Here is a 46,807-nt window from a genome sequence, read left to right as displayed (position 1 = left end):
TCGTGTGCAGCCTACTTAGTGCTAACCGCACACGGGACCGCGGGTGCAGCGCGCACCCGGTCTTCCCTGCGCCCTCTATTTGAAGAGGGCGGGAAGTTTCTGGCACAGCTCGGGCGCATCGCGCCGCGAGAATGCGAAGGTGTGTTTTGGATAACGGCGCAACAACAAACACCGCTGTCGTCCCGGCCTTGAGCTCAGATGCGCAATTGCGCATCGGGGGACCCATACGCCGCGGCCCATCGGTTAGGCGCTGGCGTTAGAGACCTTCTTCAACAATGATTGCCGCGGAGTATGGGTCCCGGCGCCGGGACGACGCGCTGATGGAGCTAAGGCCACGCCCGGCGGGCTTTGGTTTCGGAACTTCAACGGTTACCATGGGTTTTGGATAACGTTGCCGCCTCGCGGGGCGCCGGACGGATGTGAGGCTAGACCGTGTCGCTACGAAACCTGAACACCTACCGGAAAAAACGCGATTTCGAAAAGACCAGCGAGCCCTCCGGCGACGTCAAGGTGGCGCCGTCGAAGCAGCGGCGGTTCGTGATCCAGAAGCATGACGCGACCCGGCTGCACTACGATCTCCGGCTGGAGTTCGACGGCGTTTTCAAGTCGTGGGCGGTGACGCGTGGTCCCTCGCTCGATCCGCACGACAAGCGGCTCGCGGTCGAGGTCGAGGACCATCCGCTCGATTACGGTGATTTCGAAGGCACCATTCCGGATGACCAATATGGCGGCGGGACCGTGCAGCTCTGGGACCGCGGCTATTGGGAATCCGACGACCCCGAGCGCGGCTTCAAGAAGGGCGACCTGAAATTCAACCTGCAGGGCGAGAAGCTGCATGGCAGCTGGGTGCTGGTGCGGATGAAGGGCGACCGCTATGGCGGCAAGCGCACCAACTGGCTGCTGATCAAGCATCGCGACGAATTCGTCAAGGAAGGGGACGACAACGATATCCTCGACGAGGACAAATCGGTCGCGTCGGGCCGCTCGATGGATCAGATTGCGAACGGCAAGGGGAGGGCGCCAAAGCCGTTCATGCTGGCGAAGGGCGGCAAGACCAAAGCGGATGCGGTGTGGCATTCCAACCGCGGCGATGCGGCGGAAGCGCGGGCGCAGGGAAAAACATCGATCAAGACGTCGATCGCGCGGTCCGCGCCTCCAACGAAGGCGCCCGCCGCCGCCAAGGCGAAGAAGATTGACGCGATGCCGGATTTCGTCGCGCCGCAACTTTGCGCCTCCGCCGAAAGCCCACCCAATTCGGACGGCTGGTGCCACGAGATCAAATTCGACGGCTACCGCATGCAATTGCGGGTCGAGGATGGCGACGCCGTCCTGAAAACCCGTAAAGCACTGGACTGGACGGAAAAGTTCGGCGCCATCGCCAAGGAGGCGACATCGCTGCCGGATGTGCTGATCGACGGCGAAATCGCGGCGCTCGACCACCACGGCGTACCGCATTTCTCGACGCTGCAGGCCGCAATCTCCGACGGCAAAACCGGCGCCCTGATCTTCTTCGCGTTCGATCTGCTGTTCGCCGGCGGTGAGGATCTACGCGGCCTCCCGCTTGGCGAGCGCAAGGCGCGCCTGAAGCAGCTTCTGGAAGCCAGGAAGCGCAAGGGCCGTCTGATTCAGTACGTCGCGCATTTCGAGGAAAGCGGCGATTCCGTCCTGGAAGCCGCCAACAAATTGGCGCTTGAAGGCATCATCTCCAAGAAGCTGGATGCGCCGTATCGATCCGGGCGGTCCGAAAGTTGGACCAAATCCAAGACCCGCGCCGGACACGAGGTGGTGCTGGGCGGCTGGAAGACCACCAACGGCAAATTCCGCTCGCTGATGGCCGGCGTCTATCGCGAAGGTCATCTCGCCTTTGTCGGCCTCGTGGGCACCGGCTTTGGGCAGGATACGGTCCGGCGCATCATGCCGGCGCTGAAGGCGGCGAGTTCAGACAAGAGCCCGTTTGGCGGCAAGGACGCGCCGAAGAAGACCCGCGACGTGCATTGGCTGAAGCCTGAACTCGTCGCCGAGATCGAATTCGCGGGGTGGACCGACGGCGGCAACATCAGGCAGGCGGCGTTCAAGGGGCTGCGGCAGGACAAGCCGGCAAATGAGGTTGAAGCGGAGAGGCCTGTCATGACCAAGGTGACAAAACCGTTGATCAGGTCCGGCAAGTCGTCGGCCGGCAAATCCGCTGAGGTGATGGGCGTCGTCATCTCAAAACCCGACAAGGCGCTGTGGCCCGACGGTGGGGACGGCAAGGGCGTGACCAAGCTCGATCTTGCGCGTTATTTCGAAGCAGTCGGCGAATGGATGATCGGCCACCTCAAGGGGCGGCCGTGCTCGGTGGTTCGCGCGCCCGATGGCATCAAGGGAGAGACGTTCTTTCAGCGTCATGGCATGCCGGGCAAGTCGGAGCTGCTCGAACTCGTCAAGGTTTCGGGAGATCGCAAGCCATATTTGCAGATCGATCGCATCGAGGGCCTTGCTGCGGTAGCCCAAAGCGGCGGGCTCGAACTGCATCCCTGGAATTGCGCGCCTGATGCGCCCGATGTTCCCGGCCGGCTGGTGTTCGATCTCGACCCCGCGCCCAATGTCGAATTTGCTGACGTGATCGAGGCCGCCAAGGAGATGCGGCAGCGGCTGACCGCCGTGGGCCTCGAGAGCTTCTGCAAGACCACCGGCGGCAAGGGACTGCACGTGGTGACGCCGCTGCTCCACGGGCCTAAGGACAAGGTGACGTGGAAGGAAGCGAAGGCGTTCGCGCAGGGCGTTTGCCAGTGGATGGCGAACGACGATCCCGAGCGCTATCTGCTCAACATGTCGAAGAAGCAGCGCCAGGGAAAGATCTTCCTCGACTATCTGCGCAACGACCGGATGTCGACCGCGGTCGCCGTGCTGTCGCCGCGCGCGCGCGAGGGCGCCACGGTTTCAATGCCGCTGACCTGGGCGCAGGTGCGCGGCGATCTCGATCCAAAGAAATACACCGTGCGCACGGTGCCGGCGTTACTGGCCAAAACCAAGGCGTGGCAGGGCTATGATGAGGCGGCGGCGTCGATCAAGGCGGCGATGAAAAAGCTGGCGGGGAATGGTTAGAAGCGGCAACCCAACCACGCCGTCATGCCCGGGCTTGTCCCGGGCATCCACGTCTTTGCCGAACTCAAGCAAGGAAGACATGGATGGCCGGGACAAGCCCGGCCATGACGGAAAACATCTCTATTCAGAGATCACAGCTTCCCGAGCAACAACAATATCAGCAGGATCACGATCACCAGCCCGAGGCCGCCGCCACCGTAATAGCCGGTGCCGTAGAACGGTCCGCCGCCGATGCCGGAAAAGCCGCCGAGAAGGGCGATGATAAGAATGATCAGGATGATTGTTCCGAGTGACATGTAGTTCTCCTCAGCCCGGCATTGGGCGCCTGTTTGCCTTGCCCTCAACCGGAAAAACAAATGGCAGGTGTGAAAGTTCCGCCTATTGCAGTGCACATATCGCGCCCGCCTCTTCCTTTCGAACGGAACGGAATTACATCCGAAAGATCAGACCCGAGGATTTGTCCAATGTCCGCACCGCTCGTCGTTTCCATTCCGCACAGCCTCGGCCGCGAAGAAGCCATGCGCCGTCTCAAAACAGGTTTATCGCGCGCTGCGTCGAGCGTGCCGGTGCTGAGCGTCGATGAGGAGCGTTGGGAAGACAACCGCATGGTCTTTCGCGTCCGCGCGCTCGGGCAGGCGGCTGCCGGGCATGTCGATGTCGCCGACGATCATGTGAAGGTAGAGGTCGTGTTGCCGTGGCTGCTGCAGCGCTTCGCCGAAGTGGCACAGGCCGCGATCCGAAGTCGCGGCAATCTGTTGCTGACCAAGAAGAGCTAGGGCGTTGGCATCAAGCGCCTGCGCTTTGGCGCACGCTGCGCCGCGCCGTGATATCTGGCCTTCAGCACGGCCACAGGCAGGTGTGCCAACAGGTCGGACAACCGCAATTGTGAGGCATCGGCGTCGGCAAAGCCTTCCGCCGAATAACCGGTGACGTCGAGGGTGGCATCATGGCTTTCGGCGCGGGGCCACGCCCGGCCACTCTCGGAGAACGCCGCGGACGATTTCGTGACGACGACGATTGCGGCCTCGCGGCCGCGACGGCGGGCAAAGGCGATAAAGTGGTCGCGATGAGGTCCGCTGATATCCAGTGGCTGATAATCGCCGTTGGTGAAGACATCGGCGAGCCCAGTGCGCAATTTGAGGAGATGCCGCGTCCAGGCCAGTTTCAACTTGCCGCTCGGCCAATCCTGCACCAACTGGTCCCAGTCCGGTGTCTGCAGTGAAGCGAGCAGGTGGGCACGTTTGGCAAAGTCGACTGGTCGCCGGTTATCGGGATCGACCAGCGAGAAATCCCAAAGCTCGGTGCCCTGATAGAAATCGGGTACGCCCGGCATCGTTGCCTTCAGCGTGATCTGGCTCAGTGAGTTCAAGGCGCCTAATAGCGATACGCGCCGCGCCAGCGCATCAAGCGCGTCCAGAAACTCGGCGGAAATGGAGCGGTCCAGAATGCGCGCGATGAAGGTCTTCAGTCCCGCTTCATAAGCCGCGTGCGGATTGAGCCAGCTGGTCTCTTCCTTGCCCTCGCGCGCCGCCTTCAGCGCATAGGCCTGCATCCGCTCCAGGAACCCCTCGTCGTCCGGCTGCCAGGCGCCCAGCAGGGCCTGATAGAGCATGTATTCGAATGTCGCCGACGGCGCCCGCATCTCGCCGTCGATGACCAGATGAGGCGCGTTGAGAACCTTCCACCGCGCCACGGCGCTGGTCCACTCGCCATGGATCTCGGACAGCGCCATGATCCGGGCGCGGGCGTCCTCGCCCCGCTTGGTGTCATGCGTTGCGGTCGCGGTCATGCCATGCGGCCATTCCCCGGCGCGCGTCTGCATGACCTGATGAAAATCATCGACGGAGAGCGCCCTGGCAGATGGGTCGCCGCCGACCTCGTTGAGTGCGAGCAGGCGGTGGTAGCGATAGAACGTGGTGTCCTCGAGCGATTTGGCCATCATCGGCCCGGTGAATTGCTGCACCTTCAGCGCAAATCGCCGCACGCGCGGCGCGCTGTGTGGCGGCCGGCCGGGCTTGAGCAGGTCCATGGTCAGGGTGTCGCGCAGGAATTCGAAAATGCCGTCATCGGCCGCGAACCAGTCAGCGCGTGCCTTCTGGAGGGTCTGCGAGATCAGCGCACGGTCATGGGCGTTCGGACCCGACGAGGTCAAATAGGTCCGGTAGACCGGGAAATGCAGCACGTAGAGTTCCAGCGCCTGCCGCAGGCTGTCGGCGGAATAGTCACGTGTCGAGTAGTGTCCGCTGGCGATGCGCGCCAGGAGGCGCGTCAGCACCGTGAACTCGCTGGTCAGCAGGGTTTCCAGCACCCGGCGCTTGGCCTCCTTCAGGATCGGTTCGAGTTTCGGCGACTGGCTGCTGATCTGGCGAAAGATTTCGCTGAGCGGTTCGAGGCCATTGCCGTCGACCAGCGCTTGCGTAATCGTGTTCATCCACTCGTAGCCGGTGGTACCGTGAACCCCGGTGAAGGAAGGCAGCTGTTCGCCTTCCCCGAGAATCTTCTCGATCACCATGTAAAATGGCTTGCTGCCCTGCGCGCCGCGGATCAGGCGGCGCAGGCGCTGAAAATATTGGACGGGATCGCGCAGGCCGTCGATATGGTCGAGCCGCAGGCCCTGCAGCTTTCCTTCCGTGATCAGCCGTCTGACGAGTTGATGGATGGCCTCAAAGGTGCCGGCGTCCTCGACGCGCAATCCCGCGAGCGAATTGACGTCGAAGAAGCGGCGGTAGTTGATGTCGCTGGAGGCAAGCCGCCAGTGACCGAGCTTGTAATGCTGGCGTTCGAGAAGGTGGTGCAGCGCCAGCGTCTGGGCGGGACGATCCGGTCCGGCGCGATAGGCGTCGATCCCGTGCGTGATGGCCGCAGTGCTTCCGGCGATCGCCCGCAACCCTGCCTTGAACGCCGGGGCTTCCTTCCGGTTGGGGCGGCGCAGCCCGTGGTAGCGCGCGGCGAGGGCGAGGATGTCCTTGCCGGCTGGACGATCTTCGGCGCCTGCTTCTCTGACGACGGTTCGCAGGATTTCGCTGTAGCGCTCGGGTGCGATCGGCAGCCGATGCTCGAAATACCATGCCGAGAAGCTGCCTTCGTTGGCATCATAGCGCAGTTCGATCTCGCCGCTTTCCAGCGCCTGACCATAGGATGAACCGATGATCGGCAGCAGCACGCCGCCGCGCGCGCGATACGGCAGCAGTTCCCAGTCGATATCGAAGGATGCCGCGTGCGGCGAGGTCTGGCCCCATTCCAGCACGTCCAGCCACCATGGATTATCGGCGAAATGCACCCCGACATGATTGGGCACGAAGTCGAGGATCAGGCCGAGATCGTATTTCCGCAGCGCCGCGCTCAACCGCTCGAAGCCGGCTTCGCCGCCGAGCTCGGGATTGAACCTTGTGTGATCGGTGATGTCGTAACCATGCGTGCTGCCCTTGCGAGCCGTCATGAAGGGCGAAGCGTAGAGATGCGTGATCCCGAGCGCCGCAAGATACGGGACGACGGAAGCGGCCGCGTCGAAATCGAAATCCGCCGAAAGCTGCAGGCGGTAGGTCGCGATCGGGATCGCCGGGGGCATTTTCCTATCCGATGCGCCAGTGCACCGACCATGGCGGGACGCGTTCTCCCAACTCGCTGCCCCAGATCAGGGTTCCCTGGAATTCGCCCGATGTATTGGCGATCTCCAGGTCTGACAGGTTGGCGAGCAGACGAAGCGTGGCGCCATCGCCCATGCGCCAACTGGCCGTCAGCAGGCCATTGCCGGCGGCCTTTGCTTCGCCGAACGCCGCGCCTGCGAGGCGAGGGACGATCTCTCGCCTGCGGATCGCCAGCATCTGCTGCACGGTTGACTGCCGTCGTTGTGCCGCCGGCTCGGCGCGTTCATTCCAGTCGAGCACAGCCGATTGGAAGGTGGATGGCGCCAACGCGTCGGGGACCTCGTCGCCATATTCGGCGTAGGCCCAGGCGTATTCGCTGCGGCGGCCCTTGCGGACCGCGTCCGCAAGATCGCCCTTGAAATCACAGAAGAATGGGAAGGGTGTTTTCGAGCCCCATTCCTCCCCCATGAACAGCATCGGGATCGCAGGGGCCAACAGCATGACGGCGAGCGCCGCTTCGATGGCTTCCGGACGCGCTACGCCTTCGAGCCGGTCGCCAAAGGCGCGGTTGCCGATCTGGTCGTGGTTCTGCAGGAAATTGATGAAAGCCGTCGGTGCGAGCTTGCCGCTCGGTTCGCCGCGCGTGCCGCCGCGAAATTCCGACACCTCGCCCTGGTAGACAAATCCTGAGGATAGCGATCTGGCGATGTCGTCCAGCGGCGAACGCTGATAGTCGCAATAATAACCCTGCTTTTCGCGGGTCATCAGCACGCGCCAGGCGTGATGATAATCATCGTTCCACTGCGCGCGATATTTGCCGCGCGGCGGGTCCTGCGCAGCGTCCAGTATGCTGGCGCGGTTGTCGCCGTTTTCCAGCACCAGATGAATGTGCCGACCGGTTGCCGCGGCGAGCTGGCCCACAGCCATGCTGAGATCGTGCAGCAGCGAGAGCCCACCCGGTTCGACGATGCTGTTCACCGCATCCAGCCGCAATCCGTCGAAGCGATAATCGCGCAGCCAATGCAGCGCATTCTCGATCGCGAAGGCGCGCACTTGCGGCACGCGGTAATCGATCGCACTGCCCCACGGGGTGTGGGCCTCCGTAAAGAACCCCGGCGCGTAACGGCCGAGATAATTTCCCTCGGGGCCGAAATGGTTATAGACCACGTCGAGAAACACCATCAGGCCGCGCAGATGCGCCTCGTCGATCAGCGCCTTGAGATCCTCAGGCCGGCCATAGGCGCTGTCGGGCGCATACCACAGCACGCCGTCATACCCCCAGTTGCGGCTGCCGGCGAAGTCCGCCAGCGGCAGCAATTCCAGCGCGGTGATGCCGGTCTGCACGAGATGATCGAGCCTCCCGATCATGGCGCGATAGCTGCCGTCCGGCGTGAAGGTTCCGACATGAGCCTCGAGGATGACGGCTTCCTGCCAGGGCCGCCCGCGCCACTCCGTCGCGCGCCACGGAAAGGCGGCGTGGTCGATCACCTCGCTCGGACCGAAGACGTCCTCGGGCTGAAAATCGGCCGCGGGGTCGGGGATATCGATCTCGTCGTCGATGCGGAATTTGTAGCGGGCGCCCGATTTCGCGCCCGGGATATTGGTGGAAAACCATCCACCGTCGCCGCCCTGCATCGCATGGGGTTGTTGCAGCAGCAGATCGACGCGCTTGGCCGCCGGCGCCCACAGGCGAAAGCGCGTGCCGTCTTTCGTCAGATTTGGGCCAAATTGTCGGTCATTCATGCTGAGCCCGCAAAGGCGAGCACCGAGCGCGGCGGCGCCTTCAGGTTGGCGCCCGCGGCGAAGTCGGCCGTCGCTTGTGCGTTTTCGGTGGTATTCAGCACCCGCTGCCAGCTCTTGTAGTTGCTCATCTTGGGCAATTTGAATGCGATCTCTTCGGGGGCGGCGTTCAGAACGATAAAGATCGGCGCTTGTCCTTGTTCCATTGGTCCGAGCACATAGGCGAGGAATCGTCCTTCCGGAAACTTCCAGTCGGATTCCTTCATTTCCTCGGCCGCCGGCGTCAGCCACAGCACGCCGTAGGAGCCGTCGGCGCGACGGCCGTCGAGCCAGCGCTGGCAGCGGATCTGGCCGAACCGCCGGCGCAGGCCGGTCAAATGGCCGATGAAATCGGTGAGGTCCTCGCCTTCCTTGCCGAGGTTTTCCCAACCAACCCAGCCGATCTCGTTGTCCTGGCAATAAGCGTTGTTGTTGCCGCTTTGCGAGTTGCCGACTTCATCGCCGGCCAGCATCAGCGGCGTACCCTGCGCGAGCATCAGGCACGCCAGCTGGTTCTTGCGGAGCTGGCGGCGTAACGCAATGATCGCAGCGTCATCGGTCGGGCCTTCATGCCCGCAATTGTTGCTGTCGTTGTGGCTGGAGCCGTCGCGGTTGTCTTCGCCATTGGCCTCGTTGTGCTTCTCGTTGTAGCTGAACAGATCCGCCAGCGTGAAGCCATCATGAACGGTGATGTGATTGATGCCGGCGCGCGGGGCGCGATTGTCATGGTGAAACAGGTCGGAGGAAGCGGTCATGCGGCTCGATATTTCGCCGATCAGGCTGCCTTCGCCGCTCCAGTAGCGCCGCATCGCGCTGCGATATCGGTCGTTCCATTCCGACCATTGCGACGGGAACGCGCCGACCTGATAGCCGCCCAAACCGAGATCCCAGGGTTCGGCGACCAGTTTGACGGTTGCCAGCACCGGATCCTGCCGCACGGCGGTGAGGAAGGCGGCGTTGCGGTCGTAACCGTTCGGCCCGCGCGCCAGCGTGGTGGCGAGATCGAAGCGGAAGCCGTCGACGTGGCAGACCTCGACCCAATAGCGCAGTGAATCCATCACCATTTGCAGCACGCGCGGATGGGTCAGATTGACCGAACTGCCGCAGCCGGTGAAGTCGTCATAGAAGCGCCGATTGTCCGGCTTGAGCCAGTAATAGGACGCGTTGTCGATGCCGCGAAACGACAGCGTCGGGCCGAGATGATTGCCTTCGGCGGTGTGATTGTAGACGACGTCGAGCATCACCTCGATGCCGGCATCGTGCAGCCGCGCCACCGTGGTGCGGAACGCATCGAGCGGATTGTCCTGCGCGTAGCGCCCTTCGGGCGCGAAGAACGCCAGTGTGTTGTAGCCCCAGTAGTTGACCAGCTTCTTTTCGACCAGCACGCGGTCGTCGATCAGCCCGTGGACCGGCAGCAAGTCGATGGTGGTGACGCCAAGGCGCTTGAGGTGATCGATCATCGCAGGCGAGGCGAGCCCGCTATAGGTGCCGCGCAGGCCCGGCGGCACGTCGTCGCGCTTCTGCGTCAGGCCCTTGACGTGGGCCTCGTAGATGATGGTGTCTTCCCAGGAAATGTTGGGGCGCATCTCGCGGCGGCCCCAGTTGAAGGTCTCGTCGACGACGACCGCTTTGGGCATGCCGCGGGCGTTGTCGCGCCGGTCGAAGGAGAGATCCTCGCGCGAACTGCCGGCCCGATAGCCGAAATGCGCGTCGCTCCAGACCAGCCGGCCGGCCAGCCGCCTTGCATAGGGATCGAGCAGCAGCTTGTTGGCGTTGAAGCGGTGCCCGTGCTCGGGATGGTAGGGCCCGTGGACCCGATAGCCGTAGAGCTGCCCGGGCGAGACGTCGTTGAGATAGCCGTGCCAGACATCCTCGGTTCGTTCGGGCAATTCAATGCGCTCGAGCTCGCGGCGGCCCTGGCCGTCGAACAGGCAAAGCTCGACCTTCTCTGCGTTGGCCGAGAACAGCGCAAAATTGGTGCCTCTTCCGTCCCAGCTTGCGCCGAGACGTGAGGGCGTTCCCGCGGTCAGGCGCATGCGTCAGCTTTCCGGTACGAGAAAGATCGCGGCCAGCGGCGGAATGGTCAGGTTGAGTTCGGGGATGTTGCCCTCCAGCGTCCGGACCTCGCCGACATTGCCGACATTGCTGCCGCCATAATGCGCGGAGTCCGAATTGAACACTTCTTTCCATTTGCCGGCAAACGGCACGCGTACCCGGTAATCATAGTAGACGTTGGGCGAGAAGTTCACGACCACAAGGCAGCGCGCTCGCGGATCAAGGCCCTTGCGGACCCAGGCAAAGACGTTGCCGCCGGAATCATGGGTGATGACCCATTCGAAGCCCGGCTGGCTGCAATCCAGCTCGTGCAGCGCCGGCACCGTGCGATAGAGGTGGTTGAGGTCGCGGACCAGGCTGTGGATGCCGGCATGCCTTGGCTGTTGCAGCAGGTGCCAATCCAGCGAGTGATCGTGATCCCACTCGCGCTCCTGGCCGAATTCGCAGCCCATGAACATCAGCTTCTTGCCGGGATGGCCGAACATGAAGCTGTAATAGGCGCGCAAATTCGCAAAACGCTGCCAGTCGTCGCCGGGCATCCGTCCCAGGATCGAGCGTTTGCCGTGCACGACTTCGTCATGCGACAGCGGCAGGATGAAGTTTTCCGAGAACGCATATTGCAGGCCGAACAGGATGTCGCCGTGATGGAATTTGCGGTGGATCGGATCCTTGCCGATATATTTCAGCGTGTCGTGCATCCAGCCCATGTTCCACTTGTAGCCGAAGCCAAGCCCGCCATATTCGACCGGGCGGGAGACTTGCGGCCATGCGGTGGATTCCTCCGCCGCGGTGGTGGCGTCCGGGAAGCGTCCGAACACTTCGGTGTTGAAGCGGCGCAGAAAGCCGATGGCTTCGAGATTTTCCCGCCCGCCAAGCTGGTTCGGAATCCATTCGCCGGCGGGCCTGGAGTAGTCGAGATAGAGCATCGAGGCGACCGCATCGACGCGCAGCCCGTCGATGGCGTAGCGTTCCAGCCAGAACAGCGCGTTCGACACCAGGAAATTCACCACTTCGGTGCGGCCGTAATTGTAGATCAGCGTGCCCCAGTCGAGATGGCGGCCCTGCAAGGGGTTGGCGTGTTCGTACAATGCGGTGCCGTCGAAATGGCCGAGGCCATGGGGGTCGTCGGGGAAGTGTCCGGGCACCCAGTCGAGCAGCACGGCAATGCCCTCGCGATGGAAGGCATCGACCAGCGCGGCAAAATCCTCGGGCGTGCCGAACCGGCTGGTTGGCGCAAACATGCCGGTCGGCTGATAGCCCCACGACCCGTCGAACGGATGTTCGCTGATGGGTAGAAGTTCTACATGGGTAAATCCGAGATTCCTGACATAGGCCGGAAGCTGCTCGGCGAGTTCGCGGTAGGTCAGCCAATCGTTGCTGCCCTTGCGCCGCCATGAACCGAGATGAACCTCGTAAATCGACATCGGCACGTTCAACGCATTCATACCAACCGGTGCCGGGCGCGGACGCGGCAGATTGGCCTGGTCGAAAACGATCGAGGCGGTCTTGGGACGCACTTCGGCGGCAAAGGCGACCGGATCGGACTTCAGCGGCAAATGCTGTCCGTTGGGTTCGATGATGTCGAACTTGTAGTGGTCGCCGACGCTGGCGTGGGGAATGAACAGCTCCCAATAGCCGACGCCACGCACCCGCATCGGGTGCCGGCGCGGATTCCAGTAGTTGAAATCGCCGACCACGCTGACGCCGCGGGCGTTCGGCGCCAGCACGACAAAGGCCACGCCCTCGACGCCTTCCAGCGTCATCGGATGGGCGCCGAGCTTGTCGTAGATGCGCTGATGGGTGCCTTCGCCGAGCAGGTAAAGGTCGAAGTCGCTCAGGACAGGCGGAAAACGGTAGGGGTCGTCGAGGTCGACCAGTTTGTCGCCGAACCGGGCGCGCAACTGATAGCGCGTAGAGCCGTTCGGCAGCGCACCGGCAAATAGCCCAGCATCATGGATCCGCGCCAGCGGCGCCCGTTCACCATGTTCTCCGATTGCCTCGACATTGGAGGCCTCCGGCAGGAACGCACGAACGATCTTGCGGTCGCCCTCGGTATGAAGGCCGAGATAATGGAAGGGGTCGGTGTGATTGCCCTGGATGATCGCATAGGCCTCGGCGGGTAGCTTGGTCATAAGGCCTCAAGCGACTGTTGCGGCAAAATACGGAGCATTCCGGTCAAGGCCGTTCGTAGCCAATCCGGCCGGTAGGATAGTTCATATTCGATCTCGTAGCATGCCTTCTCCAGCAGGAAGAAGTTGAGCATCGACTCGGCAGCTTCAGGGTCGGCTGGCCAAAGGCGCTTGTTAACCATGGCTTCGCGATAGGCGGCCAGGAACGCGGCAGTCGCCCGATTGCGCCACTCCGCGAGCGCAGCCCCGAGCCTGCCGTTTTCATCGTGGGCCACCTTGAGCGCCCGCTCAAGGGCTGCAGTCGTCGAATAATCGATCGAACGGATCATGCTGGCGACGTCGCGCGCCGCGGGCGCCTTGCGCCGACGCTCGGCGATGGAGCGCCGCGGATCGCCGTCGAAATCGACGATGAAGATGTCGTCCTTGACGATCAGCAGCTGGCCAAGATGGAAGTCGCCGTGATGGCGGATATTGAGCCCGGCGTTTTCTTGCGGCAACAGCGCCTTCAGCCGATCGGGCAGGCCGGATTGCTGGGCCAATAGCTGATCGACCAGCGGACGATCCACCTCTTTCAGCGTATCGCGTCGCTGCTTCAGCGTGTCGAAGACGCGCTCGACGCGGGCCAGGGTGTCGCCGAACCAGCGCTGGACATCCTCGTGCTTGATGGGCTCCGGCACGAAGTCGGAAAGCTCATTATTGCTTGCCAGTGCGACATGCATCTCGGCGACGCGCCGGCCGGCCTGCGACATGTAGCGCAGAAAAGAGACCTGATCCTCGCTTTCCCTGACACGCTCGCTTGCCGCCAGCAGGCGCTGCTCGTCGACGAAGCGGTCGAGATAGGCGGCGGTCACGGTCCAGGCGTCGCCCTGGTTGGCGACGAAAGCATGCAGGACGCCGATAGCGTTTCGTTCGTCGCCGTCAATCAGTTCGACGCTGCCGAGCAGCGCCGGCGTGTTGGCATAGCCGGCGATCTCGGTCAGAAAACGGCCCATCTCGATCTCGGGACTGATGCCGGCCTGCAGCGTGCGGTAGATCTTGACGACATAATCGTCATCCACCTGCGCAGTACTGTCGACCCGCTCGGTCTCGATCGTGCGGATGTGTTCGGGCTGCTTGATCGCCTTATCGGAGAAACGGCTGGTCGGCCGGAATTCCAGCTTCAAACCCTGCTCGCTTTCGTCGACGAGTAGCGACTCCTTGAGGTTTCGCAGCAAGATCGCGATGAAAATCTGGTCGTTGGCGACGTCGAGCAATGTTCCTTCACGGGCGCCCTGACGCACGGCGGCCAGCGCGCGCGGGTTATAGCGCTCGCGGTCGAAGCGCACCCATTCGATCTGCAACGGCAGCACGTAGCGCGTGGTGACGCCGCGTTGCGTCGACTTGAAGAAGGCGAGCCATGGCCTGTTATCGCCGATATCGCAGAACGGGATCGCCGAAATCAGCGTCGGCTGGATGGCCTTGGCCGATCGCTCCGGGTACCAGCGCGTCCGCGCCAGATGCCCGGGCAGCACGTCGCGTTCGAACACGCCGCGGGTGCGCGCCAGCGACACCCAGGTCGCGCCCAGCGGCACCACCAGCGTTTCGAATTCGGGCACCGCACGCTGCACCACCGGCTCGGACTTGTCGCGCTCCTGCAGCTCGAACCAGTAGAAGCCGTACGGCGCCAGCGTGATCATGTAGGGCAGTTCGCCGATCGCGGGGAAGCGCGTGCGGCCGAGCATCTCCAGGGGAATCCGGTCCTTCCACGGGGAGAGATCTAGTTCGGTGGCCTGTGCGGAGCGCGACAAATTGGCGACGCAGAGAATGGCCTCGTCCTCATACTGGCGCACATAGCACAGCACCGAGCGGTTTTCCGGGCGGATGAACGTCATGGTGCCGCGGCCGAAAGCCAGTGTCGATTTGCGGACCGCGATCAGCCGTTTGGTGGCTGACAGCAGCGACGACAGGCTGCGCGACTGCGCCTCCACGTTGACGGATTCATAACCGTAGACGGGATCCATGATGGTGGGTGCATAAAGCCGCGCCGGATCGGCGCGGGAGAAGCCGCCATTGCGGTCCGGCGTCCATTGCATCGGCGTGCGCACGCCGTTGCGGTCGCCAAGATAGATGTTGTCGCCCATGCCGATTTCGTCGCCGTAATAGATGATCGGCGTGCCCGGAAACGACAGCAGCAGCGAGTTCATCAGCTCGATCTTGCGCCGGTCATTGTCCATCAGCGGCGCCAGGCGCCGGCGGATGCCGACATTGATGCGCGCGCGGGGGTCGTTGGCGTAGGTCGACCACAAATAATCGCGCTCGACGTCGGTGACCATTTCCAGCGTCAGCTCGTCATGGTTGCGCAGGAACAGCGCCCATTGGCAATTGCTCGGAATGTCAGGCGTCTGCCGCAGGATGTCGGTGATCGGAAAGCGGTCTTCCTGGGCGATCGCCATGTAGATGCGCGGCATCAGCGGGAAGTGATAGGCCATGTGGCATTCATCGCTGCGGCCGAAATATTCCTGCACGTCCTCGGGCCATTGGTTGGCCTCCGCCAGCAACACCTTGCCTTTGGCATAGGCGTCGAGCTCGATGCGCAGCCGCTTGATGATGGCGTGGGTCTCGGGCAGGTTCTCGTTGTTGGTGCCGTCGCGCTCGCACAGATAGGGAATGGCATCGAGGCGGAAACCGTCGACGCCGGTATCGAGCCAGCGCTTCATCACCTTTACCAGCGCACTGACCACGCGCGGATTGTCGAAATTGAGATCCGGCTGGTGCGCGAAGAAGCGATGCCAGTAGAACTGGCCGGCTTCCGGGTCCCAGGTCCAGTTCGACTTCTCGGTATCGGTGAAGATGATCCGCGTGCCCTGGTATTTCTGGTCGGTATCGCTCCAGACATACCAGTTGCGCGCGCTCGAATCCGGGCCGCTGCGCCGGGCGCGCTTGAACCAGTCGTGCTGGTCGGAGGTGTGATTGACGACGAGCTCGGTGATGACGCGCAGGCCGCGCCGCTTGGCTTCCTGGATGAAGCGCCTGAAATCCTTCATCGTCCCGAAATCGGGATTGATGTCGCCATAGTCGGCGATGTCGTAGCCGTCATCACGCCCGGGTGAGGGGTAGAACGGCAACAGCCACAGCGTGGTGACGCCAAGGTCCTGCAGGTAACCCAGCTTCTCCGTCAGTCCTGCGAAATCGCCGATGCCGTCATTGTTGCTGTCGGCAAAGGCCTTGACGTGGAGCTGATAGATAATGGCATCCTTGTACCAAAGCTCATCGTCGCTAGACTCTACGGCTGGCACCTCGCTTGCATCGATCGCAAAGCTGCCGCCGTCATTCAGCGGATCGGCAGCATCGAATCGGTAGGAGACGCCGGCCTTGGAGCTTTCGCCGGTTTGGACTTTTTTGTTCACGGTGATGCCATAGCCATGGAAACGACGCCCCCGTTTCACTTGCGAGAAAGGAGACGTTCCGAACATATGTAAAAAGCCGCTCGGCCGACTTTGGTTCCCCTGGAACCGATCAAGGGGCTGAGCGTTAGACACCGTCTATCCCCTTCCTGTATTTGGACAATTTCGCGACGCCTCTGAGACGTTTGCGTGCAAACCGCGTGCCGAATGGACCTTTTCGCTCAAGCTAACAGCCAGGGAATCCAGACCGAATTCGTGGACGGTCAGGGTCACCGCCGTGTGACTGATACGGCCGCCCTCAAAATTATCCTCGATGCCTTGCCGCCGCAGACCCCGGGCCCGTTCATCGGCGGCCCGGTCGTGGTGCGGTCCGGGCTGCCTGCGCGGACCGAGCTTTCGGCTGCCGCAAGGCTCCCGGTTCGATGGAAAATCGTGGCCAATCACAAGGTTATCGCAGAAGGCGAGGCCGTCGATCGCGTCATTGCCTGGCCGCTGGATCTGCCGCTGGGCGTCCATCGGCTGCAGCTGACCGATGCCGCATCCACCACCGAAGATGTGCCGCTGCTATCGGCGCCGCCAAGGGCTTTTGGCGGCGATTTCGACCGCTGCTGGCTGCTCGCGGTCCAGCTTTACGGCGTCCGCTCGGCGCGCAATTGGGGGATCGGCGACTTCACCGACCTCAAAGGCCTGATCGAACTCGCGAACCATCTGGGCGCCGATGGCGTCGGCCTCAATCCGCTGCATGCCCTGTTCGACGATCGTCCGGGTGATTGCAGTCCGTATTCGCCGAACAGCCGGCTGTTTCTCAACCCGCTCTATGTCGATGTCGAGAACATCCCGGAATTCCGCATCGACGCCGGGACAAGGGATGCGCTGGCGCGGGCCAGAGAAGGCGAAATGATCGACTATGTCGCTGTCGCCGGATTGAAATGGCGCGCACTGCGATCGGCATTCGCCGCCTTCGAAGCCGATGCGACACAAGGGCGCAGGCAGGAGTTCGAAAAATTTCGCGCCGAGCGCGGCTCGCTATTGTCGCACTTCGCCTGCTTCGAGACGCTCCGGCACAAATTCAAAAAGCCCTGGTGGGAATGGCCGGACGAATGGCGGCAACCGGACGACGTCAAATGCGCTGAGCTACGCAAGGGTCCGGACGCGGCCGAAATCGCGTTTGTCGAGTTCGTGCAATGGACGGCCGACCGACAATTGGCGGCTGCGAAAGACCGCGCGCTTGAGCTCGGCATGAGGGTAGGGCTCTATCTCGACGTCGCCGTCGGCGTGCAAGCCGACGGCTTCGATGCGTGGAACGAACAGGTGGCGATCTCGCGGCATCTCGGCGTCGGCGCGCCGCCCGATCCGCTCAACACCGCCGGCCAGAGCTGGGGCCTTGCCGGCTTCAACGCGACCGGGCTGGAGCTCCAATCGTTCGCGCCCTATCGCGAAATGCTGCGCGCCTCGATGCGGCACGCCGGCGCGATCCGGCTCGACCATGTATTGGGTTTGAAGCGGCTTTATCTGGTGCCGCAAGGCTTCAGCGCCGCCGACGGCGTCTATGTGCCGATGCCGTTCGAGGCGTTACTGGCCGCAACCGCGCAGGAAAGCATCGCGCAGCGCTGCGTCGTGATCGGCGAAGACCTCGGCACCGTGCCGGAGGGTTTTCGCGACCAGATTGCCGGGTGGGGCATCTGGTCCTATCTGGTGATGATGTTCGAGCGCGACGATCACGGCGCGTTCAAAAGCCTCGATCACTACCTCGCCAACGCGCTGGTCACTTTCAATACCCACGATCTGTCGACCTATGCCGGCTGGCGCTCGTTCGGCGACCTCAAGACCAAGCGTGCGCTCGGCATCGATCCCGGCGAAAGCGATGATGCGCGATGGCATGCGCTGGCGATGCTGGACGACGTGCTGCGCCACAACGGCATCGACAAGAACGACCTCTACTCGGTGGCAAATTTCCTCGCGCGGACTCCATCACGGCTGCTCGCGATCGCGCTGGAGGATTTTTTGGGTCTGGTGGACCAGCCCAATATTCCCGGCACGGTCGACGAACACCCGAACTGGCGCCGCCGGCTGCCGGTGCCGCTCGAGCAGATCGCGTCCACGATCGACGTTGCCGCGCTGAAGGCCGCGACACGCGAGCGGTCGCGCGAATAGGTCCGATCCAGGTGGTAGCAAGCCTTGTCGTGCAGGATAGAAGACTACGGATTGATCGGCGATTGCGAGACCGCGGCGCTGGTAGGTCGTGACGGCTCGATCGACTGGCTGTGTTGGCCGGCGTTCGATTCCGACGCCTGCTTTGCCGCGCTGCTCGGCACCCACAAGCATGGCCGCTGGCTGATCGCGCCCGCAGAAGAGATCACCAACACGTCACGCCGCTACCGGGGCAACACGCTGATCCTGGAGACGCGGTTTGAGACCGCCAATGGCGTGATCGACCTGATCGATTTCATGCCGCCGCGCGGCAATGCGTCCGACGTGGTGCGGCTGGTGCGCGGGGTCAGCGGCCGGGTCAGGCTGCGGATGCAACTGGTGATCCGCTTTGGCTTTGGCATCGATATTCCCTGGGTCAGGAAAACCGACGACGGCTCGGGTCTGCTCGCGATTTGCGGGCCTGACATGATCGTGCTGCGAACGCCGGTCGAGACCCGCGGCGAGGACCTGACCACGGTGGCGGAGTTTGAGGTAGGCGAGGGCGATACCGTGCCCTTCGTCCTCACCTACGGGCCCTCGCACCTGCCGGTACCCGCGCCGATCGATCCCGCGGTCGCTTTGCAGGAAACGGAGGCGTTCTGGAGCGACTGGAGCGCGCGCTGCAGCTACGAAGGTGAACATCGCGATCTCGTGATGCGCTCGCTGATCACGCTCAAGGCGCTGACCTATGCGCCGACCGGCGGCATTGTTGCGGCGCCCACCACCTCGCTGCCGGAAAAGCTCGGCGGCGCACGCAACTGGGATTATCGCTTCTGCTGGCTGCGCGATGCCACCTTTACGCTGCTGGCGCTGATAAACTCGGGCTATACCGAGGAAGCCCTCGCCTGGCACAATTGGCTGTTGCGCGCGGTGGCGGGATCGCCGGCCAACATGCAGATCATGTACGGCATCATGGGGGAGCGGCGGCTGCTGGAATGGGAGGCGGGCTGGCTCCCGGGATATCAGGGCGCGCAGCCGGTCCGGGTCGGCAACGCCGCGCATGCGCAGCTGCAACTCGATGTCTATGGCGAGCTGATCGACGCCTTCCATCAGTGGCGAATAGCCAAGCTCGAACTCTATGAAGGAAGCTGGGCGCTGGAATGCACGGTGCTTGAGCATCTCGCCAAACAATGGGATCAGCCGGATCACGGCATCTGGGAGCGCCGCGGCGACGGCAAGCACTATGTCTCGTCCAAGGTGATGTGCTGGGTCGCCTTCGACCGTGGCATCAAGAGCGTCGAAAAATTCGGCTTCAAGGCGCCACTGGAAAAGTGGCGGACGCTGCGCGACACCATTCATCGCGACGTCTGCGAAAAGGGTTTTGATCGCGAGCTGAACGCGTTCGTCGAATCCTACGGTTCGAAAATGCTGGATGCCAGCATCCTGTTGCTGCCCTCGGTCGGATTCCTGGAACCAACGGATCCCCGCGTGCGGGGCACGCTGGTCGCAATCGAGAAACACCTGATGCGGGACGGCTTCGTGTTGCGGCATGACCCCCGTGAAGTCGAGCAGCAGCCGGCGGAAGGTGCATTCCTGGCCTGCAGCCTCTGGCTCGCCGATGCCTATGTGCTGACGGGAGAACTCGACAAGGCGCGGGCGTTGTTCGAGCGCGTGGTCGCGATTGCCAATGATGTCGGCCTGTTGGCTGAGGAGTTCGATACCGGCGCTGGCCGCCAGACCGGCAATTTCCCGCAAGCGTTGACGCATATCGCGCTGATCAACACCGCCCATAACCTCAGCGCGGCGAAGCAGACGACCGAGAAGCCGGCGATGCAGCGGTCGAAGTAGCGCTGTCCCTAAATCAACGTCGCGCGAGCCGGCATCCAGTCGCACGGCTGCAGGCGGGGCTGGGTGCCTGCGTACCTCTGGATGAATACCGGCTCGCGCCTGCCGATTCACACCCGTTGGCGGAAATGGTGTGGGGTATCGGCAACCCCCGAAAACCGGGGCGACCAATGCAATAAAGCGGATTTTCCGGGCGAAAGCTTTGGCGACTTATGGATTTATTCTTGAGACGTGCTTGATTTCGCACTCTCACAGCGACGATAAGAGACGGTCGGCTAGCCGACCTTTAGAATCGTCTCCATCGCGCGGGCAAAACCGTCCCGTTCGTTGGTATCGGTGACATGCGTCGCGCGCTGCTTGATGTCATCGGCCGCGTTGCCCATCGCGAACGACATGCCGCTTCGTGCAAACATCGGTAGGTCGTTCTGCATGTCGCCGATGGTGGCGACGGCGTCGGTCGCAATGCCGAGCCGTTTCGCGATGTTCTCGACGAACGTGCCTTTGTCGTGGCCCGCGGGGGTGACATCGAGGTAATAGGTCTGCGAGCGAACCGCGGTGGCCTCTGCGCCCACCGCCTGCTGCATTGCCGCTTCGCAGCGCGCCAGCAGCGCTGCGTCCGAGCTGGCGCCGACGATCTTGCAGGCCTCGGACAGATGCGGCGTGAAATCCGCGATGATGGTCGGATCGGCCTTGATTGCCCGCTTCTCGTGCGAAACGTATTCGCCGTCGGGATTGCGCGTGTACCAGCGCTCGTTGCTGAACAGCCAGATATCGACGCCGAATTCATTGAGCACATCGAGGCTGCGTTGCGCCACCGCTGGCGCGATCAGATGCTGTTCAATCGGCTGCAACTTCGCATTGACGATCGAGCTGCCGTTGAAGGCGCCGACCGGCAGCGTGATCGCAAGTGGTTCGATCAGAAAGCCCATGCCGATCGTAGGGCGGCTGGAGACGATGGTGAAGCCGATGCCGGCGGCGTGCAGCGCCCGCACGGCGTTCTGTGCGTCGTCGGTGAGGATCTTGTCCTTGGTCAACAGCGTGCCATCCACATCGGAAACGACAAGCGCAATGCGGCTCATGAGGGCACTTTCAATTGACTGATAATGTCGTCGACGATGGTCTCAATCGGCGCGGCGATCGACACCGCAATGGGCCGTTCGCCTGGCTGCGGTGGCTCCAGCGTTTTGAACTGGCTGGCGAGCAGTCCCGGCGGCATGAAATGCCCCTTGCGGGCAGCTAACCGGTCCGCGATCAGGTCCTGCGTCCCGTTCAGGAAGACGATGCGGATATCATCGCGTCCATGCACGAGAATGTCGCGATAGCTGCGCTTGAGCGCCGAACAGGCGACAACAGCGCGTTGTCCGGCCGCCGAGAGGCGGTCGATCTCGTCGGCAATCGCCTGCAGCCAGGGCCAGCGGTCGTCATCCGTCAGCGGCTGGCCCGCGCTCATCTTCGCGACATTGGCGGGCGGGTGAAATTTGTCCGCATCCTCGTAGCGCCAGCCCAGCCGCGCGGCCAGGCGGTCCGCGATGGTGCTCTTGCCCGAGCCGGAGACGCCCATCACTACCAGCGCGCAGGGGCTTGTCGCATCACGCACGAAAATTCTCCGGCAATGCCGCCTGATCCACCAGCCAGATCGTCGCGCCGCTGGATCGCGCGCGGTTCGCCGGCAGGTTCTCGCCTGCGAACACGCGCGTCAAGATCGCGCGTTTGTCTGATCCTGCGACCTCGAACAGCATTTCGCGGCAGCAAGCCAGCGTCGGCAGCGTGAGCGTGATGCGCGGGACGAACGGTTCGACATTGGCTTTGTGGACGCCGACCACCCAACGCCTGACCTCGTCGAGCAAGGGATCGCCGGGAAACAGCGACGCGGTATGGCCGTCGGGCCCGACGCCCATCAGCACGAGATCGAACAGCGGCCGGGCAGGGTCGAGGTCGTCTGCGCCATAGAACGCTTTCAGTTCGCCCTCGTAAAGCGCCGCACCGAGATCGGGATCGGTGGGATCGGCCGTACTCGTCGGGATTGGATGGATGTTGGATGCCGGCGCGCATCGGTCCAGAAAGGTCTTCCGTGCCACGTGCATGTTGTTGAGGGGATCATCCGCGGGCACGAAACGTTCGTCGCCGATGAACCAGTGCACGCGTTGCCACGGAATCCGGCTTCGCCAGGGGTCGGTGCCGAGCAATTGATAGAGCTGTTTCGGGCTCGATCCGCCGGTCAGGCAGATCGCGACGCGGCCGGGGTTCTCCGATATCCGCGCGATGACGCGCTCTGCGGCGGCCTCGGCCATCGCGGCTGGATCGGCAACTGACGTCACATGGCGATTGTCGTTCGACATCATCTCTAACTGAGCTTGCGCCAGCTGCGGCCGTCTCGCTCCAGCAGATCGTTGGCTTCCTCCGGACCCTCGCTGCCGGGCTCATAGACCTTGAGCCCCTTGCCGCCGGCGTTCTTCCAGGCGTCGAGAAATGGCTGCACCGCGCGCCAGCCGGCCTCGACGCTGTCGGCGCGCTGAAACAGGATGTTGTCGCCGATCATACAGTCGTAGATCAGGGTCTCATAGCCGGTCGATGGCTCGGCCTTGAAATAATCCTTGTAGCGAAACTTCATCTCGACGCCGTCGATATTGATGGTCGGGCCCGGCACCTTGGTGTTGAACTGCAGCGCGATGCCTTCGGTCGGTTCGGTCGAGATGATCAGGTAATTCTGCGAGAGCCGGTCCACCGGCGTGTCGCGGAACATCGCGAACGGCGCCTGCTTCAACTTGATGGCGATCTCGGTGCGCTTGATGCCGAGCGCCTTGCCGGTGCGCAGATAAAAGGGAACGCCGGCCCAGCGCCAATTGTCGATGGTCAGTTTCAGCGCGGCATAGGTTTCCGTGGTGCTGGCGGGTTTGACGTCGGCGGTCCTGCGATAGTCCTCGATCTCGGTGTCGCCGACCATGCCGGCGCGATATTGCCCGCGCACCGAATTGTGCAGCGCCTCCTGCTCGCTCTGGGTCTGGATCGCGGCCAGCACGTCGGCCTTTTCCGAGCGCACCGAATGCGCGTCGAATTTCGATGGCGGCTCCATCGCGACCAGCGACAGCAGTTGAAACAGATGGTTCGGCACCATGTCGCGCAACGCGCCGGTGGCGTCATAGAAGCTGCCACGATGACCGACGCCGAGTTTTTCATCGACCGTGATCTGGATGTGGTCGATGTGATTGCGGTTCCAGATCGGCTCGAACATGCCGTTGGCGAAGCGCAGCACCAGGATGTTCTGGACGGTCTCCTTGCCGAGATAATGATCGATCCGGTAGATCTGATGTTCTTCGACCAGCTTCAGGAGTTCGCTGTTGAGCTCTCTTGCCGATGCCAGATCGGTGCCGAACGGCTTTTCGACCACCAGCCGCCGCCATGTGCCGTTCTCGACCAGCATGCCGGTGCGGCCGAGTTCGCGGCTGATCGGCAGGAAGGCGCTCGGCGGCGTCGCGAGATAGAACAGGCGATTGCCTTGGGTGTTTCGCGCGACTTCCAATTTGTCGAGCTGCTCGCTCATGGCGTCGAATGAGGCGGGATCCCGCGGGTCAGCCTCGATGCAAGTGACGCATGCGAGCAGGCGCATCGCGATCTCCTCGTCCACTTGGCGCGTGGCGAATTGATGCAGGCCCTTCATCAGGCTGTCGCGCAACTGGTCGCTGGTCATGCCCTTGCGGGCAATGCCGACGACGCAGAAATTTTCCGGCAGCAGATCGGCTGCTGCCAGATTGTAGAGGGCCGGGATCACCAGCCGATGCGCGAGATCGCCGGTGACGCCAAAGATGACGAAGGAGCAGGGATCGGGTTTCGTCTGCGCCAGTTTGCCGACCGCCATGGGCGTTAAGCCTTCGAGCCCGGCTTCTTCGGCGGCTCCTTGTGACCGCCGAAGCCTGCGCGCATCGCGGAAAGGATCTTCTCCGCGAATGTGTGATCCTTGCGCGAGCGGAAGCGCGCATAGAGCGCCGCCGTCAGCACCTCGGCCGGCACCGCCTCGTCGATCGCGGCATTGACGGTCCAGCGGCCTTCGCCGGAATCTTCGACATGGCCGGAATAGTTGTCGAGCGTGTGATTTTCCGCGAGCGCTGACGAGGTGAGATCGAGCAGCCAGGAGGGGATCACGCTGCCGCGCCGCCACACCTCGGCGATATCGGCGATGTCGAGATCAAACCGATGCTCCGCCGGCAGCGCCTCGATATTGGCGTTCTTCAGGATATCAAAACCCTCGGCATAGGCCTGCATCAGCCCATACTCGATGCCGTTATGGATCATCTTGACGAAGTGCCCGGCGCCGCTGGGGCCGGCATGGATATAGCCTTGCTCGATGCGCTGATCGCGGCCGTCGCGGCCGCCGGTGCGCGGAATGTCGCCGATCCCCGGCGCCAGCGTCTTGAAGATCGGATCGAGCCGATCGACCACAGCCTTGTCGCCGCCGATCATCATGCAATAGCCGCGCTCGATGCCCCAGACGCCGCCGCTGGTGCCGACGTCGACATAATGCAGCCCGCGCTCTTTCAGAGTCTTGCCGCGGCGGACGTCGTCCTGCCAGAACGTGTTGCCGCCGTCGATGATGACGTCACCGGGCTCCATCAGTTTTGCGAGTGCTTCGATGGTGGCCTCGGTGATTTTGCCGGCCGGCAGCATCACCCAGGCGGTGCGCGGCTTCTCCAGTTTCGCCACGAAAGCTTCCAGCGTGTCGGCGCCGGCAGCGCCTTCGGCCGCCAGCGCGGCGACGGCCTTGGCGTCCTTGTCGTAGACTACCGACGTGTGGCCGTTCCTCATCAGCCGCCGCACGATGTTGCCGCCCATCCGGCCGAGGCCGATCATGCCAAGCTGCATGCCAATACTTCCCTAATTGAGCGCTTCTGATATCGCGGCATCCAGCGCGGCAAGCGCCGGCTTGAGGTCGCCCTTGAGATGAACCCGCAATGCGCGCCGGCCGCGTTCGGTCAGCACGTCGAAGTCGCCGCGCGCCTGGGCTGCCTTGACGACGCCGAAACTCGCCTTCTGGCCGGGCACGGCCAGGTCCTTGGCATCGTCGGCGGTGATCTGCAGGAACACGCCGCTGTCGGGCCCACCCTTGTAGGCCTGGCCGGTCGAATGCAGGAAGCGCGGACCGAATTCGGCGCAGGTCGCTACCTGCCTGACGTCACGTACCGCCAGCCGCATCTTCTGCAGCGTGTCGATCGAAGCGCCGTCGCGCCCGATATAGGCCAGCAGCGCAAAATAGTCGCCGCTGCCGGGACGCGTCAGATGTGCCTTGATCCAGGATTCCAAAGTGCCATTGGCGCCGGCCTTGCGCAGCGCGGCGGCATTGGCTTCGTCGGTGTAGATGTCGGCCTCGGCTGTCGCGACCACCGGCCGTTCCGCCGGCAGTGCACCGGTTTTCTCGAACGCCGCGGTCAGTTCGCGCGTCTTGATCTTGGCCGCCTCGACATCAGGCTGGTTGAACGGGTTGATGCCGAGGATAGCGCCGGCGACGGCCGTGGCCATCTCGAAGCGGAAGAACTCCTGGCCGATATGGTCGATCGATTTCAGCACGATGCGCACCACCGGATGCCCGGCGGCCTCGAGGGCGGCAAGCTTGTCGTCGTGCGCCGAATCGGCTTCGCCCTCGGTTCGGATATCGATGAAGAAGCGATCGTCGCCATAGACGGCGGGATCGGCGAGCGGTTCGCCGTCGATCGGGATCAGGCCTTTGCCGTCCTTGCCGGTGGACTCCGCGATCAATTGCTCGGCCCAGGCGCCGAAATCGGCGATCTTCTTCGACGAGGATATCGTCACCTTGTCGCGGCCTTCGAGCCCGGCGAGTCCGAGCGCAAGCCCAAGCTGCACGCCGGGGTTTTCGTGCGGCGGCACGTCGGCGCCGCAGGAGCGCACCATCGCCAGCGTGTGCTTGATCAGGCTTTTGACATCGATGCCGGCGGCAGCCGCCGGCACCAGCCCGAACGGTGACAGCACCGAGTAACGTCCGCCGATCGATGGATCGCCGTAGAAAATGCGCGCGAAACCCTGCTTGGTCGCGACCTTCTCCAGCGACGAGCCGGGGTCGGTCACCGCGATGAAGCGATGGCCGGCCTTGTCAGCGCCGATGGTCCTGGAAACGCGATCGAAGAAATAATCCTTCATCGCATTCGGCTCGGTGGTGCCGCCGGATTTGCTGGAGACGATGAACAGGGTTTTTGCCAGGTCGACCTTCTTCTCCATCGCGCGCACCTGCGCGGGGTCGGTGGAGTCGAGCACGTGCAATTTCGGGAAGCCCGACTTTTTCGGGAAGGTTTCCGCCAGCACTTCGGGACCGAGGCTCGATCCGCCCATGCCGAGCACGACAGCGTCGGAAAAGTTCTGCCCCTTCACGCGCCTGGCAAAATCCTCGTAGTCGGCGACGTCAGCGGCAGCCGGGCTGTTCAGCCAACCCAGCCATTTGTTCTCGTCGTCATTGCTCCAGACCGATTTGTCCTTGTGCCAGAGCCGTCGGATTTTTGCTGACGCCCGCCAGTCCTCGGTGCTCTTCTCCACGGCTTTCTTGATGCCGTCGCCGAGCACGAGGTGCTGCTTGTCGATCCCGCCGCCAAGCGAAGCCGCGCGCTTGTGCGCTACGGCGCCGTAGAGCTTGTCGGCGGCGTCGGCGAATTGCTTGACGCCATCCTTGACCAGCTCGGTGGTGATCGCATCGAGCGAGATGCCGGATTTTTCCAGCTCTTCCAGCACGCGGCGCGCGTCCTCGATATCTTCCTCAAGGCTGTCGCGCGGCGTGCCGTGATCGCGGAACGCGTCGAGCGTCGCCGGCGGCACCGTGTTGATGGTGTTGGGGCCGATCAGTTCCTCGACATAAAGGACGTCGCTGTAGTCCTTGTTCTTGGTGCCGGTCGAAGCCCACAGCAGCCGCTGCGGCTTTCCGCCCTTGGCCTTGAGCTTGTCCCAGCGTGCGCCCGAAAACAGCCCCTTGTAGTCCTGATAGGCCATCTTGGCGTTCGCGATCGCGACCTTGCCCTTGAGCGCGCTCAGGCGTTCCTTTTCGCTGGGGTCGTTGGCCTTTGCGATCTTGTCGTCGAGCTGCTTGTCGACGGCGCTGTCGATCCGGCTGACGAAGAAGCTGGCGACACTGGCCACACGCGAGGGATCGCCACCGCCGGCGACGAGTTTCTCCAGCCCGTCGAGATAGGCTTCCGCCACCTGGCGATAGACCTTTTGCGAGAACAGCAGCGTGATGTTGATGCTGATGCCTTCGCCGATCAAATGTTCGATCGCAGGCAGGCCTTCCGGCGTCGCCGGCACCTTCACCATCAAATTTCTGCGCTTGACGTCCTTCCACAGCCGCTCGGCCTCGGCGATGGTGCCTTTGGTGTCCATCGCCAGATAGGGCGAGACCTCGAGGCTGACGAAACCGTCCTCGCCCTTCAGCCGGTCGTAGACCGGCCGCAACACGTCAGCGGCGTTCTGGATGTCTTCAATGGCGACATGTTCGAACAGGTCGGCGACCGGGCGGTCGCCCTTTTTCAGCGCCTGGCCGATCGCGCCGTCATATTCGTCCGAACTGCCGATGGCTTTCTCGAAGATCGCGGGGTTCGAGGTCACGCCTTTGACGCCGTCGGTGTCGATCAAATTCTTCAGATCGCCTTTGGCGACGAAGCCGCGGGCGAGGAAATCTAGCCAGACGGCCTGACCGTGGTTTTCGAGTGCTTTGACGGGATTCATGATGCCTGTTCTGTCCGGTCGTCGGTTTTCGGGTTCCCCGGCAGCTTTCGGGTGCGAGGCGGGAATGTCAACACGTGGATGGCAAGTGGGTGGCAAGTGGATGGAATGGCTGCCGGTCGGAATGGGTGTATCCGGTGGGATAACGCCGCCTGCATCCGTTCGATCCCCGGGATGAGCGCCCGGGGAGTTGACGAAATCCAGCACAATTTTGTGACGGGAAAGCGGACGCCGCGATCACGATCGCAGACTGCGATCAGGGTCGCAGATAGAGATAGCCCTGCGATTGCAACTCGGCGATGCGCACCACGCCGCCCTGGTCGGCGGAAATGAAGCCCGGCAGGAGATCGGCGAGGCCGACTTTCTGAGATTTCATGGTGTTGCCGCAGACGGCGAGTTCAATTCCGGCCTTGGCGAACTGGCCGATATGCCGTGTCAGATCGGGATTGGCCGCGGACGCGTGGAACGCGCGCAGCGCCTGGCCGTGAACGACCAGAGCGATGGTGACGTTGTCGGGCCCGCCGACGCCGTCGAGATGGTTCTGGATGTTGCCGACGACAGAGCTGACCTTGTCGAGGTCGTTGAGGTGATAGACCACTTTCAGTTTTTTCGTCGGCGGCGCCTCGGTGGCCGCGCTGGCGCGCGAGGCGGCAAAGGCGGCGCCGAAAGCGGACGCCGCGGCCCACAAGATGCTGCGTCGATGCATGGCGTCCTCCAACTCGATTGCCTTAAAGCTGTCACTTATGCCTGAGCGCCGCGAGTTCCTTGCGGTCGGTCACCAGCTCGGCACATTCGCGCAGATCGGCGCGATCGACCCGGAAAATCTTGTCGTCGGCGCCGGCTACCAGATCATTGCTGGCATCGTCGTCGGGCTTGCTGCGCTCCCAGATCCTGATCCGCTCCAGCCGGATGATGGCGGATTTGTCGTCCTTCATCGCGACATCGATGCCGCCGCCGTCGCAATCGATGCCGCAGCCGAAGCGGATCTCGTTGCCTTTGTCCTCGGCGACGACATGGTTGCAATAGCCGCTGGAGTCGAAATTGCCCGGCCGATGCCGGTATTTGACGCCGATGCGGAAGGAGTAATTGGTGATCTTCTCTTCCGGCGGATTTTCGGCGGTGACCAGCAGCTTCATCGCGCTGACTTTTTGCCTGGGATGCTGCGCCAAGTGGTTGGCGTCATAGCGGCGGACGAAGCAGGCATAGGTCTTTTGACCGAGGGGGCCGGCGAACATCCTGTTGTCGAAGGCGGCAGCTCTTGCCTTGTCGACGCCGTCCTGGGCATGGCCGGGGCCGGCAAGCGAGGCCATCGCGGCCAGCGTGAGGGTACACAGGAAGATACGCTTCATGATCGTCCTAAATGCGTGACACACCGACCGTCCGCACGGAAGCGGTGCGGCGCCAGGCGCCGCCAAGGTTCGGCTTCGATCTGTTGATTGGTCGCAGGCGGCCGCGGCTGCGTTCAATTTCAGGCAGTTGGCGGGAAAACCGTGCTGCTGGCAGCCGCTTGCCTAAATATTGGGCGATGCGCCCATTCGCGCCCCATGATTTGCCCGCATTGTGCCTTGCACAATAAATCCCGGCCGGTGTCCAATTCGGACCATGACCTGGGGCACGCCTGACCCAATTGGACGCAACGCGGGTTTCGTTTTTGCGCCGCACTCAGGAGGACCGGCGAATTGGTTGCGCCGGACTAATCCAAAAGTACTAGCGCGCGAGCCTCTTGTATCGGTTCGCCGCGTTCGGGACTTGATTACAGTCGCAATGAACGCCGCCGTGACGGCGTTCATGCCGACGAGAACGCAAACGTCACCCGTCGTGGTGAGTGGCATAAGCCCGAGAAGCGGAATTCGCGCGTTTGGATTCGTCGAACGACACCGAACAGAGAGATGATCTGCCGAGGATGACGCAGCCTGGAGTGATCTGGATTTCCGATCGCCCGTTATGGTCCAACGCGCTGAACGGACGCCGCGCGCGGCGTGCATTAATGAATCGACAAGCATTGCGGCGGCGCGTGTTCAACCGCGCGAATTCTGCAGGTTCGTTCATCTACCTGAAAAACCAGTACTTCTCCGGATGCCGCATGTTGCACTCCGGTTACAGATTCAGTGGATTCCAGTACATTCTTGAGCTCCCGAGTCGTTTAGCATGACTATTGCATTGCGTGAGGGAGTCAGTCGCGTGTCAGATATCACATCTGCTGTTGGTGATTCGCGATTGGGTACGCAGGAGGCTTGCCGGGGCTTGGAACTTGGCCAGCGCATCCTACGTTATAGCTGAACCATGAGGAGATGAATCTATGTACAACGATTCTCTGTTCAACGCGTTTGCTCGCTCCTTCGAAGCCAGAAGTCAGAGCGACATGTCGATGGCGGACTATCTGGAATCGTGTCGAAGCGATCCGCTTAAATATGCGAATGCGGCCGAACGGTTGCTCGCGGCAATTGGCGAACCTCAGATGATCGACACGGCCAGGGACCAACGCCTTGGCCGTATTTTTTTGAACCGCACCATGCGCACCTATCCGGCCTTTGCCGGCTTCTATGGCATGGAGGAAACGATCGAGCGCATCGTCGGATTCTTCCGGCACGCCGCTCAAGGCCTCGAAGAGCGCAAGCAGATCCTCTATCTGCTCGGGCCCGTCGGCGGCGGCAAGTCATCGCTCGCCGAACGCCTGAAGGCGTTGATGGAAGTTCACCCCATTTATGTCTTGAAGGCCGGCGACGAACTCAGTCCCGTCTTCGAAAGCCCGCTCAGCCTGTTTGACCCGGAAACACTCGGGCCGATGCTCGAGGAAAAATACGGCATTCCGCGCCGCCGCCTCAACGGCTTGATGAGCCCGTGGTGCTACAAGCGGCTCGAATCGTTCGGCGGCGACATCTCGCAATTCCGTGTCGCCAAGATCCAGCCGTCGCGGCTGCGGCAGATCGCGGTCGCCAAGACCGAGCCGGGTGATGAAAACAACCAGGACATCTCCTCGCTGGTCGGCAAGGTCGACATCCGCAAGCTGGAAACCTTTGCCCAGAACGACCCCGACGCCTACAGCTATTCCGGCGGCTTGAACCGCGCCAACCAGGGCATCCTCGAATTCGTCGAGATGTTCAAGGCGCCGATCAAGATGCTGCATCCGCTGCTGACGGCGACGCAGGAAGGGAATTACATCGGAACCGAAAACATCGGTGCGATCCCCTTTACCGGTGTCATTCTTGCGCACTCCAACGAGTCCGAATGGCAGAGCTTCAAGACCAACAAGAACAACGAAGCCTTCATCGACCGCATTTGCGTCATCAAGGTGCCGTATTGCCTGCGCGTCACCGAAGAACAGAAGATCTACGAGAAGCTGATCCAGGGCTCTGAACTCGCCGCCGCGCCCTGCGCGCCGTCGACGCTGGAGACGCTGGCGCGCTTCTCGGTGATGTCGCGGCTGCGCCGTCACGAAAACTCCACCGTGTTTGCAAAGATGCGGGTCTATGACGGCGAAAGCCTGAAAGAGTCCGATCCCAAGGCCCGCAGCGTCCAGGAATACAAGGATGCCGCCGGCGTCGACGAAGGCATGGACGGCGTCTCGACCCGCTTCGCGTTCAAGGTGCTCGCCGCAACCTACAATCACGATACGTCGGAGGTCGGCGCGGATGCCGTTCACCTGATGTATGCGCTGGAACAGTCGATCCGTCGCGAGCAGCTCCCTGATGAGACCGAAAAGCGTTACCTCGAATTCATCAAGGCCGAACTGGTGCCGCGATATGCCGAGTTCATCGGAAACGAGATTCAGAAAGCCTATCTCGAATCCTATTCGGATTATGGCCAGAACCTGTTCGACCGTTACGTGGATTACGCCGACGCCTGGATCGAAGATCAGGACTTCAAGGATCCCGACACCGGACAATTGCTCGATCGTGAATTGCTCAATCAGGAGCTGACCAAGATCGAGAAACCTGCGGGCATCGCCAACCCGAAGGACTTCCGTAACGAGGTCGTGAAGTTCTCGCTGCGGTCGCGGGCCCAGAACGGCGGCAAGAATCCGGGCTGGACCAGCTATGAAAAGGTTCGCGAGGTGATCGAAAAGCGGATATTCTCGCAAGTGGAAGATCTGCTGCCCGTCATTTCGTTCGGCTCGAAAAAGGACGGCGAAACTGAGAAGAAGCACGACGATTTCGTCGCGCGGATGGTGGACCGCGGTTACACCGAACGGCAGGTCCGCCGGCTCGTCGAATGGTACATGCGCGTGAAGCAAGCCGGCTGAGGCGGATGCGAAGTGGTTGCTATTCACATCGTTGACCGGCGGCTGAATCCGGGCAGCAAGAGTCTCGAGAACCGTCAGCGGTTCCTGCGCCGGGCGAAGGCGCTGGTTCAGCAGGCGGTCAAGAAGACCTCGCACGACCGGGACATCAAGGATGTCCTGGAAGGCGGCGTGGTCAGCATACCGCTCGACGGCATGGACGAGCCGCGGTTCCGCCGTGAAGGCGGCACCCGCGACATGGTGCTTCCCGGAAACAAGAAGTTCATCGAAGGCGACATGCTGCCGCGCTCGGGCGGCTCGGGCGGCAAGGCCGGCGGCGCGGGTGAGGGCGACAGCGAAGACGCGTTCCGCTTCGTTCTCAGCCGCGAGGAATTCGTCGACCTGTTCCTGGACGATCTCGAATTGCCTGATCTCGCCAAGCGCAAGCTTGCCGAGGTGGAGAGCGAAGGAATCCGCCGCGCCGGTTATGCGACATCAGGTTCGCCGGCGAATATTTCCATTCCCCGTACCGTGAGCCGCGCGATGGCGCGGCGCGTGGCATTGCGGCGGCCGAAGCCGGAAGAGATCGCGGCCCTCGAAGCCGAGCTGCTGATTTGCGGCGACGAGGCGCGCCGCGCCGAACTGCTGGCCGAGATCGAAGCCCTGAAAGCCAAGGCCAAGCGGATCCCGTTCATCGATCCGATCGACATCCGATATCGGCGGTTCGAGACCACGCCGAAGCCGATAGCCCAGGCCGTGATGTTCTGCCTGATGGACGTCTCGGGCTCGATGACCGAGCATATGAAGGATCTCGCCAAGCGCTTCTACACGCTGCTCTATGTCTTCCTGAAGCGGCGCTATCGCCATGTCGAGATCGTCTTTATCCGCCATACCGACCGCGCCGAAGAGGTCGACGAGGATACATTCTTCCATGGCCCGGCATCGGGCGGCACGCTGGTGTCGAGTGCACTGCAGGAAATGCACGAGATCGTGCGTTCGCGGTTCCGCCCGGCGGACTGGAATATCTACGCCGCGCAGGCTTCCGATGGCGACAATTCCACGTCCGACGGCGAGGTGGCGGGCCGGCTGCTGACCGAGAAGATTCTGCCGGTCAGCCAGTTTTTTGCCTATCTCGAGGTCGGCCAGGATGCCGGCCTGACCTTCGAGATGCCGGATTCGTCGCTATGGACGTTGTATGAGCGCCTGCGCCTCGCCGGTGCGCCGTTGTCGATGCGCAAGGTCTGCGAGCGCAGCGAAATCTTCCCGGTGTTTCACGATCTCTTCCAGCGCCGTGTAAGACAGGAAAGGGCACCATGACAGACAAGCGGCTGTTTCAGGGCGCCGATTGGGATTTCCCGACGCTGCAGCGGATCCACGACGCCTGCGAGGAGATCGCGGAGTCCGAACTCGGGCTCAACGTCTATCCGAACCAGATCGAGGTGATCACGGCCGAGCAGATGCTGGACGCCTATTGCTCGGTCGGCATGCCCTTGTTCTACAAGCACTGGTCGTTCGGCAAGCACTTCGCCTATCAGCAGGCGTCCTACCGCAAGGGCCTGATGGGCCTGGCCTATGAGATCGTCATCAACTCGTCGCCGTGCATCTCCTATTTGATGGAGGAGAACACCGCGACCATGCAGACGCTGGTGATCGCGCACGCCGCCTTCGGCCACAATCATTTCTTCAAGAACAATTATCTGTTCAAGCAGTGGACGGATGCCGACGGCATTCTCGATTATCTCGAGTTCGCCAAGACCTACGTCGCGCAGTGCGAGGATCGCCACGGCCGGTTGGCGGTCGAGCAGACGCTCGATGCAGCGCACGCGCTGATGTCGCATGGCATCAACCGCTATCCCGGCAAGAAGCTGCCCGATCTGCGCGTCGAGGAGAAACGGGCCCAGTATCGCCGCCAGCACGAAGAAAGCGTGTTCAATGATTTGTGGCGGACCATTCCGACCGGACCGGTCAAGAGCGTGGCAACGCTGAGCGCCGATCGCCGCCGTGCGCTGCTCGGCCTGCCGCAGGAAAACATCCTGTACTTCCTGGAAAAGACCGCGCCGCGCCTGGCGCCCTGGCAGCGCGAGCTGCTGCGAATCGTGCGGCACATCGCACAGTATTTTTACCCGCAGAGCCAGACCAAGGTCATGAACGAGGGCACCGCGACCTACGTTCATTACCGCATCGTGAACCGGCTGCACCTGCAGGGGCGGCTCTCCGACGGCAATTTCCTCGAATTCCTGTCGTCGCATACCAACGTCGTATTCCAGCCCGACTTCGACAGTAAATATTTCTCGGGCTTCAACCCCTACGCGCTCGGTTTTGCGATGATGCAGGATATCGAGCGCATCGTGACCAATCCCGAGGACGAGGATCGCGAATGGTTCCCGGATATCGCCGGCAAGGGCGATACGATGGGCGTGCTCCGCGATGTCTGGGCCAATTACCGCGACGAGAGCTTCATCAGCCAGTTCCTCTCACCGCGGCTGATGCGGCACTTCCGCATGTTCCATTTGCATGATGATCCGGCGGAGACCGCCGGCATCAAGGTCGATGCGATCCACGACGAGCGCGGCTATCGGCGCGTGCGCCGCGCGCTGTCGCGGACGTACGATGTCGGCTTCATCGATGCCAATATCGAAGTCGTCGATGTCGATCTCGCCGGCGATCGTCATTTGATGCTGCGCCATACCGTGTTGAACGGCGCGCAGCTCAATGACACCGACGCCAAGCGCGTGCTGCAGCACCTCGCCGACCTCTGGACCTACAACGTCTCGCTGGTCGAGGTCGACGCGACCGGCAAGGTGCTGAAGGAATACGTCGCCAACCCGCGCGGGCTGGCCGCGGTGGCGTAGCTACTCCGGCGATCCCGAGCGATCAGCGCCCGCGCGTCGGCAACTTCGGCAGTTTGTGCGGATCGAATGCTGGTATGGGCTCGCTCGCCTCCGGGGCGCGCGCCTGCTGGTTGTAAATGAGCGTTCCCTCCAGGAGCAGGCCTGGGAACTGTTCCGCCGTTCCGATGTAGGTCGCTATCTTGCCGGTGCACGTTCCCTGCAGCTTAAGCTCGAGTTCCTGATCATCGCCAAATACGGTTGGCAGCCCGTCGGTGTGTTTTCTTGTGATGACGACTGCGGTGAATCGGTCTCCGTCGACTTCGCATGACCCCTCGTAGGTCATGACGCCGTCGCGCCCCCAGATCCTGCCGTTTGCAACATGGACGATGCCAGTGCCTTGGCTTACCGGGGTCTTGAACCATGCCGCATAAGTACCGTCCTTGAGCACGGTGGAACCTCTTCCTTGAGCGTTCACAAGAGGGTCGATCTTCGGCACGACCAGCCTAAGACTCCATTAATCGCCGCCCTCTCGGAAAGGGCGGCTTTTCTTTTGCCGTAGTCTTACGGAGCAAAACTCCATTGTTCCGACTGGTTTCGTACACATCCTATCGAGATGGGTCAGCCAATACGGGAAATCCGAGTTTGCGAAAAGTGCCACGCCGAAATGCGGCTGTTAGGCAAGCTGCCCGCTATCGGGGCCAAGCCACTCATCAAGGTTTTCCGTTGCTACCAGTGCAACCGCATTGAGACGCGCACAATAAGGTCGGGTGCACTCGGCAGACCCTTTCTTCGTACGTCCCGCTCTGCCGCAGGCCGGCGTTGATCTTTTCCAGCGCTGACGAGCCGAGGCACAATTCGCTGGTCGGCCGCGGGGTGGGTTAGGTGTCGGCTGTTCCCGCGTCCCCAAATCCTATCGACGCGCCAGGTTTGCGCGACGGGCGTTGACGGTTCGTGCCCAGGTTCCGTGAAATTTTCCGGCAAGGCGCTGGTCAATATGCGGCTTGATCAGCTTGGTCATGGCAAAGTTGAGGTCATCGTATTCCCTTGCGCAGACCTCGGCCCGGTCCTTGGGCAGGAAGCCCCTTTCGACGACGTCGGCAAACAACGTCTTGTCTGCGCCATAGGCGACGCACAGTATGTTGAACGTCCGCTGCGCCGGCGTCGAATGCTCACCAGAAAGCGATTGGATCGGAACGGTGACATGCGTTCCCGGCATCTGAATCGCATGATGATAGGCGGAGCCCAGGATCATTCTGCGGGCCTCGTCCTTGCCTAGTCGAAGCATGACGTAGGCGGCGAACTGATCGGCGGCATCTTCCTCGCGGCCGAGCACGGGTATTTGCAGCATGTTGAAAACCGCATGCGCGGTCTCGTGCAGGAACACCGCGAGAATTGGGCCCAGCACAGTGTCGGCCCGGGATAATCCGCCGGGAAGGTCTTGCGGCGGCGCGCTCTTCAGGATGTCCGCCAGCATTTCGTAACACACGGTGATGACTTCATCGTCGTACCAGGCGTTTGCGGCGCCGCAACCCGCGACCTTCAGCGTCAGCGGGTAGGAAAGGCGGAGTGGACTAAGCAGTTCCTGCAGGTGTTCGAGTGCGCGGCCTTGCTTCATTTGGTCGTGGATCGGCTGATGTGCCGGGTCCTTTGGCGACACATATTCGTACTTGATCTGGTTCGGCTTGCTTTTGGGGGCTGCGCTTGCATTGCCGACGGTCCAAAGGATCGCTGCCGCCATGGCCGCGGCAATCGCGGCAGGTTTGTGCCCCATCATATCTCTCAACTATGAATGATAAAAAATTTACGGCGGCAAGTGGATCGACGCGTGGTCGAGCAGCCATAGCACGCCCGTCGGATTCCGTGGATAACGAATCCGGTCGGGCTTATTGTCGGCAGCGCGGCCGCGATGACTGCTTGGACGCAAGCAGGCACGCCAACCGATGCCTGCTTCCGAGGCTAAAGCTCATATCGCAGGATGCATCGACGTTGCAGCCTGACGACTGCATGCGCTAACGCAGGCTGGCGTTGATCTTTTCCAGCGCTGACGAGCCCGGGCACAATTCCTTGGCTTCCAGCGTATTGAGCGGCGTCTCGACGGTGTCGAGATGGGTGTGCATGTCTTCGGCGTCGGGATCGACATAGAGCAAGCCGGTTACCACCTGGCCCTTGGCGGCGTGCTTCTGCAGGAAGGTCATCGCCGCCAGCCGGTCATTGGCGTCGTAATCGGCGTCGATCTTGCGTAGCGCCAGCCTGGTGCCGTCGTGCTGCTCCACCACCTGCACCGAGCCCGGGGCATAATCGACGGTGATGGGGTCGCGGCTGGTGATGACGTCGAGGCGGTTGACCGCGTCGTTATGTTCGCGGACGTAGTCAAAACTCTTGGTCGAGCCGGCGTGGTTGTTGAAGGCGATGCAGGGGCTGATGACGTCGATGAATGACGCGCCCTTGTGACGGATGGCGGCGGCGATCAGCGGCACCAGCTGGGTCTTGTCGCCGGAGAAGCTGCGCGCCACGAAGCTGGCGCCGAGCTGCAGTGCGATCGCCACCAGATCGATGGCGTTGTCGGTGTTCATCACACCCTTCTTGGATTTCGAGCCGCGGTCGGCGGTGGCCGAGAACTGGCCCTTGGTCAGGCCGTAAACGCCGTTGTTCTCGACGATATAGGTCATGTTGACGCCGCGCCGGATCGAATGGGCGAACTGGCCGAAGCCGATCGAGGCGGAATCGCCGTCGCCGGAGACGCCGAGATAGATCAGGTCGCGGTTGGCGAGGTTGGCGCCGGTCAGGACCGACGGCATGCGGCCGTGCACCGAGTTGAAGCCGTGCGAATTGCCGAGGAAATAGTCCGGCGTTTTCGAGGAGCAGCCGATGCCGGAGATCTTGGCCACGCGATGCGGCTCGATCGACAACTCGTAGCAGGCCTCGATGATCGAGGCGGTGATCGAGTCGTGACCGCAGCCGGCGCACAGCGTCGAAATCTTGCCCTCGTAGTCCCGGTGGGTGTAGCCGAGATCGTTCTTCGGCAGGCCAGGATGGTGGAATTTCGGTTTTGCAATGTAGGTCATGACACGGCCTTGCGGAGAGGAGTCACTTTCAGATGGTCCTGATGGTCGCCGATGGCGCTGGCGATGAAGCGCGCGGTGATCGGAGTGCCGTCATAGTGCAGGATCGGCACCAACCGCACCGGATCGATGCCGTTCTCGTTGACGATCAACTGGCGCAGCTGGGCGTCGCGGTTCTGCTCGACCACGTAAACGAAGTCATGGTCGGCAATGAAGCTGGCGACGCTGGAGTGGAACGGGAAGGCGCGAATCCGCATGCGGTCGAGGTGGTGCCCGCGCGCCTCGAGCAGGCCGATCGCCTCGTCCATCGCCGGTGCGGTCGAGCCGAAATAGATCACGCCGTATTTGGTCGGCTTGGCGGCGTTGGCCTGCAGCGGCCGCGGCACCATGTCCTGCGCGGTCTCGAACTTGCGCATCAGCCGCTGCATGTTGTCGGCGTAGACGGCGCCTTCTTCCGAATAGCGCGCATAGCGGTCGCGCGAGGTACCGCGGGTGAAGAACGAGCCTTTGGTCGGATGCGTGCCGGGATAGGTGCGGTAGGGAATGCCGTCGCCGTCGACGTCGAGATAGCGGCCGAAATCGCGGCCGGGCTCGTCGAGCATCTCTGCGGTCATCACCTTGCCGCGGTCATATTGCCGGGCGTCGTCCCACTTCAGTGGACGGCAGAGCCGGTGGTTCATGCCGATGTCGAGGTCGAGCATCAGGAAGATCATGGTCTGCAACCGCTCGGCGAGATCGAACGATTGCGCCGCGAATTCGAACGCTTCCGCCGGGTCTTCCGGGAACAACAGGATATGCTTGGTGTCGCCGTGCGAAGCATAGGCGCAGGCGATGATGTCGCATTGCTGGGTGCGCGTCGGCATGCCGGTCGAGGGGCCGGCGCGCTGGATGTTCATGATCACGCCGGGAATTTCGGCGAAGTACGAGAGGCCGATGAATTCCGTCATCAGCGAGACGCCGGGCCCGGAAGTCGCGGTGAAGGCGCGCGCGCCGTTCCAGGAGGCGCCGATCACCATGCCGATCGATGCAAGCTCGTCCTCGCCCTGCACGATAGCGTATTTGGCCTTGCCGGTTTCGGGGTCGTGCCGCAGCTTCTTGCAGTGGCTGGTGAAGGCCTCCGCCACCGACGACGACGGCGTGATCGGATACCAGGCGCAGACGGTGGCGCCGCCATAGACGGCGCCGAGCGCGGCCGCGCTGTTGCCTTCCATGAAGATGCGGTCGCCGACCTTGTCGGCTTTCTTCACCTGCAGCCCAATCGGGCATTTCAGGTTCTGCAACGCCCAGTCGCGGCCCAGATGCAGCGCGTGGACGTTCGAGGACAACAGCTTTTCCTTGCCCTTGTACTGTTCTGATATCAATTGCTCGACGATCTTCGGGTCCATGTCGAGCAGGGCGCACATCGCGCCGAGATAGATGATGTTCTTGAACAGCTGGCGCTGGCGCGGATCGGTATAGGTCGAGTTGGTGATCGCGGTCAGCGGTACGCCGATGACGTTGATGTCGGCGCGGAATTTCGACGTCGGCATCGGCTTGGTGGAATCGTAGAACAGATAGCCGCCGGGCTCGATCGAGCCGACGTCCTTGTCCCAGGTCTGCGGGTTCATCGCCACCATCATGTCGACGCCGCCGCGGGCGCCGAGATGGCCTTCCTCGGTCACCCGCACCTCGTACCAGGTCGGAAGTCCCTGGATGTTGGAGGGAAAGATGTTGCGCGGGCTCACCGGCACGCCGTGGCGCAGGATCGAGCGCGCGAACAGCTCGTTGGCGCTGGCCGAACCCGAGCCGTTGACGTTGGCGAAACGGACGACGAAGTCGTTTACGCTGCTGATCGGGCTTTGGTCTGACATGTTGATCCCGCGTGAGTCATATCGATGAGGTACTTCTGCATGTCCCAGGCTCCGGTGGGACACCGCTCGGCGCAGAGCCCGCAATGCAGGCAGACGTCTTCGTCCTTCACCATGACGCGCCCGGTCTTGAGCCCATCGGCGACATAGAGCGCCTGGTCGTGATGCGGCGAGGGCGCCTTCAGCCGTGTCCGCAGGTCCTCTTCCTCGCCGTTCTCCGTGAAGGTGATGCAGTCCATCGGGCAGATGTCGACGCAGGCGTCGCATTCGATGCAGGCGGGGGCGCTGAAAATCGTCTGAATGTCGCAGTTCAGGCAGCGCTGCGCTTCACCGAGCGCGAGCTTGACGTCGTAGCCGAGCTCGACCTCGGCGCGGATGTCCTTGAGGGCGATCACCTTGTCGCGGTGCGGCACCTTGTAGCGCTTGTCGGCGGAGATGTCGTTGTCGTAGCTCCACTCGTGGATGCCCATCTTCTGCGACGAGACATTCACTTCGGGAAGCGGGCGCTCGGTGATGTCCTCGCCGGAGAGCATCTTGTGGATCGACAGCGCGGCGTCATGCCCGTGCGCCACCGCCCAGATGATGTTCTTGGGGCCGAACGCCGCGTCACCGCCGAAGAACACTTTCGGGTTGGTCGAAGCGAAAGTCTTGGCATCGACCTGCGGCATGTTCCACTTGTCGAACTCGATGCCGCAGTCGCGCTCGATCCAGGGGAAGGCGTTTTCTTGCCCGACCGCGACCAGCACATCGTCGCAGGGAATGGTCTGGTCCGGCTCGCCCGCGGGCACCAGGTTGCGCCGGCCCTTGGCGTCATATTCCGCCTTCACCTTCTGGAAGGTGACGCCGATGAGCTTGCCGGCTACATGCTTGAATGCCACTGGCACCATGAAATTGAGGATCGGAATGTCCTCGTGGATGGCGTCTTCCTTTTCCCAGGGGCTCGCCTTCATTTCCTCGAAGCCGGAACGCACGATCACCCTGACGTCTTCGCCGCCGAGGCGGCGCGCGGTGCGGCAGCAATCCATCGCGGTGTTGCCGCCGCCGAGCACGATCACGCGGCGGCCGATCTTCTCGACATGGCCGAACGAAACCGAAGCCAGCCATTCGATGCCGATATGGATATTGGCGGCGGCCTCCTTGCGGCCGGGGATGTCGAGCTCGCGGCCGCGCGGCGCGCCGGAGCCGACGAAGATCGCGTCGTAATTTTCAGCCATCAGCGTCTTCAGGCTGTCGACGCGATGACCGCCCTTGAACTCGATGCCGAGGCCCAGGATGTAATCGGTTTCCTCGTCGATCACCGAATCCGGCAGCCGGAACTTTGGAATCTGGCTGCGCATCATGCCGCCCGCCTTGGGGTCGGCATCGAACACGGTGCAGTGATAGCCGAGCGGCGCAAGATCGCGCGCCACCGCAAGCGAAGCGGGACCGCCGCCGACCAGCGCGATGCGCTTGCCGTTCTTTGCCGATACCTTCGGCATGCGGTGCTTGACGTCGTCCTTGAAATCGGCGGCGACCCGCTTCAGCCGGCAGATCGCAACCGGTGTTTCCTCGACGCGGCCGCGGCGGCAGGCCGGCTCGCATGGGCGATCGCAGGTGCGTCCCAGAATTCCGGGAAACACGTTCGATTTCCAGTTGATCATGTAGGCGTCGCTATAACGCCCCTCGGCAATCAAACGGATGTATTCGGGAACTGGCGTGTGAGCGGGGCAGGCCCATTGGCAATCAACCACTTTGTGAAAGTAGTCCGGCGCCGAGATGTCAGTCGGTTTCATTCCTACCTTTTCCGCGTCAGCAATCCGAACGCGGCCTTGTTGCCTGAACGCTCAGTAGGCGTTCTTGTGGTTTTTGAATTGGATCATAGGCTTATCTTATCGGAGCTTAGAGCCATTCCAGACGAGTCACAAAGGCAAATTTGCGCGATTGCCAGCTTTCAATGCAGGCACGCGTGAACGTTAATACTCGCTGATATTATATGGCGGTGCAGCATGAACGCACCGCATTGTCGCCAATGTTACGCGCTGGGCAGATCGCTCTTCGCGAGGTCCCACATCAGCCGGTAAATACCGCTTGTAACCACCAGCGGCTTGATCGCGGCGTTGTCCTTGAAGCGCGCTGCGGCCGCCGGGACCGCGCTGACATCGGTGGCGTCGATCAGCACGAACCAGTCGCCGGCGCCTGGATTGGGCGCTGCGGGGTCATCGGTGATCGGTTTCGACAGCGCCGGATTGTTCTCCAGCAGGTGCATGGAGATGATGCCGTCGAGTTTTGCGGGATCGAGTTGATCCCGCAGTGCGGCACGCAACTTATCCTCGCCGCCGGAAGAAGGGCGCAGCCGGATGATGCCGAGCGCGGCGCCGCGGCCGGTGCCGCGGCTGATGGTGATACGCGAAACGCCCCGGATCATGTTCTTGAAGCGGGCAATGTTGGCCTTCGACCAGGCAGTCTGGTTGGCGAGCGCAGTGCGGTAGAACGGGCTGTCCAGCACCTCGATGGTTTCGGTGGAATAAAGGCTGAGATATTTCGGGTCGCCATCGTGCGCGACATAGCGCCGCGCTTCGAGGAACCCGGGCATCGCGACGCGTTCCTCGAGATGTTCGCAGTCGTACCAGCGATTGAATTCGGCCTCGTCGGCGGCATCGATGTTCATCGACGTCAGCAGCATGCCTTTTCCGGCTATCGGCATTTCGAAAATCCCTATCTGGTAATCTTGGAAGCCATGTCCGCGACCGCTTTCATCACGGCGTCGCGGACGCCGGGATCGTACAGCGTGTGGCCGGCGCCTTCGACCAGGCGAACCTCGGCCTCGCGCCACACCGCGGCAAGCGCATGCGAGGTCGCCGGCGGGCACAGCAAATCATAACGGCCCTGCACGATGATGCCGGGAATGTCAGCGAGCCTGCCGGCCTCTTCGATCAGCTGGCTCGGCCTCATGAAGCAGTCATTGGCGAAATAATGGGCTTCCATGAACGGCGTGGCGGGCAGGGCGCGCGACGAGTTGACCGGATCGAGCCGGGCGCGGCCGGGCGTGTGCTCGGAGAGGATGCGTTCGGTCTCGCCCCATGCCCGTGCGGCCGGGCCATGCACGGCGGTATCGGGATTGAGGATGCGGCGGAAATATGCGTCGATCGGGTGCGTGCGTTCCGCTGGCGGCAACACGTCGAGGAACTCCGCGTGCAGCGCCGGATAGAAGCGCGGCAGCACCTCGAGGAATCCATCCTCGATCTCCTTGCGGGTGCCGAGGAAGGTGGCGCGCAGCACGATGCCGGTGACGCGGTCGGGATGCGCTTGCGCATACGCCAGCGCCAGCGTCGCGCCCCAGGAGCCGCCGACGATCATCCAGCGCTCAAAGCCGAATTTCTCGCGGATCCTCTCCATGTCCGCAATCAGATGCGGCAGGGTATTGTCTTCACGCCTGCCCTTGGGGCGGCTGCGGCCGGCGCCGCGCTGGTCGAACAGCACCGCGTGGAAACGCTCGGGGTCGAACAGCCGGCGGTGATCGGGCTGGCAACCGCTGCCGGGCCCGCCATGCAGATAGACCGCCGCAATGCCGCCGATGCGGCCGACGCTTTCGACATAGATGTCGTGGCCATCGCCGACATCGAGCTGCTCCGAGGTCAGCGGTGCAAACGGATCGGCGCGTTTGGCGGATTTTCCGGCGTCGGCGTCAGGCGCCATGCTCGCCTTCCGTCTCCAGCGTACCGCCGGCGAAATTGCGATAGAGGAAACGGTTATTGTCGGAGGCCGCTTCCTGCTCGGCCTGCTTGAAGATCTGCTCGTGCATCGGCGACAGCGTGCAGGCCGGATCGGTATTGCCGGCATCGCCGGTCAGCGCAAAGGCCTGGCAGCGGCAGCCACCGAAATCGATCTCCTTGAACTCGCAGCTCTGGCACGGTTCAGGCATCCAGCCGGTGCCGCGATAGCGGTTGAAAGCTTCGGAATTCTGCCAGATCCAGGCGATCGAGTGATTGGATCGCACCGAAAGGAATTCGAGCCCGGTGATGCTCTCGGCGGCGTGACACGGCAGGATCTTGCCGGCAGGTGAAATGTTGAAGAATTGCCGGCCCCAGCCGCCCATGCATTTCTTCGGCCGCAGCGCGTAATAATCCGGCACGACGTAGTCAATCGCGAGAATGCCCTTCAGCCGCACTTCGGCTTCCTCGACGAGCCGGCTGGTCTCCTCGATCTGCGCCATCGTCGGCATCAAGGCGGCGCGGTTCTTCAGTGCCCAGCCGTAATACTGCACGTTGGCGACCTCGAGCCGGTCGGCGTCGAGATCGACCGCCATCTGGATGATGTCGGAAAGCTGGTGCAGGTTCTGCCGGTGCATGACGGCATTGACCGTCAGCGGCAGGTCGAGCTCGCGCGTCCACCTCGCGACCTCCAGCTTCTTCTCATGCGCCTTCTTCAGGCCCGCGACGCGGTCGGCCACCATGGGCTCATTGCCCTGAAAACTGATCTGCACGTGGCACAGCCCGGCATCGGCCAGAGCGGACAGTTTTTCGCGTGTCAGCAGCACCGCCGAGGTAATGAGATTGCTGTAGAGCCCGACATCGCTGGCGTGCTGGACCAGTTCGACCAGATCCTTGCGCGCGGTCGGCTCGCCGCCGGAGAAATGGATCTGCAGCACGCCGATTTCGGCGAGCTCGGTCAGAACCTTCTTCCATTCCTCGGTGGTCAGCTCAGTGCCGCCGCGGTCGAGCTCAAGCGGGTTGGAGCAATAGGGGCATTGCAGCGGGCAGCGGTGCGTCAGCTCGGCCAGCACCGCGAGCGGAATGCCGAACGTCTCCGCGGTCGAGCGCCGCTGTTCCAGCACCGAGAGCCCGTCATGGGGCGCGGTTGCCGCTTTGCCGTCGGTGAGGATGTCGCTCATGACGTCTTCTCGCGCGCTTCGGTCAGAAAGCCCTTGTCGGCGAGGTCCTGCAGCATTGCGATGACGTCGGTTGCAATTGCCTCGCGCGGCGCGGCGTATTTCGCGGTCAGCTGATCGATCATAGCAGAGACGCTGCGAACACCGTCGCAAAGCTGCAGCACTTCGACCGCGATTTCGTCCGGCGCCAGCACGCGCTCCGGCGCCAGGATCACCCAGACCTGCCGCGTCTCATCGAATTTCAGCTTGGCGTGCCGCGGCAATTTCGGCCGGCTCGCCTCGCTGACACTGATGTTGCGGCCCAAAGCCATCGATCGCTAAATCCCGGTTCTTGGTTTCGGTTCTTAGGCTTCAGTCCCCTTGGGGCACGAACGCGCCGGGCGGTATGTGGCCGTCGACATAGGCATGATACAGCGCATCGAGCTGAACCCATAGCACATTGGTCTTGAAGATCAGGGCGTTGCAGACCGCCTCGCGTTCCGCCGGCGTCCTGGCGTGCGCCTTGACGTAGTCGAGCGCGAATCCGGCGTCGCGCGGCGCTTGCTGCAGGCGGCGGCTGAAATAGCTCATGATGTCGGGATTGACGAAATCATAGTGCTGCAGCATGCCCGAGATGCGCTCTTCATGCAGGTTCGGCGCGAACAGTTCCGTCAGCGAGGAGGCGATCGCCTCGAGCGGCGTCTTGTCGCGGCAGAAATGCACATAGGCCTCCACCGCAAAGCGCGTCGCGGGCAGGATGCCTTCGGTCGATTCCACATAGGCGCTGTCGAGCCCGAGGCCCTCGGTCAGCTTGAGCCAGCGCTCGATGCCGCCTTCGGAGCCGAGATCGCCATCGTGGTCCTCGATCCGGTGCCGCCATTCGACGCGGGTCGCGCGGTCGCGGAATCGCGAGATCACCATCGCGTCCTTGAGCGGGATCGTGCTCTGGTAAAAATAGCGGTTCAGCGCCCAGGCCTGCACCTGGCCTTTGTTGAGCTTGCCGCCATGCAGCAGCCGGTGGAACGGATGCAGGTTGTGATAGCGCGTCGCGCCGATGTGGCGCAGCGTTGCCTCCAGTTCCTCGGCGTTATTGAGCGAAATGCCTTTGCCGATCGATAGCGCGGTCATTCTGGTGACGGGCACGACGCTCACAGTGTGATCTCCATTCCATCGGCGGGGATGTGCCAGCCGGCCTGCTCGGCGGTTTTGCGCTCGTCCGAGCCGTGCAGCAAGGCGGGGTTGGAGTTGTTGATATGCAAAAACATCTTGCGCCCGATGTCGAGTCCTTCAAGGCTTGCGATCGCGCCGTTCTCGCCTGACATCGAGATGTGTCCCATGCTTTGCCCGGTTTTGTTGCCGAGGCCCGCGGCAACCAGTTCGTCGTCGCGCCACACCGTGCCGTCAAAGAACACCAGTGCGGCGCCTTTCAGCCGCGACTTCAGATCGTCGGTCACCCGCGCGCAGGCAGCAAGGAAATAGAGATATTTGCCGCTGGCTTTGTCCAGGATTCGAAGCCCGAGCGTATCGCCCACACCGCTGCCGCCGGCCGGATGCGCCTTGCCTTCGAGATACCAGGCGCCCTTGCCGGGAACTTCGAAGGGGAGGATTTCGATGCCGGATGGCGAGCCATCGGGCAAGTCAGGTTCGAACGCCCGGTCGACCGCGATCGGCTGGCGTTTCACGTTCTTTTCGCTCAGCACATTAAAGATGCTGTTGGATTTGAGGATCGCAAGCACCCGCTCATGCGCATAGAGGATGAAGGGCGATCCCTCGCGCATCGACAGCAGGCCTGCAACCGCGTCGATCTCGCCATTGGTCAGGATGACGCCCGCAATCGGACTGTGACGGAGCTGGCCTGCCTTGGGATGAAGCTGCGGCGTCGCGGTCAATTGCTGGCGCAGATCCGGCGAGGCGTTGATCAGGAACCAGTGCTCGCCATCGGCGCTGACCGCGATCGAGGCCTGCGTGCTCTGGAGTTCGGGATGTTCGTTGCGGGCCGTCCGGCACACCGGACATCCGCAGTTCCACTGCGGAACACCGCCACCCGCCGCGGCGCCCAGGACGACGACGCGAAGCATGATCCGTCTCCTGGCAAATTCAAAACTTGGGCACAAACGGGTAAGGTCAAAACGCTACGAGGTGGATCCGGGCCAAAGACACAGTTCCGCGTTCGGGAACGTGTCAGGCCCAAAGATCCACCTCGCTAAAACCTTGGCGATCGCTGCCGGTTACTTTCGGGCGGCGCACGCATACATGTTGATTTCCATGCCGACCGGCACTTCGACGATTTTCGG

Annotated in this window: 33 protein-coding genes (1 of these 33 cut by a window edge); 7 read left to right on the top strand and 26 right to left on the bottom strand. The window is 62.5% G+C overall.

The window, feature by feature from the left end; all coding sequences use genetic code 11:
- The first annotated feature begins 432 nt into the window (after positions 1-432).
- Entirely contained in the window at positions 433-3,087 is a 2,655-nt protein-coding gene (ligD, locus tag JQ597_RS23475) for a DNA ligase D (RefSeq protein WP_212266973.1), read from the top strand.
- Between the two features lie 131 nt (positions 3,088-3,218).
- Here the strand turns inward: ligD and JQ597_RS23470 are convergent, their stop codons facing one another.
- Positions 3,219-3,383 (bottom strand): DUF3309 family protein, encoded by a 165-nt coding sequence (locus tag JQ597_RS23470; protein WP_192740124.1) that lies wholly within the window; start codon positions 3,381-3,383, stop codon positions 3,219-3,221.
- A gap of 168 nt (positions 3,384-3,551) precedes the next feature.
- Here JQ597_RS23470 and JQ597_RS23465 point away from each other — a divergent pair, with 168 nt between their 5' ends.
- The gene (locus JQ597_RS23465; RefSeq protein ID WP_212266971.1) at positions 3,552-3,863 is read left to right on the top strand and encodes a polyhydroxyalkanoic acid system family protein; all 312 of its coding nucleotides are present in this window, start codon (positions 3,552-3,554) and stop codon (positions 3,861-3,863) included.
- Here JQ597_RS23465 and treY read toward each other — a convergent pair.
- Genes treY through treS form a run of 5 tightly spaced genes read right to left on the bottom strand, consistent with a single transcriptional unit; the run spans position 3,860 to position 15,927 of the window.
- The gene (gene treY / locus JQ597_RS23460) at positions 3,860-6,655 is read right to left on the bottom strand and encodes a malto-oligosyltrehalose synthase (RefSeq protein WP_212266969.1); all 2,796 of its coding nucleotides are present in this window, start codon (positions 6,653-6,655) and stop codon (positions 3,860-3,862) included. The genes JQ597_RS23465 and treY overlap by 4 nt on opposite strands.
- 4 nt (positions 6,656-6,659) lie before the next feature.
- A complete protein-coding gene (treZ, locus tag JQ597_RS23455; protein ID WP_212266966.1) occupies positions 6,660-8,417 on the bottom strand; it encodes a malto-oligosyltrehalose trehalohydrolase in 1,758 nt (585 codons plus the stop codon).
- The gene (gene glgX, locus JQ597_RS23450; RefSeq protein WP_212266963.1) at positions 8,414-10,489 is read right to left on the bottom strand and encodes a glycogen debranching protein GlgX; all 2,076 of its coding nucleotides are present in this window, start codon (positions 10,487-10,489) and stop codon (positions 8,414-8,416) included. The genes treZ and glgX overlap by 4 nt, the downstream gene beginning before the upstream one ends.
- Positions 10,490-10,492: 3 nt before the next feature.
- Positions 10,493-12,640 carry a 1,4-alpha-glucan branching protein GlgB gene (gene glgB / locus JQ597_RS23445; RefSeq protein ID WP_212266960.1) on the bottom strand — a complete coding sequence of 716 codons (2,148 nt, stop codon included), beginning with the start codon at positions 12,638-12,640 and terminating at the stop codon, positions 10,493-10,495.
- Positions 12,637-15,927: a maltose alpha-D-glucosyltransferase gene (gene treS / locus JQ597_RS23440; RefSeq protein WP_212267006.1), complete on the bottom strand. Its 3,291-nt coding sequence runs from the start codon at positions 15,925-15,927 to the stop codon at positions 12,637-12,639. Before treS ends, glgB begins: the two co-directional genes overlap by 4 nt.
- 300 nt (positions 15,928-16,227) lie before the next feature.
- Between treS and malQ the strand changes: the two genes are divergently transcribed.
- Complete coding sequence (gene malQ / locus JQ597_RS23435) at positions 16,228-18,174, top strand: 4-alpha-glucanotransferase (protein ID WP_212266957.1); 1,947 nt, start codon at positions 16,228-16,230, stop codon at positions 18,172-18,174.
- Between the two features lie 24 nt (positions 18,175-18,198).
- Entirely contained in the window at positions 18,199-19,998 is a 1,800-nt protein-coding gene (locus JQ597_RS23430; RefSeq protein WP_212266954.1) for a glycoside hydrolase family 15 protein, read from the top strand.
- A gap of 272 nt (positions 19,999-20,270) precedes the next feature.
- Here JQ597_RS23430 and JQ597_RS23425 read toward each other — a convergent pair whose 3' ends face one another.
- The 8 genes from JQ597_RS23425 to JQ597_RS23390 all read right to left on the bottom strand — a co-directional run bounded on the left by JQ597_RS23425 (position 20,271) and on the right by JQ597_RS23390 (position 29,057).
- Positions 20,271-21,074: a Cof-type HAD-IIB family hydrolase gene (locus tag JQ597_RS23425; RefSeq protein WP_212266951.1), complete on the bottom strand. Its 804-nt coding sequence runs from the start codon at positions 21,072-21,074 to the stop codon at positions 20,271-20,273.
- Positions 21,071-21,556, bottom strand: a complete 486-nt coding sequence (locus JQ597_RS23420) for a gluconokinase (protein WP_212267002.1) — start codon at positions 21,554-21,556, stop codon at positions 21,071-21,073. The genes JQ597_RS23425 and JQ597_RS23420 overlap by 4 nt, the downstream gene beginning before the upstream one ends.
- Positions 21,557-21,584: 28 nt before the next feature.
- Positions 21,585-22,337, bottom strand: coding sequence for a 6-phosphogluconolactonase (pgl, locus tag JQ597_RS23415; RefSeq protein WP_212266948.1), 753 nt, complete (start codon positions 22,335-22,337; stop codon positions 21,585-21,587).
- 2 nt (positions 22,338-22,339) lie between these two features.
- Entirely contained in the window at positions 22,340-23,851 is a 1,512-nt protein-coding gene (zwf, locus tag JQ597_RS23410) for a glucose-6-phosphate dehydrogenase (RefSeq protein WP_212266945.1), read from the bottom strand.
- 5 nt (positions 23,852-23,856) lie between these two features.
- On the bottom strand, positions 23,857-24,852 hold the full coding sequence (gene gnd, locus JQ597_RS23405) for a phosphogluconate dehydrogenase (NAD(+)-dependent, decarboxylating) (RefSeq protein ID WP_212266942.1): 996 nt from the start codon (positions 24,850-24,852) through the stop codon (positions 23,857-23,859).
- A gap of 12 nt (positions 24,853-24,864) precedes the next feature.
- Positions 24,865-27,711, bottom strand: coding sequence for a bifunctional transaldolase/phosoglucose isomerase (locus JQ597_RS23400; protein ID WP_212266939.1), 2,847 nt, complete (start codon positions 27,709-27,711; stop codon positions 24,865-24,867).
- A 253-nt stretch (positions 27,712-27,964) separates the two neighbouring features.
- The gene (locus JQ597_RS23395; protein WP_212266937.1) at positions 27,965-28,414 is read right to left on the bottom strand and encodes a DsrE family protein; all 450 of its coding nucleotides are present in this window, start codon (positions 28,412-28,414) and stop codon (positions 27,965-27,967) included.
- Positions 28,415-28,445: 31 nt separating this feature from the next.
- Positions 28,446-29,057, bottom strand: coding sequence for a hypothetical protein (locus tag JQ597_RS23390; RefSeq protein ID WP_212266934.1), 612 nt, complete (start codon positions 29,055-29,057; stop codon positions 28,446-28,448).
- 950 nt (positions 29,058-30,007) lie between these two features.
- On the opposite strand from JQ597_RS23390, the gene JQ597_RS23385 reads away from it, so the two are divergent.
- From JQ597_RS23385 to JQ597_RS23375, 3 genes are read left to right on the top strand one after another with little or no spacing between them, the layout of a single operon-like run.
- Positions 30,008-31,951: a PrkA family serine protein kinase gene (locus tag JQ597_RS23385; protein ID WP_212266931.1), complete on the top strand. Its 1,944-nt coding sequence runs from the start codon at positions 30,008-30,010 to the stop codon at positions 31,949-31,951.
- A gap of 21 nt (positions 31,952-31,972) precedes the next feature.
- Positions 31,973-33,244, top strand: a complete 1,272-nt coding sequence (locus tag JQ597_RS23380) for a YeaH/YhbH family protein (protein WP_212266999.1) — start codon at positions 31,973-31,975, stop codon at positions 33,242-33,244.
- Positions 33,241-34,779 carry a SpoVR family protein gene (locus JQ597_RS23375; protein ID WP_212266928.1) on the top strand — a complete coding sequence of 513 codons (1,539 nt, stop codon included), beginning with the start codon at positions 33,241-33,243 and terminating at the stop codon, positions 34,777-34,779. The genes JQ597_RS23380 and JQ597_RS23375 overlap by 4 nt, the downstream gene beginning before the upstream one ends.
- Positions 34,780-34,801: 22 nt before the next feature.
- Here the strand turns inward: JQ597_RS23375 and JQ597_RS23370 are convergent, their stop codons facing one another.
- The 12 genes from JQ597_RS23370 to pqqA all read right to left on the bottom strand — a co-directional run.
- On the bottom strand, positions 34,802-35,206 hold the full coding sequence (locus tag JQ597_RS23370) for a hypothetical protein (RefSeq protein ID WP_212266996.1): 405 nt from the start codon (positions 35,204-35,206) through the stop codon (positions 34,802-34,804).
- 462 nt (positions 35,207-35,668) lie between these two features.
- Positions 35,669-36,529 (bottom strand): DUF4344 domain-containing metallopeptidase, encoded by an 861-nt coding sequence (locus JQ597_RS23365; RefSeq protein ID WP_249148123.1) that lies wholly within the window; start codon positions 36,527-36,529, stop codon positions 35,669-35,671.
- Between the two features lie 238 nt (positions 36,530-36,767).
- Complete coding sequence (locus JQ597_RS23360; protein ID WP_212266925.1) at positions 36,768-37,823, bottom strand: 2-oxoacid:ferredoxin oxidoreductase subunit beta; 1,056 nt, start codon at positions 37,821-37,823, stop codon at positions 36,768-36,770.
- On the bottom strand, positions 37,820-39,670 hold the full coding sequence (locus JQ597_RS23355; RefSeq protein WP_212266922.1) for a 2-oxoacid:acceptor oxidoreductase subunit alpha: 1,851 nt from the start codon (positions 39,668-39,670) through the stop codon (positions 37,820-37,822). The genes JQ597_RS23360 and JQ597_RS23355 overlap by 4 nt, the downstream gene beginning before the upstream one ends.
- Entirely contained in the window at positions 39,640-41,439 is a 1,800-nt protein-coding gene (locus tag JQ597_RS23350; RefSeq protein WP_212266919.1) for an FAD-dependent oxidoreductase, read from the bottom strand. The genes JQ597_RS23355 and JQ597_RS23350 overlap by 31 nt, the downstream gene beginning before the upstream one ends.
- A 239-nt stretch (positions 41,440-41,678) precedes the next feature.
- Positions 41,679-42,350 (bottom strand): DUF4286 family protein, encoded by a 672-nt coding sequence (locus tag JQ597_RS23345; RefSeq protein ID WP_212266916.1) that lies wholly within the window; start codon positions 42,348-42,350, stop codon positions 41,679-41,681.
- Positions 42,351-42,361: 11 nt separating this feature from the next.
- The gene (gene pip, locus JQ597_RS23340; RefSeq protein ID WP_212266913.1) at positions 42,362-43,342 is read right to left on the bottom strand and encodes a prolyl aminopeptidase; all 981 of its coding nucleotides are present in this window, start codon (positions 43,340-43,342) and stop codon (positions 42,362-42,364) included.
- Complete coding sequence (gene pqqE / locus JQ597_RS23335) at positions 43,332-44,537, bottom strand: pyrroloquinoline quinone biosynthesis protein PqqE (protein WP_212266910.1); 1,206 nt, start codon at positions 44,535-44,537, stop codon at positions 43,332-43,334. The genes pip and pqqE overlap by 11 nt, the downstream gene beginning before the upstream one ends.
- Positions 44,534-44,845, bottom strand: coding sequence for a pyrroloquinoline quinone biosynthesis peptide chaperone PqqD (gene pqqD / locus JQ597_RS23330; protein ID WP_212266907.1), 312 nt, complete (start codon positions 44,843-44,845; stop codon positions 44,534-44,536). The genes pqqE and pqqD overlap by 4 nt, the downstream gene beginning before the upstream one ends.
- A 40-nt stretch (positions 44,846-44,885) precedes the next feature.
- A complete protein-coding gene (gene pqqC / locus JQ597_RS23325; protein WP_212266989.1) occupies positions 44,886-45,641 on the bottom strand; it encodes a pyrroloquinoline-quinone synthase PqqC in 756 nt (251 codons plus the stop codon).
- A gap of 20 nt (positions 45,642-45,661) precedes the next feature.
- Positions 45,662-46,591 (bottom strand): pyrroloquinoline quinone biosynthesis protein PqqB, encoded by a 930-nt coding sequence (gene pqqB / locus JQ597_RS23320; protein WP_212266904.1) that lies wholly within the window; start codon positions 46,589-46,591, stop codon positions 45,662-45,664.
- 150 nt (positions 46,592-46,741) lie between these two features.
- A protein-coding gene (gene pqqA, locus JQ597_RS23315) for a pyrroloquinoline quinone precursor peptide PqqA (RefSeq protein WP_012029362.1) crosses the window boundary here: on the bottom strand, positions 46,742-46,807 show its 3' portion. Its footprint extends 15 nt past the window's final position; the window shows 66 of its 81 coding nt (coding positions 16-81); its start codon lies off the right edge, out of view; the stop codon is at positions 46,742-46,744.

This window comes from Bradyrhizobium sp. AUGA SZCCT0177, assembly GCF_018130125.1.
GTDB lineage: Bacteria > Pseudomonadota > Alphaproteobacteria > Rhizobiales > Xanthobacteraceae > Bradyrhizobium.
This window is presented reverse-complemented; position numbering and strand designations above follow the sequence as displayed.

What these genes read in the sequence shown, in the direction of transcription:
- JQ597_RS23470 (WP_192740124.1), bottom strand. Translation starts at nt 3,383, where the DNA reads ATGTCACTCGGAACAATCATCCTGATCATTCTTATCATCGCCCTTCTC.
- JQ597_RS23465 (WP_212266971.1), top strand. Translation starts at nt 3,552, where the DNA reads ATGTCCGCACCGCTCGTCGTTTCCATTCCGCACAGCCTCGGCCGCGAA.
- treY (WP_212266969.1), bottom strand. Translation starts at nt 6,655, where the DNA reads ATGCCCCCGGCGATCCCGATCGCGACCTACCGCCTGCAGCTTTCGGCG.
- treZ (WP_212266966.1), bottom strand. Translation starts at nt 8,417, where the DNA reads ATGAATGACCGACAATTTGGCCCAAATCTGACGAAAGACGGCACGCGC.
- glgX (WP_212266963.1), bottom strand. Translation starts at nt 10,489, where the DNA reads ATGCGCCTGACCGCGGGAACGCCCTCACGTCTCGGCGCAAGCTGGGAC.
- glgB (WP_212266960.1), bottom strand. Translation starts at nt 12,640, where the DNA reads ATGACCAAGCTACCCGCCGAGGCCTATGCGATCATCCAGGGCAATCAC.
- malQ (WP_212266957.1), top strand. Translation starts at nt 16,228, where the DNA reads ATGGACCTTTTCGCTCAAGCTAACAGCCAGGGAATCCAGACCGAATTC.
- JQ597_RS23425 (WP_212266951.1), bottom strand. Translation starts at nt 21,074, where the DNA reads ATGAGCCGCATTGCGCTTGTCGTTTCCGATGTGGATGGCACGCTGTTG.
- JQ597_RS23420 (WP_212267002.1), bottom strand. Translation starts at nt 21,556, where the DNA reads ATGGGCGTCTCCGGCTCGGGCAAGAGCACCATCGCGGACCGCCTGGCC.
- pgl (WP_212266948.1), bottom strand. Translation starts at nt 22,337, where the DNA reads ATGATGTCGAACGACAATCGCCATGTGACGTCAGTTGCCGATCCAGCC.
- zwf (WP_212266945.1), bottom strand. Translation starts at nt 23,851, where the DNA reads ATGGCGGTCGGCAAACTGGCGCAGACGAAACCCGATCCCTGCTCCTTC.
- gnd (WP_212266942.1), bottom strand. Translation starts at nt 24,852, where the DNA reads ATGCAGCTTGGCATGATCGGCCTCGGCCGGATGGGCGGCAACATCGTG.
- JQ597_RS23400 (WP_212266939.1), bottom strand. Translation starts at nt 27,711, where the DNA reads ATGAATCCCGTCAAAGCACTCGAAAACCACGGTCAGGCCGTCTGGCTA.
- JQ597_RS23395 (WP_212266937.1), bottom strand. Translation starts at nt 28,414, where the DNA reads ATGCATCGACGCAGCATCTTGTGGGCCGCGGCGTCCGCTTTCGGCGCC.
- JQ597_RS23390 (WP_212266934.1), bottom strand. Translation starts at nt 29,057, where the DNA reads ATGAAGCGTATCTTCCTGTGTACCCTCACGCTGGCCGCGATGGCCTCG.
- JQ597_RS23385 (WP_212266931.1), top strand. Translation starts at nt 30,008, where the DNA reads ATGTACAACGATTCTCTGTTCAACGCGTTTGCTCGCTCCTTCGAAGCC.
- JQ597_RS23375 (WP_212266928.1), top strand. Translation starts at nt 33,241, where the DNA reads ATGACAGACAAGCGGCTGTTTCAGGGCGCCGATTGGGATTTCCCGACG.
- JQ597_RS23365 (WP_249148123.1), bottom strand. Translation starts at nt 36,529, where the DNA reads ATGGGGCACAAACCTGCCGCGATTGCCGCGGCCATGGCGGCAGCGATC.
- JQ597_RS23360 (WP_212266925.1), bottom strand. Translation starts at nt 37,823, where the DNA reads ATGACCTACATTGCAAAACCGAAATTCCACCATCCTGGCCTGCCGAAG.
- JQ597_RS23355 (WP_212266922.1), bottom strand. Translation starts at nt 39,670, where the DNA reads ATGTCAGACCAAAGCCCGATCAGCAGCGTAAACGACTTCGTCGTCCGT.
- JQ597_RS23350 (WP_212266919.1), bottom strand. Translation starts at nt 41,439, where the DNA reads ATGAAACCGACTGACATCTCGGCGCCGGACTACTTTCACAAAGTGGTT.
- JQ597_RS23345 (WP_212266916.1), bottom strand. Translation starts at nt 42,350, where the DNA reads ATGCCGATAGCCGGAAAAGGCATGCTGCTGACGTCGATGAACATCGAT.
- pip (WP_212266913.1), bottom strand. Translation starts at nt 43,342, where the DNA reads ATGGCGCCTGACGCCGACGCCGGAAAATCCGCCAAACGCGCCGATCCG.
- pqqE (WP_212266910.1), bottom strand. Translation starts at nt 44,537, where the DNA reads ATGAGCGACATCCTCACCGACGGCAAAGCGGCAACCGCGCCCCATGAC.
- pqqD (WP_212266907.1), bottom strand. Translation starts at nt 44,845, where the DNA reads ATGGCTTTGGGCCGCAACATCAGTGTCAGCGAGGCGAGCCGGCCGAAA.
- pqqC (WP_212266989.1), bottom strand. Translation starts at nt 45,641, where the DNA reads ATGACCGCGCTATCGATCGGCAAAGGCATTTCGCTCAATAACGCCGAG.
- pqqB (WP_212266904.1), bottom strand. Translation starts at nt 46,591, where the DNA reads ATGCTTCGCGTCGTCGTCCTGGGCGCCGCGGCGGGTGGCGGTGTTCCG.